Source organism: Sphingomonas sanguinis NBRC 13937 (genome assembly GCF_001591005.1).
In the GTDB taxonomy this organism is placed as follows: Bacteria; Pseudomonadota; Alphaproteobacteria; order Sphingomonadales; family Sphingomonadaceae; genus Sphingomonas; species Sphingomonas sanguinis.
In genome coordinates, this window is sequence record NZ_BCTY01000017.1 from 1 (window position 1) to 55,043 (window position 55,043).

The following is a 55,043-nucleotide window of genomic DNA, read 5'->3' on the forward strand; positions in this document are numbered from 1 at the left end:
TTAGGCACATCGGCCGCGCTGGCCTACAGCCGGTGGGAGATGTGGCCTCTTGCCGTTGTCGGCCTGCTCCTGTCCGTCTGCTGGCTTGTCGCCGACGGGATGGACGGGATGATTGCGCGGGCCACGGGCACAGCCAGTCCGCTGGGACGCGCGCTGGACGGGTTGTGCGACCATGGCGTTTTCGTCCTCATCTATGTTTCGCTGGCCGTCTCCATCGGCACGTTGGAAGCCTGGGCCTTGGCGGTCGCCGCAGGCATCGCACATATGGTCCAATCCAATATGTACGAGAGCGAGCGAGCCCGCTTTCACCGGCGCCGGAATGCGGTGGCGACGATCGCCAGCCCTGCACCCAGCCGCAATCCGCTTGTCCAGCTTTATGATCATTGCTGGGGATTATTGGACCGGGTTGCCGCGCGGTTCGACCACGCGCTGGCGCGGCACCAATCGCCCGCTGAGCTTGCGGCAAGATATGCCACCCTGGCCGTCAGGCCGATGCGGCTGATGAGCCTGCTGTCCGCCAATGTCCGGGTCTATGCCATTTTCCTTGCCTGCCTTTTCAGCAATCCACGCCTCTTTTGGTGGTTTGAGCTCATCCCGCTGAACATCATCCTCATCGTTGGACTTTTCCAGCATCGCACCGTCGAAAATCGTTTCACAGTGCCGGAAAATCATTTTCCATATAGAGAAGGAATCAAGAAGTAATGCCGGCCATCAATATTGCCATCGTAGGGGTGGGCAACTGTGCCAGCTCTCTCGTGCAGGGGCTTTCCTATTATCGCGAGGGCGCAAATGATACGGTCGGGCTCATGCATTGGGACTTGGGCGGGTATAAGCCGACCGATATCCATGTCGTAGCTGCTTGGGATATTGACCAGCGAAAAGTCGGCAAGGACGTAGCGGAAGCAATTTTCGCCAAGCCCAACTGCACCACCGTCTTTTGCGAAACCGTGCCTCTCACGGGGACCAAGGTGCAGATGGGGCATGTTCTTGACGGCGTCGCCGAACATATGTCGGAATATGACGACCATCGGACATTCCTGCTCGCGGGTGAGAAGGAGGCCTCCAAGGCGGAAGTGGTAGCCGCCCTGCGCGAGACCAAGACCGATGTGCTGATGAACTATCTGCCGGTGGGTTCGCAGGCCGCCAGTGAGTTCTACGCCGAATGCGCGCTCGAGGCGGGTGTGGCGTTCGTGAACAACATTCCCGTATTCATCGCCAGTGACCCCATATGGGCGGACCGCTTCACCAAGGCTGGTGTCCCGATCATCGGCGACGACATTAAGGCGCAGCTCGGCGCCACCATCGTTCACCGCGTGCTCACCGATCTATTCGCCAAGCGGGGCGTCAAGCTGGAGCGGACCTACCAGCTTAATACCGGCGGCAACACCGACTTCCTCAACATGTCCAATCATCGCCGCCTTGCCTCGAAGAAAATCTCGAAGACCGAGGCGGTGCAGTCGGTCGCTGCGGAGCGGCTGCACGACGACAATGTTCATATCGGCCCGTCCGACTATGTACCTTGGCAAAATGACAACAAGATCTGCTTCCTGCGGATGGAAGGGACGATGTTCGGCGGTGTACCGATGAACCTGGAGTTGCGCCTGTCCGTCGAGGACAGCCCGAACAGTGCGGGCGTCGCCATCGATATGATCCGGTGCGCCAAGCTGGCAAAGGATCGCGGCCTGGCCGGGCCGATCGACGCGGCGTCGGCGTATTTCTGCAAGCATCCGCGTATTCAGATGACCGATGACCTTGCGGCGCAGGCGGTCGACGAGTTCATTGCCGTAGCGGCCGAATGATCGAAACCGGTATCGTTCTCGCGGCAGGCGAAGGCTCACGCCTTCGCGCTGTCGCCCCGCTCAAGCCGCTCTGCTGCGTGGCCGGGCGGACGCTGCTTGCCCATGCCGTGTCCGGCATGGCGCAGGCGGGGCTGGCGCGAACAGTCGTGGTCGTCGGCTATGAGGCGGAGACGATCGAAGCCTATGTCGCGGCCGAAGACTGGCCGATCACAGTCGAAACCGTCCGGGTAGAAAATTATCGCTATCCCAACGGCTCTTCGTTGCTCGCAGCGGAACCATTGCTGTACGGTGAGGAGGCGATCCTCGCGATGTGCGACCATCTCGTCGAACCGGAATTTTATCGGCGAATGGCTCATGCCGATACGGGTGGCGGCGCATCGCTCGGGATCGACCGTCGGATCGATCACGATTGGATCGATCTTGACGATGTGACGTGTGCTCAGACGGATGGCGACCGCTTAATCAGCATAGGCAAGGGCCTCGCGGTATATGATTGCTTCGATACGGGTGTCTTCGCTGTTGGCAAGGGCCTGTTTGACGCACTCCGGGGATTGGAAAAGCCCTCTCTGACCGAAGGAATGCGGCGCCTGACATCCGACCGTACTGCTGGCATCCGCGATTGCAGCGATCTTGGATGGATTGATGTTGACGATGAGCGGGCATGGCGCATTGCAGAAACGTGGCTCACCACAAGTATTCTCAGCACAGGCGACACTTAAAATAAGTGCGAATAGCAGTCCCGCCAAGACGCCTTCCACATTATGCCTATAACAGAATAGCATTGAAGTATGAGCGCAGGATATTTGGATATTCTGCGCTAATCATCGAAGCTGGGATTGTCTATCTATTTGCAAAGCTTGGGGCTCTTATAATGCAGGGGTCAGGGGGAGTTCAGCTTGGCACCTTCCATTATATTTAGACGTTCGGCCCGGCATATGTGAGCGACATCATCTGGTTGTAAGCTGCCGTGCCTGAAATGCCGAAAGCATGACCCAGAAGCGGTCATCCAGAGCGTGCGAGGCTCACCTCGGAAGCGGACGCTTGTTCAGGTACCGAGTATCCGAGCTCCCCACGTGCTCCGCCTCACTTTTCCGCCCGAAAGCCCGCTGTCGAACTGCTGCGGCCCAAACAGGCGGGGCAGTAAGCGAGCTATGTTTCTGTCCCCACTCAAGTGCTCGACGAACGAGAGAGGCGCTTGATCGGGTGCCGTTAAACGAAGAGCTCACGCTTGAGCGTAGCGATCTGCTATCGTGCGCAGGCATGCATTGTCGGACGCTTTGACGGACGAGCGCCTGCTCCGATCACACGTGGTCGGCTGGCATGAAGCCACCTCACTAGGACGCTGCCATGGCAAACGGTTTGAGCGAATGGCGCTCTACAATAGCGGAATGCTGGCGCGATCCCGCTCGAATGTGGCAACTCGCTTTAAAGGGCTCCGGTACTGTCGAGAAGTTTGGACTGCTGCTTACACCGCTCTTCATGACACCGTCCGGATATCGAGGGCAGATCAAGTCCGGCGGAATAGCTGGACTCGTCCGACTTTGGACTGCGGCGGGGCTCTGGGTCGTGGCCATGAACATGATGATCTCGCCGACCGTGCAGAAAGTGGAAGCGGGCGTCGCCAAGCTGGGAACGGCGGCAGGCTACTGGGACCCCATGTTCAACGGCAAGGCTGCCAGCGGACTGCTGCTGGCGTCCTCGTTCGCGATATTCGGCATCGTTGCAGCGATGCGCTGGCTGGTCCCATGGGTCGCCCTTGCGCTTGAGACAGCCTTCGGAAGCTCGAGTACCAACCCGCCCCCGTTTGGCTATCACGTTACCCAGACCGCTGGCGAAATCTCCGCGCTTGCGGTACTGATCTCCGCGTTGATCTATTCCGTCAAGCCGCTCAATGCCCCCGTTTGGTCGTGGCTACGGAACGACGGCACGCTTCAGTGCATCGCTGTGCTGACGTTCTCGGTAATCTTCTTTTTATGCGTGCATTTGAAGAGCCGGACCCGCGCGGTTACCTCGAAGGAGATTTACGGAAAGGTCTGGAAGGCAGCCGCGTACGAACTTGGCATTTCTGCCGCTCTCCTCTTCGGGATGACGCTGGTGGCGTGCGCTTTGAGATGATCAAGCGCCCTCCTCCGTTGCCAGCCTCTCCAAGACGTTGAGCGAAACGCTGCCAAGGCGCGACGATGAGTCCGACTAGGCCGGCGCGGCGTAAGCGTGGTCAGCAGGCCGCCTTGCGGTAGCGCTGGCTGTCAGGATGCTTGTCGCCTTTGACGAGGGCGCGGGCGGTGCGGGAAGTTATCGGTTCTACGACTGGTCATACGAGCGCTCGTATGACCAGTCGTATGGAAGTCGTTGGCCGTATGTCTGGTCGACGGCGATGGTCGGACACGGAGAAGCTGGAGATCCTGGCGGAGGCGTTCCGGCCGGGGGTGCGGGTTTGCGACGTCATCGCGCATCGCGAGGTATCGAGCAGCCTGATCTACACGTGGCGCAAGCAATTGCGTGAAGGCAAGCTGGCGGGCGTCGTGCCTTCGTTGCCGGTGTTCGCCGAGGTACAGGTTGCTGAGCCAGCACCGCAGATGGCGGCATGTTCCCCGGGGCTCATCCATATCGAGCTGCCGGATGGCGTGCGGGTGAGCGTCGATGCGCATGTGGATGCAGGCGCACTGGCACGGGTGCTGTCGGTGCTGCGATGAGCCCGGTGCCGTTGCCGACGCGGGTGTTCCTGGCATGCGGCATGACCGATATGCGCAAGGGGTTCGATGGTTTGGCGGTGCTGGTGCAGCAGGTGCTGGTGCAGAACCCGCATTCCGGAGCGTTGTTCGCGTTCCGCGGCAAGCGCGGTCATCTGGTCAAGCTGCTGTGGTTCGATGGGCAAGGCCTGTGCCTGTTCTCGAAGCGGCTCGACCGGGGCCGCTTCGGCTGGCCGGTGACCGCGACCGGCACGGTGACGCTGACCCCAGCGCAATTGTCGATGCTGCTGGAGGGCATCGACTGGCGACGCCCCGAGCGGACGTTCACGCCGACGCTGGCGGGCTGAGAACGGCGGTTTTGCGCCACTTTCTCTCGCCCGTTGCCATGCAATCTGCTATGAAATCCGGGTGTCGGAAGCGCCCGTTTCCCCTGTTGATGCCACCGCGCGGATCGCCGCGCTGGAGGCTTCGCTCGCCCGGGCCAATGCCGCTCTGGCCGCCCGCGACCTGCTTATCGATACGCTGCGCGAACAGATCGCGCGGCTGCGGCGCATGCAATTCGGCGCCTCGTCCGAGAAGCTCGGCCGCGAGATCGAGCAACTCGAACTGGCGCTGGAAGAACTCGAGACGGAGCGCGACGCGCCTGTACCCGAGGCAAGCATCCCTGGCGTGGCGGTTCGGCCGGTGCCCGTCCGCAGTCTGCCCGGACATCTGCCGCGCGAGGAGGTCATCCATGAGCCGGCGTCGGGTACCTGCACCTGCCCGGACTGTGGCGGTGCATTGCGCGTGCTCGGCTCGGACACGCACGAGATGCTCGACATCGTGCCGGTGCGCTGGCGCGTCGTGCGCAACGTCCGCCCCAAATACAGTTGCCGGGTATGCGAGAGGATCATCCAGGCTCCCGCGCCGGTCAGCGCCGTCGCACGTGGCAAGGCGACCTTCGCGACACTGGCCCATATCGTCGTCTCCAAGTTCGACCACCATTTGCCGCTATACCGCCAGGCCGAGATGATGGCCGCGCAAGGGCTCGACATCGACCGCTCGACGCTGGTGGGCTGGACCGGACAGGCCGCAGTGCTCCTCGACCCTATCGTCACGCGCATCCGCGACGAAGTCCTCAAGGCCGACAAGATCCATGCCGACGACACGCCCGTGCCGGTGCTCGACCCCGGCCGGGGCAAGACCGCGACCGGGCGGTTGTGGGTGTACGCGGCCGACGACCAGGCGTCCGGCAGCACGGCGCCGCGCGCGATCTGGTATCGCTTCACGCCAGACCGAACCGCCGCGCACCCAACGTCCCATCTCGCCGGTTTCCGCGGCTTTCTACAGGCCGATGCCTATGCCGGTTATGACGGGCTGTATCGCAGCGGCGTCACCGAGGTCGCGTGCTGGGCACATTTCCGGCGCAAGGTCTTCGACCTGCACGAGCGGTCGCCCACGCCGCTGACCACCGACATACTCGAGCGTATCGGCACTCTTTACGCTGTCGAGGCCGAGGTTCGCGGCCAACCGCCCGACGTGCGATGTCGAGCCCGACAGGAGAAAAGTCGGCCGCTGGTCGACGCCTTGCGCGAGGTGCTCGACGCCAGCTTGTGCCGCCTGTCGTGCAGGTCCGACATGGCAAGGGCCATCGCCTATGGCACGAAGCGCTGGCCAGCGCTGTCGCGCTTCCTCGACGATGGCCGCTTGGAGATCGACAACAATATCGCGGAGCGTGCGCTGCGCGGTGTCGCGGTCGGACGCCGCAACTGGCTGTTCGCCGGTTCGCGCGCAGGCGGCGAGCGGGCCGCGGCCATCTACACCGTCATCCAGACCTGCAAGGCCAACGGCGTCGACCCGCAGGCCTATATCGCCGACGTCATCGCCAAAGTCGCGGGCGACTGGCCTGCCAGCCGCTGGGACGAACTCATGCCATGGAACTGGGCTCACGAACCTGTCAAACTGGCGGCATGAGCGCCGAGACCATCGCCCGCCTGCATATCGTCCTGGACGACATCGAACCCACCATCTGGCGCCGGGTTGACGTGCCGGTCACCGCCAGCCTTAAGATGCTCCACGACATCATCCAGGCCGCGATGGGTTGGGAAGACTACCACCTCTGGCATTTCGAGGCCGGCAATCGGCGATACGGCATCCCCGACCCGATGTGGCCGGAGAGCGGCATGACTGCTGCAAAGAACGTGAAGCTCGCGACGCTCATCGACCGGGGCGTGCGGGAGCTCGTCTACACCTACGACATGGGTGACGACTGGCGGCACACCATCACGCTCGAGACGGTCGGTCCCGGTGAACCCGACGTCAAATATCCGCGCTTCGTCGATGGCGCCCGGCGCTGCCCGCCCGAGGATGTCGGCGGCTTGCCCGGTTTCGAGATGTTCCTCGATGCCATGGCGGACCCCAGTCACGAGGAACACGACCGCTTACGTGAATGGTATGGCGGACCCTACAACGCCGACGACATCGACGAACGCTTCACTCGACGTGCCGTCGCCGCCATCGCCATCCGCCGACACGCCGGCAAACTCGCCTACCAGAAAAGCCGCGCTCAACAACAAGGCGGCCTACTGGCCACGCTTACGGCGCGGCCGTGATGTCGGCTCTCTCAAAAGGCTCATACGGATTAAGGACCCAAATTCCGCCCCTCGACGCCGCTGTGACAAACCTAAGATCCGCCGTCCGTTCAGGCGAGTTTGCCCAGCTCCCACAACCCAGCCGGTCGTACGAGCGCATCGAAGCTAGCAATCAGCCCTTTCCAATAGGCAGGCATCAGCAGCACCGCAGCTCGCTTCGTCGCAAGATGTTCCAAGGACGACAGAACAGAAATATTGAACCCGTACGAATATAACAATATTTTCATGAAATTGTCTACTTGTATGCGACCCGGGAGCGCTGCATTCATAAGCGATGTTTCGACAGGAAGCGCAGCTCGCACAGAAGGACAGGTTACATGGCGATGTATCATTGGCACTGCCTGTGTCCTGGCAGCTAATCGGTTACGGTTTTCTATCATTGCTTGTAACAGCTGTCGTTTTTTTATTTCTTGGTTCTTATGCACGGGTGGAGACGGTCGGGGGACAGGTCGAACCCGATCTCGGTGCGGCCCAGATCGTTCCGTCCCGTGCTGGCATCATAACCGGCATTGCAGTGAAAGAAGGCGAGCGAGTATCGTCCTCAGCCCCGTTGGTATCGATCCGCGTCGAGGAGATGGAGCGAACCGGCGGCACCGGTCCAGCACAAGTGCTGACCGCCTTGGGCGAACAGGATGCCCAGCTTGCGGCACAGGAACGATCGACACTGTCCAGTGCCAGGGCGACACGCCAGCGGCTGGCGGCGCAAATCGGCGGCCTTCATGCCGAAATCGCCGCGCTGGACGAGCAGATCGCCACGCAGCGGAGCCTGGTCAATGTCGCACAGGGAGATTACGATCGGTCGCAAACAATTGCGACCAAGGGATTCCTCAGTAGACGCGATCTTCAAGCGCGTGAGGAAACCCTGCTCGGTCGTCAGCAGCAACTCGCCAGTCTCGGCCAGGCGCGGGCCGACAAACAGGCCAGCCTCATGCAAGCGTCCCGCGCGATCGAGGAGGCGGGACGCACCGCACAGGCGACGGCGGCTGGTATCGCGGGCGACCGGGCCTCGGTCGCGCAGCGGCGGTTCGATGTGGAAGCCTCGCGTGGTTACACGCTGACCGCGCCGATCGCCGGCGTCGTCACTGCGGTGACGGCGCGTATCGGGCAGCCCGCGCAGGGCAATGCGCCGTTAATGACGATCGTGCCGGCTGGCGCGAAACTCCAAGCCCAACTCTATGTGCCGACCCAGGCGGCTGGCTTCCTATCTGTCGGACAGGGAGTCCGCCTGCAGGTCGATGCTTTTCCCTATGAACGGTTCGGTTCGGTGCTGGCCACGGTAGAGCGGATCAGCTCGGCCGCTATCAACCGTACTAACGCCAACGGTCAATCCGAACCCGTCTACTTGGTCATCGCTGCCATCAAGGACCCGCGAATCTATGCGTTCGGTCGCTTTCATCGCCTGCAACCCGACATGACATTGACCGCGCGCATTGTCACTGAGAGACGGTCATTGGCGGAATGGCTGTTTGAGCCGATCCTTGCGGTACGGCGCCGCTGACATGGCGAAGCTCGATCTTAGCCTGTTCGGTCGCCATTCGGTTCGCCACATTCGTCAGACCGAGGTTGCCGAATGCGGATTGGCATGCCTGGCGATGATTGCGAGCTTTCATGGCCTGGATACCGACCTTAACACGCTGCGACGCCGCCATGCACCGTCGTTACGCGGCGTATCGCTCAAGAGCCTGATTTCGGTCGCCGACCAGCTCGGGTTCGCCTGTCGTCCGGTGAAGCTCCCCCTTGAGGCAGCTGGGGATCTCCAACTGCCCGCGATCCTGCACTGGGATATGAATCATTATGTCGTGCTGGAGCGCATTGAGCGAGATCGTGCACTGATCCTCGACCCGGCTGCGGGCGCAGCGCGGCGGATGCCGCTGGCGGAGGTGTCGCGTCACTTTACTGGCGTGGCGATGGAACTGCGGCCGACAACCGGGTTTGAACCGGCCACCCAACGCCAGCGGCTGCACCTGCGTCAGCTCTGGGGACGGATGCGCGGCTGGAAGCGGGCAGCGGCACAGACGCTGGCGCTGACGATCGTGCTTCAGGCATTCACGCTGGCGCTGCCCTATTATATGCAGCTCGCGCTCGACAGCGTGGTGCCGGCGCTCGACAGCAACCTGCTGGCCGTTCTTGCACTCGGCTTCGGGTTGTTCACCTTGTTCAACGCAGGGGCATCCTTGCTGCGCGGCTTCGTTCTGCTCTCGGTCGGCACGAGGATGGGCTATGGGCTCGCGACTAACCTCGCCAGGCGCTTGTTCCGGTTGCCGATCGAATGGTTCGAGCGCCGGCATGTCGGCGATGTACTGTCCCGCTTTCAGTCGGTGCAGCCGATCCAGGATTCGCTAACACAAGGACTGGTTGGCTCGCTGGTGGACGGTGTCCTCGCTGTGCTGACGTTCGCGCTGATGGTCTGGTACAGCGGGGGACTGGCGCTGATCGCGCTGGGAGCTTTCGCGCTATATGCGCTGGTCCGGCTGATTTCCTTCGGATTCGAGCGCGACGCACGCGAGGCAGGCATCGTCAGTCTCGGCAAGGAGCAATCCACGCTTATCGAGACGGTGCGCGGGATCGTGACGCTGCGGCTATTCGGGCGTGAGGCCGAGCGGCATGTCTTGTGGCAGAACCGATTGGCGGATGCGACTAACGCCCAGATCGGAGTGGCGCGAATAGGCATCTGGCAGCAGGCTGCCAATACGCTAATTTTCGGTCTGGAGAATGTCGTCACCATTTGGCTGGCGATCAAGCTGGTGCTGTCGGGTGGGTTCTCGATTGGCATGGTGGTGGCCTACCTTGCCTACAAGCAACAGTTTCTTACCCGCGCAGCCTCGCTGATCGATCAGGGGATCGCGTTCCGAATGCTAGGTCTGCATCTGGAGCGGCTGGGCGACATCGCGCTGGAGGATGAGGATCGCGGGTTCGGGGCTGGTGCCAGCCACGATACGCCATTCACCGGTCATATCCAGATCAAGGGTATCGGCTACCGCTACTCGCCGACCGATCCATTGATCCTCAACGGCGTCGACCTGGATGTGCCAGCTGGCTCGCACATCGCGATCACGGGGCCGTCTGGAGGCGGCAAGTCAACGCTTGCGAAAATCATCCTGGGCTTGATTGAGCCTGACGCAGGCGAGGTGCTGATTGACGGTATGCCGCTGCATCGGTTCGGCTATCGTAATTATCGCTCACAAATTGCGGCAGTACTTCAAGACGATAGTTTATTCGCAGGCTCCATAGCAGAAAATATAGCTTTATTTGATGAAAATGCGGATTATGATAAAATAGTAGAATCAGCAAAGAATGCATTTATACATCACGAAATAGTGAAAATGCCAATGCAGTATGAGTCATTGGTAGGAGATATGGGATCATCTTTGTCTGGTGGGCAGAAGGCGCGTGTTTTATTGGCAAGGGCATTATATAAAAAACCAAAGCTCTTATTGCTCGATGAGGGTACGGCCAACCTAGACGTGTCAACAGAGAAAAATGTAAATGAAGCCATATCAAATTTGGGAATAACAAGAATCATAATAGCTCATAGGCCAGAGACAATAATGTCAGCAGATTCTATATTTATGCTGGGAGAAAGTTAGGCGCATATTCTATTTAAAGAGATAAGGTGGAGCTATGCATAAAGACTTATCGCCTTTTCCCTGTTTGGATAGAGACTCATATAAGTCGTTCTTGCTAGAAGCAATGTAGCCTTTTACGTCAGCCCCTATATTCCTGTACTGCTGATATGTAAGGGCTATGCCTACGACATCAGATTTACTGTTTGTGCAATTTAACAGATCGCTTTTTGAAAAAACTTTAGTGTTATAGTATTTTTCCAAAAAAGATCCATTAACCTTTGCGCGAGAAAATAGATCGTTTTGTTTATTGTAAAGCTCGTCCAAAGCCTTGTAGGCCAGTTTTTTCTGTTGCTTCGGAAGGTTTGATTTTGAAATGTCTTTCGCCATAGACTTTGCAGCCCCCCCATGGAACACGACCAAGGAATATGGCTTTATATACTTCTTGAAAGCCGGTAAAAAAATATAATTTGCACAAGATGACAAGCATATTTCATCTACAGCTACCAATGTACGCTGACCAAGCAAGGAATTTCCGAGTAAAATACCAAGATTGGCATCGCCGCCAGGGGATTTTACTACCAAAGTACGCCTATATTTGAGCGTGTCTGACTGCGACCATTTCAGCGCGGCGTCAACGTTTGCTTTATCTAAAGGTCCGTAATAGCAGGCTAAGCTAGCCGAGATTGGGGTAAAATAATTATCCACGCCTTGCGTAGAATGCGCGACTGCGGTTTGGCACTGTTTTATCTCATCCAATATCGCTACGTCATTGTTAGAAATGCTTGCTACTTTTCCCATATAGGAAGCGGCTAATAATGACAGCGGGATTAGCATGTTTGCCTCATTTAACGCAAAAGGGCCGTCCGACCATTAGGTCTGACGGCCCCTTTAGGAATGATGATCTCGTTACCAGGTGATGGAACACTTCACCGAAATGGTACCATCCGAACTGGCTGAAATTTCACACTTCTTGACAGCTTTTGCACCGCCGCTGACGATTTCAATCTCATCGTCCGCAAGCGTAACGATCTGGAGGTTATTGGTTTCGTTTTGCAACTTTTCCATAACGATTTACTCCTGATTCGGCCTTATGTTCCGGCCAAATAGATCTTCTATTCTCGCTGGAAAGGCTTCAAGTGAATTTTGTGTAATGCAAAATTGGAGTATCGATAATGCCAGCCTCTTTCGTGTAATTTTGGAGCGACGCGCGATCTCTTGTTTGCGCTAGAGTCGATCGCCGCCGCTGGCGCCATCTTCCACTCGCTAACCGAGGCGGTGGACACAGCAACACCGGCGGGTCGGCGGATTTCCATCAGCAGGAATTCGCCCGCCCTGCCCCGCCGCCTGAACAATCGTCCGCTTAAAGCCGACGGGCACTCAATAGCGGACGGGCCGTTCTCCACCAGTTTTTCATCGAAATGCTTGATCGAACGCCGGCCGTCAGAATTTCCGTCAATTCGGCGAATTGCGGGATCTGGCCACTTAGTGCCCGTTCGGCTGCGGTTCCGGATTGATCACGAATTTGCCGTCTTCGCCAGTATCGGCGCGTTCCGATCCAATGATCCTGGCTGCCATCCACTCAGGCACGTGCCAGCTCGCCGGTAGCGACCGGGCAAGCGCGCCCGGCAATATCGACCAGAGCAATATTGTCGCCAACGCGGTTGCTACGCAGCTTCGGCGCAGCAGACGAGACTGACCTTCCACCGACTGGCCGCGTTCCACGATGCCATCGATCCTCCCGATCGATCGCGCGATGGTGTCTCGTGCTTCGTCGAGCTTGCGGGCATCGTCGGCCCTGGCGTTTGCGGCCGCCTGCACGATCTCCTTGGTAAGTTCGACGGGCGTCAGTGCGAGGGCCGGACTGCGCTCGATGCGGTGCAGCGCCTCCTGCGTCGCCTTGAGCTGCGCCATCATCGATCCAAGCGTCGGCGTATAGTCCGGCATGCGTTCGCGGGCAGCGGTGAGGCCTTCCACGGCTCGCCGTAGAAGGCTGATCTCGGCGCGGAGATCTTCGAAGGCGAGCGTGGTCTCGCCGGTGGATTCATGGGTGGGCTGGGTCATGACCGCAGCCTACCGCCCCAGCCCGCGGCCCCGCGAGAGGCCGAGCCAGTTCTGGAGATCATGGGACAACGAAGCCCCACCGGAGGAACGGATTCCGAGCTCCTTGACGCGGTTTCGTAGCAGCGACTCGAGCTGTGGGTCGCGCTCGAGGCTCTTGGCCATGCCGGTCATCGCATCACGCACCTCATCGCCGCGCCAGCGCTCGCCGTTCCGGTCGAACGCCGCCGCACGCCTAGCGTGTCTCGTCCAGTCCTCGACGAACCGGTCAGCACGAAGAGCGCGATCGCTGCGCGTCTCTTCTTCCAGCGCCAATGCGCGAGCAGCGCGCTGGTCGCGCATCTCTGCTTCCATCATCATCGCGCGGACGACCTGCGTCGTCCTCCCCCTGGCGGCTTCCTCAATGAGCCTATGGTCGGCGTTGAAGACAGCGCGAATGTCGCGAACACCGTCGGGACGAACGGCCTTCAGCGCCGAGACCGCCGTATCGAGAGCGGCCTGCTGGTGGGGGAGAGGCTCGAAGCCCTGACGACGGCTTCGCATGATGTCGGCAACTGCTCGGCCCACCTTCTCAACCGCCTGGTCGAGCGGAGATCTCACGACCTCGTCGCGTGCGACCCGAGTGAGCCTGAGACCGGCAAACCGGTCGTGTGGCTTTGACACAGCGATCTCGGCCGATTTGTCCGCGGCCGGGTAGTCGGACGCCATGTCCTTGCCGCGCTCGCGCGACAGCGTCGCGGCAAGGCGGTCATGGTCAGTAAAGTCATCCCGGCCATAGTGGAGGTCAACACCGTCACGATGCCGCGACAGCGCGACATAGGCGGCGTGCCGATCAAGCCCCGGCGTCGCCAGCACATGCACCCGGTCGACGGTCATACCCTGCGCCTTGTGGATGGTGGCGGCATAGCCATGATCGACCGCGGCATAATCCTTGAGGTCGAAGGCGACCGCCGTGCCGTTGTCGAGCATCACCGCCATGCGGGTCGTAGTCACGCTTTCGATCCGACCGAGCGAGCCGTTCTTGACGCCAAAGCTGCGCTCGTTGCGGCCGAACATCACCCGGTCGCCGGCGGCAAAGTGACGCTTGCCCTTCTCGACCTGCAGAGTGATGTCATCGCCGAGTTCCTCTCGCGCCCGCAGTCGATTGCGCGCCGCCTGGTTGAGTAGCGCCACCTCGTCATTGGTATGGGTGAGGATGATGCGGCTGTTGCCGGGCTCAGCCTGGCGCTGTCGATCCCACCGGTCGATCAGATCAACACGCGCCGCCTCGCGAGTCTCGGCGACATGGATCGCGTCATGCTGCTGGTATGCCGACAGCGCTTCGCCGGTTCGCTCGGTAGCGAGCTGGCGCGTTGCCATGCGCTGCCAGTCTTCACGCTGGCGGCGAATGTCGGTGATCTCGATACTGCCGTGGCGCTCGGCGACACTGCGGAAGGCAGCGCCCGCTTCAATCGCCTGGAGTTGTTCGGGGTCGCCGACCAGCACGACCTTGGCGCCGCGCTTCTCGGCCTCGGCGATCACCCGCTCGAGCTGGCGCGTGCCGATCATGCCGGCCTCGTCGATGACGAGGATCGACTTGTCGGTCAGGAGCTCACGTCCCTGCCCCCATTGATGCTCGAGGCTGGCAATGGTGCGCGACGCAATGCCAGATCCGCCTTCGAGGTTCTCGGCGGCAATGCCCGAAAGCGCCAGACCCTGGACGTGATAGCCAGCACTCTCCCACGCCTCGCGCGCCACACCCAGCATCGCCGACTTGCCGGTCCCGGCATAGCCGACGACGACACCAAGCCCCCGGCCGCTGGTGACGTGATCGAAGGCACTGCGCTGCTCTGGCGACAAGGTCAGCCCGCGCATCTCGGCACGAACCAATGCCAGCTTGCGATGCCGATCATCCAGCCCGTGGCGACGACTAACTTCGAGCTTTACCGTGGCGCGCTGCAGCCGCGCCTCGGTGTCGATCATGTCGCGGCTGGTGAAGCGCTCTTGCCCCCTTCCATCTTTGCCGAGTTTGACCAGTTCCGGGGATGCGCGGACCGCCGCCATCACCTGGTCGAACTGCTCCTTTCCCTCGCTGTGACGATGGACAAATATCGCCAGGTCACGGGTGGTGAAGGTCGCCTGGGTGCGGGTGATCGCATCCAGGGCGATGGCGGGATTGGCGATGAGCTTCTCGCCATTGGCGCGGGCAATGGCATGGTGCTCGGTGAGCCGCTCGCTGGCGAGCCCCTGCTCCACCATGCGCGAGGCGGCCGGGCCGATCTTATGCTGGGGCTCGAGATCGATGCCCTGCGCTTCCAGGCTGCGGTGATCGACCCGTGCATCGATGTCGAGCTCGGCGAGCCTCGCATTCACATGGCCTGCCCAGCGCTCGCGCCAGGTCTCGAGCAGGTCGGTGCGGTTCCAGTCGCGGTTCTTCTTGCCAAAGCCCTCTTCGTTCACCTCGCGAAGGGTGAGCATGACATGGGCATGGGGCTTGGGCACACCATTGGCACCGACATCCCAATGCACATTGAGATCGGCGACCATGCCGCGGGCGACGAACTCGCGGGCAATGAAATCCCGCGCGAGCCGAATGCCCTCCGCCTGATCGAGCTCACGCGGGATCGCGAACTCGACCTCGCGGGCGAGCTGCGCGTCCTTTCTGACCTCCACCGCCTCGACCGCATTCCACAGCGCCTCCCGGTCGCGCCACGCCTCGGGCGCACCACCGGGCAGCAGCACTTCGGAATGGACGACGCCGGCCTTGTTCGAGAAGTCATGGTGGCGATCGAGGCGCTGATCGTGCAGCCGCGAGGCCGAGCGATAGGCGGCCGCCGCCAGCGCCGAGGAGCCGTTGGCTCGGCTAATGATCTTGGCGGAGAAATGGTAGATCGCCATGGCGGCCAACCATCTACATCAAACAAGCGAGGTCGGCACGACGTATAAGCGCGCCCTTCGAAGATTTCATCTGTCTCGGGACGCGGTCGTCCCAAGTCATCCCGGCGCATTGCAGCTGATCGAACGCCCCGATAACTGGACCATCCTACCCGCACAACGGAAGGATGATCGAATGCGCAAACCTCGTGACTATGACGCCGAGCTGAAAGCGCTCGATGATAAGGCCAGGCAGTTGAAGGCCCGCAAGCGTGAGCAGCTGGGCGAGCTGGTCATCGCGGCCGGTGCCGATGCGCTGCCGATCGAGCAAGTGGCGGGGGCGTTGTTGCTGGCGGTGGAGGCCGCAGACGAACGCACAAAGGAGGCGCAGGATGCGCGCGGGGCGGCGTTCTTTCGCGCGAAATCCGGCGTATGCCCAAGCGCTCGCCGTGACGACAGCACTCATGCGGCGGACAGCAGTTCTCCGCGCCCGGCTTCAGCTGAGCCGGGCGCGGCATGACACGCGCGAGTGGCAGGTGAAGCGTCGCGAACGCACACGCCAGTTGATCGAACTGGGCGGCCTTGTCGCCAAGGCTGGGCTGATCGAATTGACCGACGACGACCGTGCGCTGATCTATGGCGCGCTTATCGACGTGGCGAGCAGGCTGCGCGGGGAGGACAGCGACCGCTATCGGCTGATCTGGACACGGCGCGGGTGGCGTGCCTTTGCTGATGACGCGAGCGCCGGTTGACGAACGTCAGGCTTGCGCGAGCCGCTTTTCGCAGGCCTGCTTGACGATCTGCTGGAGCAGCTCGACGCGTTCGGCCAGCCATTCGAGTTCAGCCGGCGTCACCTTGTAATGCGGCGAATAGCGCGCGTTGACATAGGCCTGGCGGAGCAGCTCGAAGCAGCGCTGCGCGAACTTGGTGTCGCGAGGCCAGACGGCGATGAGCTCATGCACCAGCGGCTCGGCCTGGCTGCGCAGGAAGTTCAGCTTGTGCGACTTCGGGCTGTAGAGCGTCAAGGTCAACAGCAGACAATGGTAATAGCGTTCGGTTGCCTGGTGGAGGGAAAACGCTGCTTCACTCCGCCAGTCCTGCGTATCACCCTCAGCGCGCTGCAAATGGGAAGTACGAAGGGCGGCTTGAGCTTTAGGAAACCACTGTTCGAAATGCTTCCGAGCCTCAGTCAATGCGGCTTTTGGCTCAAGCGGCTGGGGCGTGACGAAGGGGTAGTCGTCAACCTCATACAGCGCGATGCCTTGGTCGATCGCGTCGATGAAGAAGGGGCGCCCCTGCGTCAGCTGGTTGTTCACATCGGCAAGGCTGTGGACGATGAAGCTGACCGGCGCCGATATGCGCTTCGAGATCGTCACTTCGCGCACAAACTGGTCGTCGGCCTTGGCCCAGAACTCGCCCGGCTCGGTCAGCCGCTCGTCGCTGACGACGACGAGAATGTCATAGTCCGACTGGTAGCCGCCGATCGGATCATCGACCCAATCACCGCGTGCGTAGGAGCCGTAGAGGATGACCTTGAGGATGCGGCCCTGCCGGCGCCACTTCTGTGTTGACAGGGATGTTGCCTGCTCGAATTCGGCGAACAGCACTTCCACGATCCGATCGAGATCGCGGCGCTTCTTGTCCGGCAGATGAGCAACGTCGTCGCGCATGATGCTATTCCTAGCGAACCGTTTCGGGTGCGTACATCCTTTGTACTCATGGAATGCCGGCGCTGGCCTCATGGCGGGGCATCATCCTCCGCTTCCATGAGGGCGATGAGGACCCGCACGATGACCTGCTCGACGTCCTGCGCGGTGCAGCCATGGCGACGCGCCGCTTCGTCGTAATCCAAACCGTCGATCCGCACGCTGGCGAAGATCGCACGATCGCGAAGCGGCAGTGCGTTCCAGGCGCGCAAGCGCGCCTGGAATTGGTGATCGCACGTCATGACGGCTGCCCCTCATGCCCCGCAAAGCCGAGCAGGTAGTCCGCCGCCTTGCTGGCAGCACTCGCGGCCCGGAAGATGGCCTTGTCGTCGTGGCGCAGCACCTCAAGCCACGACCCGATATAGTCGGCATGCCGCACCGTCGGTTTGATCGACAGCGACGCACAGGCAAAGGCACTCGCCATCTCGGCGACAAGCTCTTCACGGGCATAACTGGCGCTGCCGAATGCGCCGGTCTGATCGCGGTTCCAGCGCGTTGAATGCCCCGTCCAATGGCCGAGTTCGTGGAGCGCGGTGCGATACCAGTTGATCGGCTCATGAAAGGCCGCAACCGGTGGCACGGCGACATAGTCGGCGATGGCATGGTAATAAGCCCGGTCGCCGCCGATCCGCACATCCGCGCCGCTGGCCTCGATGAGCACAGTAACTTCGGGCAGGATCTCGATCTCGGGACGAACCTCCGGCGCTTGCGTCAGCGCTTCGGGCAGACCTTCGCACTGGTCGATGTTGAAGACGGTGAAGCGCTTGAGGAACGCGATCGTACGCGCCTCCCGCTTGTCGTCACCTGTGCTGTCATCCTCGCCCTTCGGCGTGAAGCGATCGGCATAGCAGACGGTGGTCCCGTGCTCGCCCTTGCGGACATTGCCACCCGCCGCTTGGGCTTGGGCGTACGTCAGCCAGCGTTGTGAGCTGTACCCGCCTTCGATGACCTTGGCCCACAGGATGAGCACGTTAATTCCGGAATAACGCCGCCCGGTCATGCCGTTTGCCGGCATGGTGCAGGCACAGGCCGCGCTGTCCCAAGGCTGCACCCAGGGCAGCCGCCCCTCCTCCAGCTCGGCAATCACACGCGCTGTCACCTCGGCATAGAGGGTCTGACGTTGGTCGATGGTCCTGGACATGATCCTCACTCCTTCCAAACCACCGCAGCCCGGCCGGAATGGCGGGGGTGGGCGGCAGGAGCGGACCGACAGTCCCGCCGAGAGGAGGCGGGCTGCACCCAACGGGCCGAAACGTACGTGGAGGACCGGCGCAGCCGGTTGCAGCACGCCGCGGCGGGACTACAGGGCCGTGACGCCCACCCCCGCCAGACGCGCCCGGCGCGTCACACCGGCGTGGGGGGCACCCCACGCTGTCCGCTGACGGTGCGGAGGCCGCACCGTCACCCGTCAGGGATCGCAACCCGCATGGGCCGAGACGGCACGGCTCGGCGCCGCGCCAGCGGCGTAGAGCCCGGTCCTGCGGCATCGCAGGAGACGGCAGCACTCTGCTGTCTGGATGTCCCTCGAAAATGCCGTGAGGACCCTAGCGAGGCCCTACTGCCGATCAGGCAAAAGCAGGACCTTGGCGGTTCCCCATCTCAGGAACTGCGAGGCAATGCCATGTCTACCAACCCCGACCGCATCCTGCGTTTGAAGGCCGTGCTCGACCAAACCGGGCTTTGCCGGTCCACCCTCTACCGCAAGATGGCGAACGGCACCTTTCCAAAGTACGTCCAGCTCAGCACGCGCTGCGTGGGATGGCGCGCCTCGGCCGTCGATGATTGGCTGCGCAATCCGATGTTCTACCACGTCGATGATCACCCTGACGGATGAGCGCGTTCGCGACCCATCGCAGCGTTCCCACTCGATTCCGGAAGCGACCTGGGAATCCGCCGCCCGGAAGCGCTTGGATTTCGAAGATGCGTTGTCATCCCAAATGGCGTGATGTGGGACTTTCCGGTCATTCCCAGTCAGATCTTCTAACGACTGCTTTCGTCGAGACCGGACATTACAAGCCGATCGCACTGCGCCCAGATATCAGAATAGCCGATTTCCAACCGGGAGGCTGGTGAAGGTCAATAGCAGGCGTCTTATGGGACTACACGCATACGGCTAGACAAAACAGCAACACAACGATATTGTTGTGTCCATGATACCGACTCTGGTCGATCTTGGCTCTCCAGCTCCATGGCCCGTGCTTCCCCCCGGGATCCACGATGCGTCGATCGATGAGATCGAAACGCGCTTCGCAAACACAACCCATCGCCGCTGGCTATTCGAAGGATTCCGCCGCCTCGCGCAAGCGCTGGCCGATGCCGGCTGTTCGACACTCTACCTCGATGGCAGCTTCGTCACCGCCAAACCGCATCCCGGTGATTATGATGGCTGCTGGGATCATCTCGGCGTCGATCTCGCCTTGCTCGACCCGGTCCTTTTGAGATTCGAAAACAAGCGCGCAGCGCAGAAGGCCAAATACCTTGGCGAGATGTTCATCGCCGGCTCGCCCGACGGGCTCGGGCATACCTTCCTCGATTTCTTCCAAGTCGAGAAATTTTCTGGCCTGCCCAAGGGCATTCTGCGCGTCTCGCTCGCGCCCCTGAAAGGAGCGACGCCATGATCACCAATGAAAAGCAATATCGGTCGACGCGAGCGTTGATCGAAAAGCTGACCGCGAGCGCGTCCGCTTTGTCGGCTGACCGAACCAACCTGCCGGCCATGCTGATCGAGGCCCAGCGTGCTGCCCTCAAGAGCCAGATCGACGAGCTCGAAGAGGACGCCAGCTTTTACGACAAGCTGCGCTCGGGGCAGATCAGTGCCTTCTCGGCCGAAAGCCTCCATGACCTGCCAGATATCCTCATCCAGGCGCGGATCGCGCGCGGGATGAGTCAGAAGGATCTTGGCACCTTTCTCGGGCTCAAGGAGCAGCAGATCCAGCGCTATGAAGCCGAGCGCTATCGGTCGGCCAGCCTCGACCGGCTAATCGAGATTGCTGACGCGCTGAGCGTGCGGATCAGCGAGCGCGCTGAATTGGTCGGCAATAATCAGCTGGAGGCCGTCACGCCCGAGGCTTGGCAAGCCTTTCCGATCGCCGAAATGTATAAGCGTGGCTGGTTCGAGGATTTCTCGGGCACTATGGCACAGGCGCGCAAGGCGGCCGGCGAACTCGTCCCGGCCTTCCTGCGCGGGGCGCACGCCCAATATGCGCCGATGGCCTTCCACCGGAAGTCCGTGCGGTCGAACGGTCAGGTGCATGAGGCGGCGATTGCTGCGTGGGAAGCCCGCATCCGAAGCGTTGCCGATCGCGATCCACCCGAAGCGACCTTTGATCGCAGTCGAATTTCCGATGCGTGGCTCGAAGGCCTGGTCAGGTTGAGCCTCGATCCCAATGGCCCCGCCGCGTCGGCAGACTATCTGCGCGCCGCCGGGATCTCGCTCATCGTGGAACGCCAGCTGCCAGGCACTCTGCTCGACGGCGCAGCGCTCTGCTCGCTCGATCGCCATGCGATCGTCGCGCTGACGCTGCGCCACGATCGGCTCGACAATTTCTGGTTCACCCTGCTGCACGAGATCGGTCATCTGAAACTGCATATCGGCGAGGGGGAGTTCGCCGCGATCTTCGACGACACCGACGCACCGGCCGGCGATCAGGTTGAACGCGATGCCGACCTGTTCGCGCAGGAGGTGCTCCTGTCGTCGGAAAAGTGGAAGCTCGGCGTATCGCGCTACACCCGAACCCAGAAAGCCGTCATGACCGACGCCAAGCGCTTCGGGGTCGGCCCGGCAATCATCGCCGGTCGTATCCGACGCGAAGCCGACGACTATACCTTGCTAAGAACGCTCGTCGGCAATGGCGAGGTTCGGCGCCAATTCGGGCTTTAGGGAGAGCGAGAGATGATCATGCCGACCGATTATGTCCCGCTGCTCCGCTGGCGCATGGGCGAATATCAAGCGCTCGAAAAGCTCGATCCTGGTCTCAAGGCCGGGGTCGTGCCGCTGATCGAGGTTTTGCCGCCCGATTACGACTTCGAGCTGCGCAAGCCGAAGAAGGAAATCGGCGAGCAACTCTCGCCATTCGCGAAACAACTCAAAAAGCGCTGGGGGGATGGTCCTGCGTTACTCGATGCGGGCCAACTGCCCGCCGCAACGCGGATGGACGACGGCCGTCATCCGCTCACTTTCCTGTTCGATGAAACCCGCGCGCAGGAAGCCGCACTGACGCCGGTCACCGCGCTCGACCGGGACGACGATTATCAGCAGGCCGTTTTCCTGATCGACGCCATCGACGGGCGCGGGGTGGCGCTGCGCTGCACGCTCGACGAGGCGCTCGATCCGGACTTCGACACTAATGTCGACACGCTGTTGACGCGCCTCGAGATCGAGGCCGACGCGCTCGACATCCTTCTCGACCTGCAATGCCCGGCATATGATCCGCAGGATGGTCTGATCGCCGTCGTGACCGCAGCCTTGAGCGGTGCGACGATTTTAGGCGATGCGCGGAGCGTCACCGTCATCGCCACCTCCTTCCCGGACTCTCTGGCCGACCTCAAACAGGCGATCCAATTTCTCCCGCGCCGCGAATGGCTCCTTTACAAAGCCCTCGTCGCGCAGCTTCCCCAAGGCGTCCGCCGCCCTGGCTTTGGTGACTATGCCGTCGCGGCCGTCACCTTCGCCCAAGGTGACATGCGCTTTATGCGCGGGTCGCCTAACATTCGCTATGCTGTGGATGACGGTTGGCTGGTGGCAAAAGCGAAGCGGGACAAGGGTGGCAGCAATCAGGCCTATCCCGGCCTCTGTTCCTATCTGACGGCATCGGGCCGCTTTCTCGGCCCGACCTTTTCAGCTGGCAGCGCCTATATCGATGGCTGCCGGACCGGCAGCGAAAAACGTGGTAATCAGACGACCTGGAAATGGGTCGCGACCAACCATCACATCACGAAAGTGGTGGACGATCTCGCCAGGCTGAACGGGCTTTGAGGGTCTCGCGGACCTTATAAGCCAAGATGCGCTTCGGCAGCTCCGCGACAAGGCGTTGATACAGAGCCTCGCGAGGCGCGCGTAGATCGCGTTCCGCAACGCCGACACCGCGCAGGATCGTGATCGCTTCGGGGCGCCAAAGCAGCCGAGCGAGCATCATTGAATCGACCATGCGGTTGACCCGTTCCTCCCGAATTCGGTGAAAGGTCACGCCGCTCCGCCGGCCGCGTTGCGCGACGACAACGCCCCACCAGTCAGGGATGATCGCGAGGGCGGCGTCGATATGGCGAGGTGCGGCGATCAGTGACGCCTTGTCGACGACCTCGCCATAGGCCGCAACCTGACGCGGCAGACGGTCCAGCGTGTCGGCGTCGGCCTTGATCTCGAGCCCGCGGATATGGCCGTTGATAACCGCGATATCGACGCGACAGGCGCCATGATTGAGCCCGAGTTCGTCGATCACCAGCGTGTCGGGACAGGCCTGGGCATGAACGAGCAGACGGCCATAGGCTGCCTTGCGTATATCGATATCTCTCAGTGCCCCCGACGCCATATGCGTCGAATAGCCTCCGATGTCCGATAAGCGCAAACGCTTTGCGATGGTCCCGCCCGTCTGCCGGGCGACCCGAGTCACCCCGCTAGGCGGTCCGCAGGTAACCGATCGTATCGGCGGCAGGCGTTCCCGTGGTAAGGTGGAGCATCAACGGGGGATGACGGATAAGCGTGCGATTCTTTGTCGGATACCAGCAACCTGCCTACCAAGGCATGCCGACTTTCCAATTGATCAAGGACAATTGGAACGACTGGTTCAAATGGTACACGCTCTATGCGATCCGCGCGATCCAGCCCGATGGGTCGATCGTCGAGCTTGGAAGCGCAAAAATTGCGCGCCAGGGTATGACGGAAGACCAAGGCAGCACGGAATTGCCGCCGGTCTTCGACGCGCTGGACGCGACCTACTTCTCGGTTGGCCAAGGCGAGAATTATTATGAGACGCTGATTTCGCTCGGCGAAGAGGTCCGCACCGGCTTCCTGACGGCTATGCGCGACTGCGCGTTCACGCCAGCCATTCTCGATGTCAACGCCAACGAGCCTGTCCTCCACAATTCGCTATTGCGCGATATCGAGATGTCGCGGGTTCGGGAGCGCTTCAACCGCCTCGCTCACGGCGAGGTCGCACTGTCGCCCTACAGCTTCGACTATCTGTTTCCGCCGGATCCACTCGCGCTGACACCGCCACCGATCCTCAGCTTCGCGGTCACGCCAAATTCGCTGCCGGCGACCAACATCCATGTGCTGATCGGCCGCAATGGCGTCGGTAAAACCCGCTGTTTTGACTTCCTTGCCCGCGCCTTTCTCGGCATGCCGGCCGACGATCCGCAACAGCCCGTCGGGCAGCTGCGCAATCGCGTCGCGAATCCTTGGGGGCTTGATGACATCGATGAGGATTCCGGCTTTGCGGGCCTTGTCACGGTGTCTTTCAGCGCCTTTGATTCCACCGGCCCGCTGGGCGGCGCCAGCAGTGGCGAAAAACGATACGCCTATGTTGGTCTGGTCACGCACGAGGCCCTACAGACTGGCGCGCCGATCGCGATGCCGCCCGGCCCGCGCGTCAAGGACGGGCACGAACTCGCTCACGAATTTGCCAAGAGCATGCTCGCCTGCCGCGAGGGCGTCCGCCGCCGCCGCTGGGAAAACGCTCTGCGGACGCTGGAGGCAGATCCGTTGTTCGCCGAGGCCAATGTGTCCGCGCTCGCGGATTACCAGGGACCGGACCTCGAACAGCGCGCGCGCAGCCTGTTTCGGCGGATGAGCTCGGGCCATGCGGTCGTGCTCCTCTCGATGACCCGCCTGGTCGAGTTGGTCGAAGAGAAATCGCTTGTCCTTATCGATGAGCCCGAGAGCCATCTCCACCCGCCTTTGCTTTCCGCGTTCGTGCGCGCGCTATCGGACCTGCTGATCAACCGCAACGGCGTCGCGATCATCGCCACTCATTCGCCGGTCGTGCTGCAGGAGGTTCCGCGGTCCTGCGCGTGGAAGCTGAGCCGCGTCGGTCGCGAAGCCCGCGCCGATCGCCCGGAGCATGAAACCTTTGGCGAGAATGCCGGCACGCTGACCCGCGAGGTTTTCGGACTCGAAGTGACGCAGACCGGCTTTCATAAGCTGATCGCCGATCAGGCAGAGGGCCGCACCTATGAACAGATATTGGCGCTGTTCGGCGGCCAGCTCGGTGCCGAGGGTCGGGCGCTGGCGCGAGCGCTCAGTCTCGTGCTGCCCGATCAGCTCCCGCCCCAGGGCGGCGGCGAATAGATGCGGACGCTGCCGATGCCGCCCCAGGCGGCGGCCGACGTGCTGGCCACCTGCGTTGGTGGCGTTGCCGATCCGGCGTTGCGCCTTCGACTTCAGGCGATCACACCTCAGCTCGTTGCCGCGGCCGCCAATTATGATCAGCTTGCTCGCATCCAAAGCCTGCATCAGGTCGTCCGCGCGCCCAACGTCGGCGCCGTGACCCGACCGGAGCTTGAAGGACTCTATTCACAGCAGATGAGTGCGGCGAACGGTGCAGCACGGTTGATCTACAGCGCCATCCGGAACGCCTCGCCAAACGGCAAATGCCCGCTCTGTGGCATCGGCACTGTCACCGTGCTCGACCATCATCTCCCAAAGGCGCGCTATCCCAATCTATCGGTCTGTCCCTTCAACCTCGTTCCGGCTTGCGACTTCTGCAACAACGCCAAGCGTGCGCGCTTCCCGACCTGCGCGGAAGAGCAGACGATCCATCCATATTATGACGATTTCACCCAACAGCAGTGGATTTTCGCCCAGCTCGACGTCGCGGGGCCGCCGGTCCTTGTCTTTCATGTCGATGCGCCGGCCCACTGGCCGCAAGTCGCGAGGCTCCGGGCCAAGAGGCACTTCGATGTCGTCAAGCTCGGCGTGAGCTACACGTCGAACGCAAATGACGATCTCATGCCACTGCGCGATCATCTCACCACGATTGCGGCGACCAAAGGCGCGGCTGGGGTCCAAGCCTATCTCGCCGAAGAGCAAGCTCGCTACGCACCTCGCCTCAATAGCTGGCAGCACGTTATGTTTCAGACGCTCGCAGCCAATCCGTGGTTCGTCGGCGGCGGGTATCTTCAAATCCCGCAATGACATCAGGTCGCGCCTACAAAGGCCGCTTTCGCGAGGTGATTAGGTGGCAGCGAGAGAACATTGTGAGGACCGGCAACACTCGAGCTGGCGGATTGCATGCGAATGGCCGGTCTCGGCCGGAGCAGACTTTCGAGCGCCGGCTGCGGAATAGCTTGAACTGGTCGAGAGCCGCTATCGCGGAAAACGGTGGGAAGCGGACACTCGCGCAATCGCAAAATCCGGGTCCGCTAGGGTAAAAAGCGAATCCGTGTTGGACAGATCATGCAGGAAAATGAATTCCGCATAATTTGTTGCCGTCTGGGTCGCGAAAATAGGCAAGTTCGACTGTTCCCAGCGATGCCGTATTGCGCGGGCCGGGCGGGGCTTCGATCGAGGTGCCGCCGTTGGCGACCGCGGTATCATGAAGCTGCTTCACTTGTTCAGGCGAGTTGCACGAAAAGGCGACGGTGCTGCCGTTGGCGACGCTTGCCGGTTCGTCGTTAATCGGCTGGCTGACGATGAAGTTGGTTCCGTTGCCATTATTATAGATCAGCCGCGTATGGCCGCTGTCGGCGATGTTCCGCGCCCCTTCGCCTGCCCCCAAAGTGGCGAGCACCGTGTCGTAGAAGCGCTTCGACCGTTCAATGTCGTTCGATCCGACCATGGTGTGAAAAAGCATCCGGGCTCTCCTTGGGGCTGATCGACTTCCGATCGCCACTAGCCTTTTAATCTAACCGGCCCATAGGACGCGGTCACCCCCGGGTCGTCGAATGTCCACAATTGGTCGGCATAGGCCCCCGAGCAATACGAGACCGTCATACCCGCAAGCGTTCTTCCGATGGCCGATCTGGCCATTGGAGAACGATCATGGAGATGCCTGAAACCGAGCGCACCGTCACAAAGCGGCAAGTCTGGAATGCCGGAAGAACCGTCGGTGCGAAGCGTGCCCTCAAACCGAAGCAGATTTGGGAAATTCGGTTCTATCTCAATCAACGTCGACGCCTGCGAGATCGGGCGCTGTTCGATCTGGCAATCGACAGCAAACTCCGAGGCTGCGACTTGGTGCAGATGAGGATCGGCGACCTTGTCAGCAGCGGGCAAGTCCGAACGCGAGCGATTGTCATGCAGCAGAAAACAGGCCGACCGGTTCAGTTCGAGCTACTTCCAGATGCTCGCGCCAGCCTGCTGGCTTGGCTGGAGCGGCGGGGCGGCACGGTGGACGACTACGTCTTCCCCAGTCGAGTCGATCGTGATGGGCATCTCAGCACTCGCCAGTACGCCAGGCTTGTCGATGAATGGGTGACAGGGGTCGGTCTGATGCGAAGTGAATACGGTACGCACTCGCTCCGCCGAACGAAGGCATCAATCATCTACAGGGCAACCGGCAATCTGCGAGCTGTCCAGATCCTGCTCGGCCATAGCAAGATCGAGAACACGGTCCGCTATCTCGGCATCGATGTGGAAGACGCACTTGCCCTCGCCGAGAACACCGAGATTTGACCTGTCGGCTCCTCGCTCGGGCGAGGGGCCGCCCTTACGGCGCATGGGACAAAACAGCCAAATACGGGGCCTCGCCGAACGGCGGGTTCAACTGTGAGCTGCCGTCCGCCGCTGTCCCGAAAACGATGGTGAAACGAGAAAATATTAGGTTTCTCGAAACGTCTGAGAGACGCGGTTTCGGGAAAGTCGGTGCCTTATATCAGCCTAGGGTCGCGCTCGCCATTCCGCCCAAAGTCTGCCCGCATTGCCTGTCACTTGCCCTCGTGGTCTGCATCTGCTGGACGGAAACCCGTTCCTTCCCTTCCGGAAGGTAACGAATGGTGCGCTTTGCACCCTGATCCTCGACCAGCAGACCATAGGGAACAAGGGCGTTGTCCGGTTCCCCTTCGGTTCGTTCAAGAATCTTCATGCCGTTACGCAGGCCCGCCGCATAGGCGGGATGGCCAGGATCAACTCCCATAACGACGTTGCCGGCAGCGGCGGTCGCTTCGGCATCGAACCCTCGTGAGAAAGAGGGGCGTTGTTCAGTGACGATCGTCGCGCATGATCCGAAGGTGTCGGCGGGCAACAGGATCGGTTCTCCGCGAGCCAGATGGCGTGCCTCGTCGTCATCGACACTCAGTCCACTGCGCGCGGCCAGACGGCGAAAGATGTCGGTCGCGTAGCCGTCGGACGTACGGGCCGCCGCTAATTGCGCAAGCATCACCGTATCGAGGTTTGTCCGTCCGCCGCTGGCCTCCAACAGTCGCCGGTTCCAGATCGCAGCAAGGAGCGCGCCTCGCTGATATGCAAGCTTCTGCGCTGCGTCATTGTCCCAGAAGGCAGATGCCGCCTGCGCGCCCGTCAAGGTCCGCACTGGCGATCCGGCATAGGCTGCCAGCATCTCGTTCCATTGGGCGGCGAACTCGGCCCGGGAAATCACGCCGGCACGAACCATCAGGGCTCGCGCATAATAGTCGGTGAAGCCCTCGCTGAACCAATAATGCGCCGGTCGCGCATCCCGATCTTCGGGCATCGTGCCGAGCCGCGCGGGGTTCCAGCTATGAAAATACTCATGGGCGAGCAGCCATTTCATGCGGTCCAGCGGTGCGCGGTGATCGACCCATAGCGCGAAGGCATCACCGCGGCCGGTGCCGCCAAAACTCATCACCGCCGGATTGCCCACGAGGGGAGCCGCCGTCACTAGAAAGGGCGCACCCCGATCCGTCCGCCAGAAATCCCGCTCAACGGCGACAACCCGCCGGGCAAGGCGATCCAACTGCTCCGGCGTGAAGGCATAACTACCAATCGTTGCCACGCGTACGCCGGACCCGTCCCGTGCCGGAAATGTCCTGAGGTCATGTCCGCCGATGACGATACTTTCCAGCGCGTCGGCCACGGTGCCGGGGCGAAGCGCCGCGCGGGTCCGGCCCGCGAGATGCTCGAGATCGGACGCGAAGCCGATCCCGGATGCGCCTGTCCAGTCGAAGGTCACGGGCGCTTTCTCGCGGCCGGCGGGGAAGCCGAACAGCGCGTTGCCCGCGGCATAGAACCAGCCCGGCCGGACAACTGGTCGCGCCTGTTCGCTGTCCTCGACGGTCGGATCGTGGTCATATGCCGATACGATGCGATAGGTCACGGTCAGGCTCGCGTCGGGGGCGGCACGGATGCGCCAATGCCCGTCATTGCTTTGCTCGACGCCCGTCGCACCTTGGACCTTCACATCGCGCGCCCATTGCCAAAGGTGGCGCTCGCCGCTCCAACCGTCATCCCATCGGAAGTCAGTGGTGCCCGAGGGGTCGGCGCGGAAGCGGACCTGAACCCGTAAGGCTGTGATATTGCCGCCGGACACCTCCGGCGCCAGCGTATATTGGACGGGCTGCTGTGCGACTGGTGGGGCGGCAGACACCAACGTCAGGGCGGCGATACTAAAAAGGAGGCGCATGTCACTATGGTAGCGATGGCGTGCGCTTCGACAATCAGGCTTTCCCAATTGGGAACCGCCAGCGGGACAGCCTCAGCCGTCTCGAATGGGATGGTCAAATGAGATTATGGCAGGCTTCTCAAAACTCGCCGTTCTGAGAAGCCTGCTAAGCGCCAGCAGCTTAGCGATGTGAATCAACCCGTCTTTGCTGGCGGAATTGGGGTGTACTGCGCCGAAACCAACAGCCATTTGCCGGCTGCTCGCTCGGCAACGTAACGGACACGAACCGATCGAACTGGTCCGCCTGGAATAGTGAATGACTTACGTGTTGTGATGATAGCGACGTCGCCGCGCGACCGAATAACCAGAGGTTCGCTGGTCATCGCTGGCGCAGTACGCTTCAGCTCGGGAGCGTAGAACCCCAGCACCTTCCCGCGATCATCGACTTCACCAACTGGCGAAATTTCCTCGTAATCGGACGCGAGAGTTTTCGAGAGTGCAGCCGGATCATGCTGAATACGAGCGGCGTCGAAACGGTCAATCAAAGACTTAATTTCTATATTCTGTGCGCTTGCAGTCGATGCTATCAACAAAGCCACCGGACCGATCGCCCAAATCATCAAACGCATATGTCCCCCTTCGTGAGATTCACGCCACTCCGATAATGACTTCAATCGCGATCACGAAACCAGAAAGTGCGCGTTGGGACATTCGCCGTGATGCGAGTGCATCCTGCCGGTTGCCACCGAACAGGAACTCACCATGCGAAGTCGATTCTGCGTCAGCGAGCGCGATCACATGACCACGGTCGCCATCAGTGATTCCGCCTGCTGTTGCGGTTGCTACGCACGCCAGCTTATGCATACGCAATGAACACTGATTTGTCGTTGGGCAATCGCCCCGATCTCGCCACTGAACGCCTATCCCTTCGGCGGCCTGACGATCGCGACATTGACGCTATAGTCGACGTTGTCGGAAATTGGGAAGTGGCACGCCGCCTGGCGCGTGTTCCGCATCCATATGGTCCGGCCGATGCCCGCTTTTTCCTAGATCATGTCGTTCCTGCCGAATGGGTGTGGGCCGTCACTCTGCGAGGATCCGACACACTTCTCGGCGCGATCGGTCTAACGCCGGAAGAAGGCGCTGACGCCGCTGAGTTGGGTTATTGGCTGTCCCCTGCCCATTGGGGGAGCGGCATAACGACCGAAGCCGCTCGGGCGGTCGTCGCCTTTGGTTTCGAGCGTCTCGGCCTTCCCATCATCACGTCTGGCTATTTCGAGGACAATCCTCCTTCGGGCCGGGTGCTTCGCAAGCTCGGCTTCGTGGAAACCGGGCATGTGATGCGACCTTGCCTAGCGGCAGGTAGCGAGGTGCCTTCAATAAGGATGGAGCTGGCGTACCCAGCACGAGGCCAACTACGGGGAGACTGCTGATTCAGCCTTCCCGATTGAGAACAACCAGCGAGACGGCCGGGGCTGTCTCGTTTCCGATGGTATTTTGGGAAACGCAGGCTGCTGATCGAGGCCAGGCGTCTCGATCATGCGCCCGCGACGGCGATGTGCCTCGCCTGTGCCAAGGAGGGTTAGGTCCGAAAGGAAGGCGTGATGCCGACCGGAACGATCAAATATCTCGACCGTGGTGGAGCCGTGGAGCCTGGGGCTTCATCTCGCGTGACGACAAACAGCCCAAAGTCTTTGTCCATATCCGAGCGGCAGAGCGCGCCGGCTTCACCGACCTGAGGCGCGGACAGCGCTGGCGCTTCACGCTGGTCGAGCGCCCTAAGGGCGGGTTTGAAACCGACGATCCGGAAATGCTCTTTGACGAACCACCGCCAGCCGGGCGCTAATGCTATCAGCCCTACGATTACCTAATTTGCGATAGGGTACGACCAGGTCATTTCAGCCTTGTGGCTTTCAGGATCATATTAACCACCTCCGTCATTGTCTCTTCGACGATTGACGGTTGCGGAACAGACTCCACAAGCAAAGGCGCATTGATGACGCGCGTTACCAGAGCGGCATTCCAACCGAACGACTGGGCGCCGATCGTGTCCCATGTGTGGGCTGCGACCAACCAGGTGGAAGATTTCGCGACGTCCATCGTGTCAGTGACCAGTTGATAGGTAGCAGGCGACGGCTTGAAACGCCGGGCCGGTTCCACCGTGAAGCGCCGCTCCAACAACGGCGCCAGGCCGGCCTTATCAAGCGGATCCGGCGCTGCGCCGGCGGGCGTGTTGGTGAGTGTAACGAGCCTGCATCCTGCATCCTTCAGGCGGCGCAACGCCATCGGCACATCGCGGTGCACCGGCAGGTTCCCAATCATCGTGCTCAGTTCGCGAATATGATCTTCGGTGATAGGCACATCATGGATTTTGCCGAGCATCCGCAGAACGCCCGCCCCCAGCTTTCCGAACGGGACATAGTCGCCCGTCAGCGACAAGGTCTGCGAGTATAGGATCAGCTGCGCGAACCATTCGCGCATTCGCCCCTTGGCGGCAAAAACGCGCTCGAAAAGAGGATCGAGTACGTCAATGTCCAACAGTGTTTCATTGACGTCGAACACGATCAGCGGAGCGGTCATAAGTGTCGGGTCCTTTTCTCGTGCAAAGGCGGGATCGATGATCGTCGACATCGCGACCATGCTACCCAAACCGACAACGGCACGGCGGGAATACTGCGGGTCGTGCATCGCTATTTAATCCTTGAATGCAATCGGCTCCGAGTGTTGGCGGCATTCGGAGCCTTCGAACAACGAGCAATGCTCCTTTTGGTATCGACCTGCTTCAAAAGCGCGTTGTCAGACGCACCAGCCAATCAGGCGACAGGTCCGTAAGTACGGCCTCCAACATCCGATCGAAGCCGGTGAGGATCGCCAGCCCGATTGCGATCAGGATCGCGCCCAGCATGGCCTTGCCGACCAGGCCGGTTGTCCGCATCCCGCCGCGTACCCGACGCATGGTCGACCCGGATAGCAGGCCAATCAGAACCAACGGGGTCGCGGCACCGATCCCGAACGCGGTCATGACGAGCGAGACTTCACCGAGGTTCCGGCCTTGCGCCGCCAATACGGAAGCAGCGCCCAGCGTCGGGCCGACACATGGTGCCCAGACGAGGCCGAGCAGGATACCGACCGCGGCCTGACCGGGCAGGCCGCTGCCCTGAACGCCACCCATCCGTTGCTCGGCCCACGCACTGATCGGTGCGAGCACTGCCGTGAAACGGGCCTGTACCGGCGGGATCGCCAGCATTAGCCCGAAGGCGATCAGAACGATGCCGCCCGCCATGCGGAACGCATCGGCATCCAGTCCGATCGAAAAGCCGATCGTTGCGACGAACAGGCCAACCAGTGTGAAGCTCGTCGCGAGACCGGCACCCAGTACGAGTGGGCCGAGCCGATGTCGGCTCTGCGCTGTTCCGAAAACGATCGGCACCAGCGGCAGAACACAGGGTGACAGGATGGACAGCACCCCCGCCAGATAAGCGAGCAGCGGATTGAGCGTCGTCACGCGATCGGCGAACGGATCAATGCCTCGATGCGCGCGGGATCGGTATCGCCGACGAGACGCCCGGTTTCACGCGGACCTCGAAAGGCGATGAGCGTGCTTTGCCGACGGACACCCAATTGCTTCCACGCAGCTTTCTGCGTGTCGAAATTCAGGCGGAAAACGATCATTTTCGACGCCCACGGCGACTTTGCGATGCGCTCGATGACCGGCGCCTGCGCCTTGCAGGTCGGGCACCAATCCGCAAAGACATCGACAAGGATCGGTCGTCCTTGTTTCTGTGCCTGAGCGAAGGCGCGTGCGTCGAAGGGACGGACCTCGGCTGCTTGCGCCGGTGCGATGGCCGCAATCGCGGATGTAGCCATGACGGCCAGCATGACTGGAAATTTCAACCTATCATCCTTTCGAACACATGAACAGGACCTGATGGACGGTCCTGTTCATGTGTTCGGATGACGAATGCGAAAGGTTACAGGCCGGGCCAGTTTCCCGCGCGCTGCCCCCTGCACATGCTGTTCGTCAGCGTGTCGTATCAAGATCGACGACGCGCAGGGTCGACGCAACCTGGGGCACCGCGACACGGAAGGCGATGAAAAAGAACAGCGGATTGGGGAGCCAGTAACGCCAGCCCAGCATCCGATCGCGCGTGCCGTCCGCTGCGACGAAATCCAGCCAGACATAAAGGAATTTGTAAATGCACAGACCGGGAAGCCAGGTCGTGCGGAAACCCTTCGTCTTCAGGCACCGCCGGGAGATATAGTAATTTCCCTCGAACGGAGTGATGCCCCACAAACCGACTTCGCCTTCGGCGATCGTCTCACCATCGGGCTCGTGAATAATGCGGATAAGCCTGGCCACGGCCGTCACCAGCGTAGCAGCCGGGAGCCGAACACCGCCCCGAGCAGCGCCGACACCAACATTCCGCCGGTGTACCAGACGAGCATGAATGATGCCGCCTGTTCGGGGCAGTAGAGCGCATAGACGACGCAACCCATTGCCCCGGACGTCATGCCGGCCAACAGACCGGTCAACATGACCTGTGTCGCCGCCAGACGTCGAAACGCCCACAGCAAGGCCATGAACACCGGCACGCTGAGCCCGATCGTCGCCGTGAGGCAGGTTGCCCATGTCGATCCGAGGACAAGACCGATACGCGCCTGCGGGGTGATGCTGGTCATTTCCATCGAGGCGGCAGCCAGGACGATCATGAACGGTGCCAGCAGCCACGCCCATCGCAAGCCGATCCGATGTCCGGGTCGACCCAGCGTGAGAAGAAGTCCCGCGGCGATCGCCGTCATCGCGATCGCGTAGGAAAGCTTGACCGAGAAAACCATGATCCCGGTCGTCGCGACTGCGCGCAAGGGAGCACCCAGAATCATATCGAGCACGATCAGCGACACAAAACCGCCTGCGAGCAGCGCGCCGGCAATCCGCCAGGCAGCCGTTCCCGGGCGCACGGGCCGGGTGTCGGCCGCCAGCTCGGCGATGAGATCGTCGGTGTTCACAAGCGTCTGCCCTTTATCGCCACGCTCAGCGCTTTAAGCCCGCGATGTACCCCGACCTTGATCGACGCCTCGCTTTGTCCGCTACGGTCGGCAGCCTCGGTCACGGCAAAGCCATCGATGCGAGTCAAGCGGATCGCTGCTGCCTGTTTGGCGGGAAGTGTCGCCAACATGCGGTCGATATCGATCCGCGCCAGAACGGTATCGCCATCATCTTCGATAGCCGCCTCGGGAATATCGTCGATCGGTACGGTCGCACGAATGCCGTTCCGCCGGAAATGATCGATCAGCTTGTAGCGCGCTATGCCATAGAGCCATGCGGTCAGCGGCAATGCGGGATCATAGCTCTCGCGCCGGGTATGAATCGCGATTAGCGTATCCTGCACGAGATCCTCCACATCATGATCGCGCCCTGCCAGTCTTCGGGCGAAATAGGCGCGTAAACGGACGGCGCAGCTCGACAGCAACGCGCTCTGTGCGCGCCCATCGCCCGCCATACCGGCGACCATCAAGAGCTTCAGATCTGCCTCTGTCATGTCCACCGGGCCGTTACGCATCCCTCTTCGCGCGAAAACACCCAAAGGTTACATCGAAATTCGTTCGCCGAACTTCTCAGCCTGTAACTTTTGCACGGCTTCGTTCGGATTGGCTGTCGTGCCCTCGCGGCACGCCAATCTCGCTTCGGAGCAAATCCATGAAAACGATCAATCTCAGCGTCGCCGCTCTTGCGCTGTCGAGCCTCGCTTCGGGGGCCGCGCTCGCCCAGTCCCAGCCAATGGGCGGGAAGATGGGCATGAAGGGTATGGAGAAATGCTACGGCGTCGCTCTCGCCGGAAAGAATGACTGCAAGGCTGGCGCCGGCACGACGTGCGCCGGGACTTCCAAGGTCAATTATCAGGGCAATGCCTGGAAGATGGTCAAGGCCGGCACCTGCACCAAGATCTCGACGCCCAAAGGTCCTGGCTCGCTGACCCCGAAGGCGGCCTGATCCATGCACCCGACCGCCGGAATCGGCTTCAAGCCCGAGCATCTCGATGGCGTGTTGCGATCGCCGGCGGTCGGACTGTGGTGCGAGGTTCATCCAGAGAACTACATGGTCGCGGGCGGCATCCGGAAGCGAATGCTGGCAGCGATCAGCGAGGCTCATCCCCTGTCCATGCACGGTGTCGGCCTCTCGCTCGCGAGTGACGAAGCGCCCGATGTCGATCATCTTGCCCGACTGAAGGCACTTGTCGGCACCTACCAGCCTTTCCTTGTTTCCGAGCACCTCGCTTGGTCGCGTAGCGGCGCGACCTGCTTTCCCGACCTGTTGCCCTTTCCACGCACGACTCAGGCGCTGTACCGGATCGTCGACAATATCGATCGAATGCAGGCCACGCTCGGCCGATCGGTGCTGATCGAGAACCCGTCGCTGTATCTGCACCTCGACGGGCACGAATGGAGCGAAACCGACTTTCTTGCCGAACTTGTCGTCCGATCCGGGTGCGGCCTGCTGGTAGACGTCAACAACGTCCATGTGTCGTCGAATAATCTCGGCTACGATCCGCATGTCTATCTCGACGCGCTGCCATCGGACGCCATCGGTGAGATTCACCTTGCCGGACATACGCCCGATCCGGGATTGGGGGATGCCCTGCTGATTGATAGCCACGACGCTCCCGTAGTCGAGGCGGTATGGTCGCTGTACCGGCACCTGATCGACAGGATCGGCGCGAGGCCGACGCTGATCGAGCGCGACGGCAATATTCCACCCTTCGAAGAGCTCATGGCCGAACGAGACCGGGCGGCGAAAATCCTTGCCGCGGCGCGGGAGCGCCATCATGCCTGAACTCGGCGCTTTCCAACGGTGGTTCGCCGACTCCTTGATCGTTGATCCGACGAACCCGGAGCTGGCCGCTCTGCCGGGATTTGCAGTCTATCGGAACACGTCACTGTCGGCGGCTATCGACGCCCTGGCCGCGAATTATCCACGGATCGAGGCGTTGCTTGGGGCGGCGGCATTTGCGGGCATCGCGCTGGATTACGCGAGAACGCACCGCCCCGAGACGCCGGTCATGGCGACCTACGGAGCATCGTTCCCAACCTATCTGGCCGGACATCCGATACGGGCGGAATTGCCATATCTGGCCGATGTCGCGCGCATCGATCTGTTGTGGACCGAGGCGTTCTTTGCGCCCGATGTCGAGCCGCTTTCCGCCAAAACCTTTTCGACAATCGATCTCACCGAGAATGCCGCGTATATTCAGCCGCTGCATCCGGCATCCCGCCATGCCTGGTTCGAGGGTCCCGCAGCAGCCATCTGGCTTGCCCATCAGACAGACCTTGTCGAGCCGTTCGACGTCGCCTGGCAGCCGGGTGGCATTCACCTGACTCGCGGCGACGCCTTCGTCACGGCCGACGCGGTGCCATGGGCAGACATTCTGTTCCTCGATCTTCTTGTATCGGGCCTGCCCCTTGTCGAATGCGCAGAGCGGACGCTGACCGCGTGTCCGGACGCAGATCTCGCCTCGATCGTCGCGCGCCTCCTGTCGAAAGGTGCCCTCCAAACACCTGTTTCCTGAGGATGATACCATCATGACGTCGAACGTCGTTGATACGCCCGCGCGGCACCGGCCCTTCGCCCGTGCGGCATTACTAGCAGGCCGTCTCCTGCCTCCATCGTTCCTGCTGCTGGTGCAACGCCTTGGTATCGCGAGCGTGTTCTTCCTGTCCGGACGGACCAAGGTCGATGGCATTCTCACCATGAAGCCGGAAACCATCGCACTGTTTCAGACTGAATATGCCCTCCCGCTGATCCCGCCGGTCACGGCGGCCTATCTCGCGGCGACGGCCGAGCTCGTATTCCCGATCCTGCTCGTCCTTGGTCTTTTTACCCGACTGTCTGCCGCTGCCTTGCTGGGGATGACCCTGGTGATCGAGATCTTCGTCTATCCGGATGCGTGGCCGACCCATCTGAGCTGGGCAGGATTGATGCTGCCGCTGATCGCATGGGGCGGTGGCCGGCTTTCCTTGGATCGACTGTTCCGCATTTCCTGACGGGATGGGCTGTAACTTCCCGCGCTCTTCCGACGAATACAGAATCAAACAATCCAAGGAGACGATCGGTGGCAAATGTCGGCAAATCCATGGGCGCGGCCTTCGTCGCAACACTCGTTCTTTCCATGATGATGGTGATGAAGGGTATGATGGGGATCATGCCCCAGCTCGATATCGCATCGATGCTGGCCGCAATGATGGGCGCGCCGGGCAACACCTCACTTGGCTGGCTCGGCCATTTCATGATCGGTACAATTGGCTACGGCGTCGTCTTTGCTCTGCTCGTCGGCCGGTTGCCTGGCAGCACAGTGGTGCAAGGGATCATTCTAGGCCTGATCGGTTGGCTGGTGATGATGGTTGTCATCATGCCGATGGCGGGAGCTGGTCTCTTCGCCCTTAATCTCGGTATCATGGCACCAATCATGACAGCCACGCTGCACGTCATTTTCGGCGCGGCTCTGGGTTACGTTTTCAGCCTGCTGATTGGCAGGACGCGCACTGCCGGCTGAACCTTTGTGAAGAGGCACGCGCACGCTGCGCACGCGATCGGGAAAGTTGTGAAGGCGCAGGGACGCACAGGCTCGTTGATCCATTATGATTGCAGGGCGGCGGCTAAACCGACTCCGATTGTCGTACCCTAAATCAACATCGTTGGTCGCCAGCTATCCTCGGGAACCGGATCGAAGTCAGCGACGTCTCCCAACGACGGTAACTCTAAAGGACAAGACATGAGCATCGCCAAGAAATTTGAAGCTGGAGCACCGTTTCCCCAGTTCGAGTGGCGGAGCGTCACCGGTGATACGATCGCTCCGGCATCCGCCGAAGGATGGCGCCTCTTGGTCATCTACCGTGGGAAGCACTGCCCCCTGTGCAAACAGTATCTGACCACGCTGAACGGGATGCAAAGTGACTTCACCGATGCGGGGATCACAGTATGGGCGCTCTCATCTGATCCGCTGGAGCGCGCCCAGAGCGAGATTTCGGAGAATGGCTGGTCGCTACCGGTCCTGACAGACCTTCGAGAGCAGGAAATGCGGGAACTGGGCCTTTATGTCTCATCGCCGCGATCATCCGATGAAACGGATCGTAATTTTGCTGAACCGGCGACGTTCGTTATCAATCCGCAAGGCAATGTCCAAATCGTTGACGTATCGAACGCACCGTTCTCCCGCCCCGATCTGAAGGGGCTACTGGACGGCATCCGGTTCGTGAAGGCAAAGGACTATCCAGTAAGGGGCATCGTCGACTGACGTATCGCAAAGCGATTGCACGATATCATCATGTTGCATGCGTGGCACTTCAACTGCTTTTTGGCGGCCACGCATCGGCATGACGGCAATAGCTAGCAGTAATTTGAATCGACCTACTATTGGCCTATGACAGCTCGGCGCCGACGATTATCGATTTGCAGCCAGGTCAGTGAGCGTTTCGAGCGACCCCAGCTACATTATTTTGATAGCAGGCCTTCCCGTAAACGAAGGTCGAACGGGACAAAACGAGCGGAGCGGCCTTTCCTATGCCTATAGGGGGCAGTTTTCCCGAAATCTGTTCCCGTTTGCTCTTTCCCGAAAATGTCCCGGAGAGACGGAAAAATGGGACTGCCAAATGGTGTGCCGCAGCAGCCAGTGTCACGGCGGGGGAGCGTGCAACGAATGACTTCTGATCGGGCGATGCTGCCCCTCGGTCGAGAACCGATGACTGGCCGTTCTTGGCGATAGCGGTCGTACCCGTGACCTGACCGGAACGGCAAAAAATGGTCGCAAACGGCCGCTCCACTTTCTTGATCGATGTCGCCGCGAGCGCCCCATAGCATAAGTAGGTCGTTGCGGCATTTGACCGCGCCCGCTGCCGGCTTAGCGCAATCGGTCAGAAGCGGGCGGGTCGACGAGGGCCAGAACGGGCCGCTCTCCCCTAGAAGCGCTTCGCGCACCTCGCACTCTACAACCCCTTCCCCTATTCGAGGCCAAGCTCAGGCCTTGGACTCGTCGTCCCGGTTCTCGTCCGACGCAGGGGGCGTCTTTTTGCAAAATACCGCCCATTCCCGCATGAGCAGCCGACGTTTGTCTAGAAAGTCGGTCCGGCGATAGGCCGCCTCGACCTTGTTCGAGACCGTGTGGGCGAGTGCCGCTTCCGCGATCTCTCCTGAATAGTCCGTCTGCTCCGCAACCCAGTCCCGGAATGCCGACCGAAACCCGTGCACCGTCACCGCGAGGTCCATGTCACGTAGGATCTTGAGGAGCGTCATATCCGACAGCGGCTTCTTCACGTTCTGGCCCGGGAACACCAAGTCGCTGGCGCCAACCTTGAACGCCTTGGCGCGCTCGAACACCGCCACCGCTTCGGGTGCGAGGGGCACGACATGCACTCGCCCCATCTTCATCCGCTCGGCGGGGATCGTCCACAACGCTGCTTCCAGATCGAGTTCAGACCAAGTCGCGACCCGAATTTCTCCTGACCGCGCCGCCGTCAGGATGAGCGCTTCCAGCGCTACGCGGCCCACCGATTCCCGCTCGCCTAGCTTCTCGAGGAAGTTCGGCACGGATGCATAAGGCAGGGCCGCGAAATGGTTCTCCTTTTTGGGCTGACGAGGCAGCCCCTTGGAAAGCGACCGCATTGGCGCTTCGGTCGCGCGAAACCCGCGCGCGTACGACCAGTCGAGAACGGTGCCGATGCGTTGCCGTACGCGGCGCGCCGTTTCCGGCTTCGTCAGCCAGATCGGAGCCAACACGTCCCGGATCAGGGGGCCTTCGATTTCGCTGACCAAGCGGTCACCCATCTTGGGGAAGGCGTAGCTCTTCAGCGTCGCGATCCACTGATCCTGATGCTTGCCGTTCTTCCACGCCTCCTTGTGTTCCTCATGGACCATCTCGGCGGCTTTGCGGAACGTCGGAATCACCTGCCGCTCCTGCTTCCGCTCCGCGACAGGGTCGATGCCTTGTGCGATCTTCTGGCGCGTGAGGAACGCGGCCTCTCTGGCATCCTTGAGAGAAACCACCTTGAGTGATCCCAGACCGATATCCTGGCGTTTTCCCTTATTCTGGATTCTAAGAACCCAGCTAGCTGCCCCTTTGCCGTTGATCTCGAGAAACAGGCCGTCCCCGTCCGAATACCGTCCGGGCTCGATCAGCGAACGGATCTTGAGCGCAGTGAGCTTTCCCATGCCACCTCACCTCAATTTTTCCCCACACTTTTCCCCACACTTTGCGTGGGATTGTGTCGGATCGAGTGAAACGCAGCGGCATCAAAAAACCGCTGATTTCCGGGCTTTTATAACAGATTTCAGGGTTTTTTGCCAGCCGCACAGGGGGCGTAAATGGCGGAGAGGGAGGGATTCGAACCCTCGGTACCGTTGCCGGTACGCCGCATTTCGAGTGCGGTGCATTCGACCACTCTGCCACCTCTCCGCGAGGACGTTTCCGAAGCGGTGTGAAACCGCATGGGGCCAGTCGATTGGAGGCGCGCTCCTAGATCAGCTTTTTACCTATTGCAAGCGCCTAAACTTGTGCGACGCGACAAACACATTAAATCAGTCCCATGGACCGTATCGACACCCTCCCCCTCACCTCGCGCCTGGATGTGCAGGCGCCGATCGTCGCTACCGCCCGGTTCGCGATCGGGGATATCGTGCGCCATCGGATGTTCGATATTCGCGGCGTGATCTTCGACGTCGATCCCGTCTTCGCCAATAGCGACGAATGGTACGACGCCATCCCGGAGGCGATCCGCCCCGCCCGGGACCAGCCCTTCTACCACCTGCTCGCCGAAAATGCAGAGTCGAGCTATGTCGCCTATGTCAGCCAGCAGAATCTGTTGCATGACGATAGCGACGAGCCCGTCGAGCATCCCGCCATCGCCGGACTGTTCACCGGCTATGTCGATGGTCGCTACCTGCTGAAGCGCGAACATCGCCACTGATTCGCATTTTTCCGACGCCGACTGACGCCCGCGCACAGGCGGGAACGCGCGAAAAACCGGATTCCCCGGTTGACAATCCGGCCACCTTTGCCTAGCTGGCCGTTCTTTCCCGACGGGCATTCCCGCGCGGGAGCCATGTATTTGGGAAGTGATAACAGCCATGTTCGCAGTCGTGCGCACGGGCGGCAAGCAGTATCGCGTCGCCGCCGGAGATAAGATCGTCGTCGAGAAGATCGAGGGCGAAGCCGGCGCGTCGGTGACGCTGGGTGACGTTCTGCTGGCGGGCGAAGGCTCGGAGCTGAAGGCCGTCGACGGCATCACGGTCGCCGCCGAGATCATCGCTCAGGCGAAGGCCGACAAGGTCATCGTCTTCAAGAAGCGCCGTCGCCACAACTATCGTCGTCGCAACGGCCATCGTCAGCAGCACACGATCCTGAAGATCGTGTCGGTCGGCGCCTGAATTTCAGCCGCGCCACCCCAACGAAATCCAGGAGTAGTTCGCAATGGCACATAAGAAAGCAGGCGGTTCGTCGCGTAACGGTCGTGATTCGGCCGGCCGTCGCCTTGGCGTGAAGAAGTTCGGTGGCCAGGAAGCCATCGCCGGCAACATCCTCGTGCGTCAGCGCGGGACGAAGTTCTATCCGGGTCGCAACGTGGGCATGGGCAAGGACCATACCCTGTTCGCGCTCGTCGATGGCCGCGTCGCGTTCCACGAAGGCAAGCTCGGCCGTAAATTCTGTTCGGTCGAACTGGCCGCAGCGGCCGAATAATCGGGCAACCGCGCCGGGTTGCCCACCAGGGTGACCCGGGTTCCGCGCAGGAACCAGCAAAAAAGGGAGACGGGTCACCCCGGCTCCCTTTTTTCATGCTCCCTCCACCGCTTGCGGTGCCTGTCTCCTTCCCGTCATGGGCGTGTGCAACAGGCGCCGGGCGTGACGAGGAGTTGTCGAGTGATGTTCGCGCGGACCCCCAGATTGTTGTTGCGGCCAGCTTGGCCGGAAGATGCCGCCGCCCTGGCGCAGGCTATCGGGTATGAAGAGATCGCCCGCATGGTCGCGCGTGTCCCCTACCCCTATGCGCAGGCCGATGCCGAACTGTGGCTGGCCCAGCCCTGCGGCCCGACCGAGCCGCGCTTCCTGATCACCGCGCTCGACCGGGGTGGTGCGCCCGAGCTGATCGGCGGCATCGCGATCATCGCGGGCGACACCGGCCATGAGCTGGGTTACTGGCTGACACCCGCCGCCTGGGGTCGCGGCTATGCCACCGAGGCGGGGCGCGCGGTCATCGCCATGGCGCGCCACGCACTGCCCATCGAGCGGCTGGGCGCGTGGCATTTCGCCGACAACCCTGCATCCGGCCATGTCCTGACCAAGCTCGGCTTCCGCGCCACGGGCCAGCGGATGGCGCGCGCCTCGGCCGGGCGGGCAGAGCTGTCGCCGAGCATCCATTATGCGCTCGACCTGGAAGGCGAGCGAAAGACGGCGATGCCGCTGGCCGCCTGATTCTCAAGGGCTGCGACCTGTCACGCAGCCCTTGGACCACCGTCGGGACAATCGCCAACCGCCCGTCGGACTTTGCGGCATTCGCGCGCAGAGCCTGTTCTGACGCGACCAGATTCGCCATCCGCCAAGCCGATCGAATCGCAATGCATGTCGCCATGACCTTTGCGACTCGCGAAATCGATCAATCCTAGCGACGTGATATATATTAATCACACTGACCAAATTGAGCATTTATTACAAAATCAATATTGGCGATATCGTCCAGTTTGAGCAGAGTCTCCGCTAAACTCTTCATAATTCAATCCGAATTCGAAATATTAACATCTTGATAAGCATTGCACCCGTTTTCTTCTGTCGTGCCCACAAGCCGCAGGGGATGATCCGGTGGCCTATTCGTTCGCCCGTCTCGCCACGTCGACGTCATTTCGCATCTTTCACCGCCGCGTGTGCTGCGCCGTAAACGGCTGTCGGCGCGCGGTCGCGGCGGTCGAACTGGCGCTGATCCTGCCATTCCTGCTCGCACTGCTGATGGGCATCGTCAGCTATGGCGATTATTTTCTGACCGCTCATCTCGTCCAGCAGGCCGCCAATGACGCGGCCCGTGCCTCGCTTGCCGGGCTCGACGCCAGCGAGCGCAAGGTCATCGCGGTCGACACCGCCAAGCGGGTGCTCGACTCGACCGGCGTGCTGCGCCGCGACCGCGGCCAGGTGGACACGGCCGAGGTCGACAATCTCATCACCGTCTCGATCCGCTACGATGCGTCCGCCGATCCGCTGCTCAACCTGCCCTTCGTCCCGACGCCGGGCCAGATCCTGATGGCCAAGGGGGTCGCCATGGTCGGCGGCCTGTGATGCGCGTGCCGGGAATACGGGCCCTGTGGCAGGACCGCCGCGGCGGCGTCAGCATCCTGACCGCGATCCTGTCGATGGCGATGATCGGCTTTGCGGCCTTCGGCATCGATGTCGGGATGATGACCCTGTCGCAGCGCCGCCTGCAGGGAATTGCGGACGAGGCGGCCCTCGCCGCCGCGGCTTCCAGCCCCGACCGACGCGGCGAAGCGGTCGCTCGCCTGATCACAGCCAACGGGCTGTCCGACGTAACGACCACCATCACCCCCGGCACCTACCGCGCCGACCCCAGCGTCACGCCCGCCAACCGGTTCACCCCCGGCACGGACGCAGGGGCATTGCGCGTGACGCTGACCAGGCCGGTCACGCTGTTTTTCGGCCGGGCCCTGACTGGCAGGAACACCACCCCCGTCGCCGCCAGCGCGACCGCCCGCCGGATCGACATGGCGGCCTTTTCGCTGGGCACGCGGCTGGCCAATGTGTCGGGCGGGCTGCCCGGTGCGCTCCTGAACGGCTTGGCGGGCAGCGATCTGGCGCTGTCGCTGGTCGATTACAACGCGCTGGTCAGCGGCAAGGTCGATTTGCTGCCCATGACCCAGGCGCTGGGCACCCGGATCGGCCTGACGGGAGCGAGTTTCGACACGATCCTGGCGGCCGACGTTACCCTGCCGACGCTGCTCAGCGCCATGGCCGACGCGACGAGCAATCCGGGCACGGCGTCGCTGCTGCGCAGCCTGTCCCTGAGGGTGCCGGGATCAAAGGTGCCGCTGACCCGGCTGATCGACCTGGGGCCTTTGGGCAAGACGACCAAGGCGACTTCGCGCGACCTGATCGCGATGGATGCCTATTCGATGCTGCGCGAGTCGCTGTCCATCGCCAATGGCCAGCGCCAAGTGACGCTCGACCTGGGCGCGTCGGTGCCGGGCCTGTTGTCGACCAAGGTGCTGCTCGCCATCGGCCAACGTCCGGTCAACTCGCCCTGGCTGGCGGTGGCGCAGGACGGATCGGCCATCGTCCGCACCGCCCAGCAACGACTGCTGGTCGATACCCAGATCGGCGTGCCGCTGCTCGCCAATATCCAGCTGCCGATCTTCGTCGAAACCGCCGCGGCCCAGGCGCGGCTGAACGGGATCAGTTGCGGCGGCGGGACGCAGCGGGTCGACCTGGACGTCCTGCCCTCGCCCGGCACCATCGCCATTGCGCAGATCGACCGCACCCGCTTCAACGACATGAGCCAGTCGCCGATCGGCGGCGAGGTCGCGCTGCTGCAAGTGCCGCTGGCGCGCGTGATGGGTTATGCCAAGATCAACTTGGCCAGCGACAGCGCGTGGCAGCGCGTCGGCTTCAACCAGAGCGACATATCCAACCTGACATCCAAGACCGTCACCGCCAATTCGGCGGTGCGCGGGATCGCCAGTTCGCTGATCGGCCAGGTCAATTTGCGGTTGGACGTGCTGGGGCTGGGCCTGGGCCTGTCAACGCTGACCGGGATCGTCGGTGCGGCGCTGACCCCGGTGGCGCCCGCGCTCGACCTGCTGATCGGCAATCTGACCGATTTGCTGGGCCTGCATGTCGGCCAGGCGGACGTGACGGTCAACGGCGTGCGATGCGGCGGAGCCACGCTGGTCGCCTGATCGGCAAGCGGCTCCAAGGGCGGGCTGGTCAGTCGGCGCTCTCAGAGGTAAAGGCGCGCCATGCATTTTCTCGATCAGGCCAAGATTTTCGTCCGTTCCGGCGCGGGTGGTCCCGGTGCCGTGTCCTTCCGCCGCGAAAAATACATTGAATATGGCGGCCCCGACGGCGGCAACGGCGGCAAGGGCGGCGACATCGTCTTCGAGGCGGTGGCGGGCCTGAACACCCTGATCGACTTCCGCTATACCCAGCATTTCCGGGCGCCGCGAGGCCATGGCGGTTCGGGATCGAACCGCACCGGCGGCGGCGGCGACGATCTGGTCATCAAGGTCCCGGTCGGCACCCAGGTCCTGTCCGAGGACAAGGAAGAGGTGCTGATGGACTTCACGCGCGTAGGCCAGCGTGAAGTGTTCCTGCGCGGCGGCGACGGCGGGCGCGGCAACGCCACCTACAAGACCTCGACCAACCGCGCCCCGCGCCAGCACGGCACCGGCTGGCCCAGCGAAGAGGCATGGGTGTGGCTGCGGCTGAAGCTGCTGGCCGATGCGGGTCTTGTCGGCCTGCCCAATGCGGGCAAGTCGACCTTCATCAACGCTGTGACCAACGCGCAGGCCAAGGTCGGCGCCTATGCCTTCACCACCACCCGGCCGCAGCTGGGCGTGGTGCGGCATCGCGAGCGCGAGTTCGTGGTCGCCGACATTCCTGGCCTGATCGAGGGGGCCGCGGACGGGGCCGGGATCGGCGACCGCTTCTTGGGGCATATCGAGCGCTGCCGCGTGTTGCTGCATCTCGTCGACGCCAATGACGCGGACGTGGCCGAAAGCTATCGCATCGTCCGCGACGAGCTCGAGGCTTATGGCGGCGGCCTGGTCGATAAGCCGCACATCATCGCGCTCAACAAGATCGACACGCTGGACGACGAGCTGATCGAGGCGCTGTCGGCCGAGCTGGCCGAGGCGAGCGGCGCGGACGTGATCCCGCTGTCGGGCGCGGCGGGCACCGGTGTCGACTGGGTGCTCGACAAGTTGCTGGAGCAGATGGGTCCGGGGGCGGACGCGGTGCCGGAGAATGACCAGGGCGAGGACGAGATTACGTGGTCGCCGCTGGGCTGATGCGTCGGGTGGCAGGCTCGGTGAGACACCCTGCCCTCCCCCATCCCCTCCCGCTTGCGGGAGGGGAGCGATACTTGGCGTGCCGTTTGGCACCAATCGCCATGGCCGCCCATAGCACAGCCGATCGATATCTGGTCCGCCACTCTCCCCAGACACGCCCCTCCCGCAAGCGGGAGGGGATGGGGGAGGGCCGCGTGCGGCTAGGCTCCACCTCACAATGATCTTCCCCCCCACCACCTGCCCCCGCCTGATCGTCAAGGTCGGCTCCGCCCTCCTCGTTACGCCCGAAGGCGAAGTCCGTCGCGACTGGCTGACCGGACTGGTCGCCGACATCGCCGCGCGCGTCCGCGCCGGGCAGCAGATCGCGATCGTCTCTTCCGGCGCGATCGCACTCGGCGCGCGTCGCCTGGGCCTGCCCAAGGGCGGTCGCGCCAGCTTGGAGGACGCGCAGGCCGCCGCCGCGACCGGTCAGATCGCGCTCAGCCAGGCCTGGGCGGAACTGCTGCACGCCGAAAGCCTCACCGCCGCGCAGATGCTGGTGACGCTCGACGATCTCGAGGACCGCCGCCGTTACCTGAACGCCGCCGCCACGCTCAACCGGTTGCTGGGGCTCGGCGTGGTGCCGGTCATCAACGAGAATGACAGCGTCGCGACCGAGGAAATCCGCTTCGGCGACAATGACCGGCTCGCCGCGCGGGTCGGCCAGGCGGCGAGCGCCAATGGCGTGCTGCTGCTCTCCGACGTGGACGGGCTCTACGACAGCAACCCGCACACCAACCCGAATGCGCGCCATATCGAGCGGGTCGAGCGGATCGATGCGGTCCACGGCATGGCCGATGGCGGCTCCGCCTCGGGCATGGGATCGGGCGGCATGGTGTCGAAGATCGCCGCTGCGCGCATCGCGGTGAGCGCGGGCGCACACCTCGCCATCGCATCGGGTCGGATCGACCACCCGCTGTCGACGCCTGCGCGCCACACGATCTTCGTTGCGGAAAAAAGCGCGCCTGCCCGCAAGGCGTGGCTGGCGGGCGGGCTGACCGCCCGGGGTGCGATCACGGTGGACGCGGGCGCGGCCAAGGCGCTGGCTGAGGGCAACAGCCTGCTCGCGGCAGGCGTCACGGCCGTGCAGGGCCATTTCGCGCGTGGCGACCTCGTCACCATCGAAGGGCCGAGCGGCACCATCGCGCGCGGCCTCAGCGAATATGATTCGACCGAGGCGCGCGCGCTGATCGGCACGCGTTCGGACCAGCAGGCCGAAATCTTGGGCCATGCGCCCCGCGCCGCGCTGATCCATCGCAATCATCTGGCCCTGCTATGATCGTCGCCGTCACGGGAGCGACCGGATTCGTCGGTCGCGCGGTGGTGGACCGTGCCGCCGGTTCGGGGCTGTCCTTGCGCGCCCTCACCCGCCGCGCCCAGCCGTCGCGCGCCGGGCTCACCTGGATCGCGGGTGCGCTCGACAAGCCCGACAGTCTCGCGACTCTGGTCGAGGGGGCCGACGTGGTGCTGCACATCGCGGGCGTGGTGAATGCGCCCGACCGCACGGGCTTCGTCGCGGGCAATATCGACGGCACCCGTGCGATGGTCGAGGCGGCGAAGGCGGCCGGAATCAAGCGCTTCGTCCATGTTTCCTCGCTGTCCGCGCGCGAGCCCGATCTGTCCGTCTATGGCTGGTCCAAGCGGCAGGCCGAGAATGTGGTGACGGACAGCGGTCTCGACTGGACCATCGTCCGACCGAGCGGCATTTATGGCCCGCATGATACCGAGTGGCTGGACGTTTTCCGCACCGCCAGGCTCGGCCTCGCCTTCATGCCGCCACCGGGCAAGCTGTCGCTGATCGCAGTCGAGGATTTCGCCCGGCTGCTGACCACGCTGGTCGCCACCGATGGCCCGCGCGCCGTGCTGGAGGTCGATGACGGGCAGGTCCTGACCCATGCCGAACTCGCCCAGGCCATGGGCGCGGCGGTGGGGCGGCGGGTAATGACGCTGCACCTGCCCAAGAGCCTGCTGAGCCTGGGCGCGACGATCGACCGCAAATTGCGCGGGCCGGGCGCCAAGCTGACCGCCGACCGGGTCGGCTATCTCTGCCACCCCGACTGGACCGCCGACCCCGTCCTGCGCCCCGACCCGGCGCTGTGGGAGCCCACCATACCACTCGCCAAGGGGCTGGCCGATACGGCACGGTGGTATCGCGCCAACGGCTTGCTATAGCAGCAAGACACGCGCGGTCGAAAAGCCGCCGCATTTGGGTGCCACTGGGCGCCCGACTGAAAGGATCATCATGAGCGACCGCCAAGCCATTTTCGATACCGTCGCGGCCCAGATCGCGCCCTTCAACAAGAAGGGCGTGGCGCTGACCGAGGCGACGACCTTCCAGGGCGACCTGGAGTGGGACAGCCTGACCGTGATGGATTTCGTCGCCGCGATCGAGGATGAGTTCGACATCATCATCACGATGAACATGCAGGCCGAGATCGAGAATGTCGGCCAGCTGGTCGACGCGGTCGAAAAGCTGAAGCAAGCCTGATCGCCTTCAAACGGACACCGACATGACCGAAGCCGCTGCCCAGCCCCACGCCCTTCCCGCCGATGCGCCGGAAATCGCGCCCGAGCGTGATCTGCTTTCCAAGTTCGACGGCCTGATCGCCGAGCGGCAGGCGCTGCTCGACTCCGGCGTCACCGATCCCTTCGCGATCGTGATGGAACAGGTGAAGTCGCCGACCGAGGCGGTGATCCGTGGCAAGGACACGATCCTGCTCGGCACCTATAATTATATGGGCATGACCTTCGACGCCGACGTCATTGCGGCGGGCAAGGACGCGCTGGAGAAGTTCGGCTCGGGCACCAACGGCAGCCGGATGCTCAACGGCACCTTCCATGACCATATGGAAGTCGAACAGGCGCTGCGCGACTTCTACGGCACGACCGGCGCGATCGTCTTTTCGACCGGGTACATGGCGAACCTGGGCATCATCTCGACCCTGGCGGGCAAGGGTGAATATGTCATCCTCGACGCCGACAGCCATGCGTCCATCTATGACGGTTGCCAGCAGGGCAATGCCGAGATCGTCCGCTTCCGCCACAATTCGGTCGAGGATCTCGACAAGCGGCTCGGCCGCCTGCCCAAGGAACCGGCCAAGCTGGTCGTGCTGGAGGGCGTCTATTCGATGCTGGGCGACATCGCCCCGCTGAAGGAAATGGTAGCCGTCGCCAAGAAGCATGGCGCGATGGTACTGGTCGACGAGGCGCATTCGATGGGCTTTTTCGGCCCCAACGGGCGCGGCGTGTACGAGGCGCAGGGGCTGGAAGGCCAGGTCGATTTCGTCGTCGGCACCTTCTCCAAGTCGGTCGGTACGGTCGGCGGCTTCGTGGTGTCCAACCATCCGAAGTTCGAGGCGGTCCGACTGGCGTGCCGCCCGTACATCTTCACCGCTTCGCTGCCGCCCTCGGTGGTGGCGACCGCCACCACCTCGATCCGCAAGCTGATGACCGCGCACGAGAAGCGCGAGCGGCTGTGGTCGAATGCGCGCGCTTTGCATGGCGGGCTGAAGGACATGGGCTTCCGCCTGGGCACCGAGAATTGCGACAGCGCCATCGTCGCGGTCATCCTGGACGACCAGGAGCAGGCGGTCATCATGTGGCAGGCGCTGCTCGACGGCGGTCTCTATGTGAACATGGCGCGGCCCCCCGCGACTCCGGCGGGCACCTTCCTGCTGCGCTGCTCGATCTGTGCCGAGCATACGCCCGCGCAGATCGAAACGGTGCTGGGCATGTTCCGCGCGGCAGGTCAGGCGGTGGGCGTCATCGGCTGATCCACCCCGCCCGCTTTGCAAAATCCGGGGCATGGGGATAGCGTGGCGACCGTGATCGAGCAGGATTATCAGCGAGAGGGGAGCCGGTGGCACACCCTTGCCCTGATCGCGGTGGCGCTGGCCGGTGCGATCACGCTGGTCATGCTCATCCTGACGCTGGGCCATGCCAATCGCGAGCGTGACATCGCGCTGGAGCGGCAACGGCACAGCTATGACGTGATGATCCTGGCCCGGACGCTGGCGGGCACCATCGCCCGGTCGGAGGCGTCGCTCGGCCGCTACGTCATCTCGGGCGACAGCAAGCTGGGCCAGATCTATTCGGACGAATGGACCCTGGCGGGCGCGCAGCTCGACCGGCTCGACATCCTTGTCGAGGATCGCGCGCAACAGCGGCTGATCGACCAGCTTCGCGCGGCGTACGGCGTGCGCGGCAAGGAATTGTCGACCATTGCACTGTCGACCACCTATCACCGCAATCGACAGGCCTATGCGCTCTATTACCAGGCGGGGCAGGCCAAGGCGCTATTGCGGATCGGCCGGACGCTCGATGCGCTGATCGACGGCGAGCGGGTGCTGCTCGACCAGCGGAGCGCCGCCGCGCGCGACTCGGTGCTCCACGCCAATCGGATCGCGGGCGCGCTGGCGCTGTTGGTGATCGGGCTGGTGCTCGGCGGCATCCTGCTCGGCTGGCTGATCCTGCGTGCAGTGGGCGAGCGGGCCGAGGCCCATGCCGAAGCCCGCGCCGAACGCGCCCGTGCCGAGGAACTGGCCGACGCGGTCGAGGCCGCCACCCAGGAGCTGAAGGTGCAGGAAGCCAAGCTCCGCCAGGCACAGAAGATGGATGCGCTAGGCCAGCTGACCGGCGGTATCGCGCATGATTTCAACAATATGCTGGCGGTCGTTCTGGGCGGGCTGGAACTCGCCCGCCGCTCCGGGAACGAGGAGGACGTCCACCGCCATCTGGAGAGCGCGACCGAGGGCGCGCACCGCGCCGCCGCGTTGACCCGCCGCCTGCTGATGTTCAGCCGCGAAGAGGCGCTGGCCCCGCAATGCCTGCCCCCGCGCCAGCTGGTCGCCGACATGCGCGACATGCTCGACCGGACGCTGGGGGACGGGGTGAAGGTGACGGTTGAGGATGCGACCAGCGACTGGATGCTGTTCGGTGACCGGACGCAGATGGAAAATGCCATCCTGAACCTGGCGGTCAATGCCCGCGATGCGATGGACGGGCGCGGCGAGCTGACCATCCGCACCGCCGAGGCGCAGGTCGGCGCGGACACGCTGCCGCGTGGCGGAGCGGGCGAGTATGTCGTGCTGTCGGTCACCGACACCGGCGAGGGTATGCCGCCCGAGATCGTCGAGCGGGTGTTCGAACCCTTCTTCACCACCAAACCCGCGGGCAAGGGCACGGGCCTCGGTCTCAGCCAGATCTTCGGGCTGGTCGGCCAGATGGGCGGCGACGTGACGATCCAGACCGCACCCGGCGAAGGCACCACCGTCAGCCTCTATTTCCCCCGCCATATCGCCCGCCCCGTGGCCGCCGCCGTCGAGCCGGATGCCCCCGCCCCCGACGTAGCGGAGGATATGGGCGCGCTGCGCATCCTGCTGGTCGAGGATGATCCCCGCGTGCTCGCCGCGACGATGGAGGCGCTGGGCGAGCTGGGCCATGATCCCATCGCCTGTGGCGATCCACGCGAGGCGGAGGGGCTGCTGGCACGGCATCCGGGCATCCGGTTGATCGTGTCGGACGTGCTCATGCCGCATCTGACCGGCCCCGAGCTGATCGCCGCGCTGCGCCCGCGCCACCCGGACGTCGCGGTGCTGTTCGTCACCGGCTTTGCGGGCGATGCGCAGGCAACCGGGTTCGAGGGGCATGAGGTGTTGCGCAAGCCCTTCACCCTCGCCGGGCTGGAGCGCGCCGTCGCGGCGGCGCTGAAGCGGACCGAGGGGCTGGTCTGCGCCGCAGCCTGAGCCAAGTCGGACGCCGGGATAATCCCGCACAAACAAGGGGTGACGCGCCCTGCCCGCCCCCGTATAGCCATGGCCGTTTTATCGCGCGAGTGATGGCCCCCGGATGAAGTCCCCCGCATGAAATCCATCGATCGCTACATGGCCCGGTTGATCGCGTTGCCGCTGTTCGCGACGCTGCTCATCTCGGCGATGCTGCTGGTGCTCGACCGCATCCGCCGCCTGTTCGAATTCGTCGCGACCGAGGGCGGGCCGATCAGCGTGGTGTGGCGGATGCTCGCCAACCTGCTGCCCGAATATCTGGGGCTGGGCATTCCGATCGGGCTGATGCTGGGCATCCTGCTCGCCTTTCGCCGCCTGGCCACCTCGTCCGAGCTGGACGTGATGCGCGGCGTGGGCATGAGCTATACCCGGCTGCTGCGCGTGCCGTACATGTACGCGATCGTGCTGGCGGCGCTGAACTTCGCGATCGTCGGCTATATCCAGCCGGTTGCGCGCTATTATTACGAAGGCCTGCGCTACGAGCTGCGCACTGGCGCACTGGGCGCCTCGATCAAGGTCGGCGAGTTCACCCATCTGGGTGATCGCATGACCCTGCGCATTGAGGAAAGCCGCGAGAATGGCCGCGATCTGTCGGGCATTTTCGTCCACGCCAATACGTCGAAGGGCGACTGGATCGGCGTCACGGCGCAGCGTGGGCGCTTCCTGGCGACCGACGACCCCAACGTCATCATCTTCCGCCTGACCAACGGCACGCTGATCCACAACCGGCCGGAGTTCAAGGCGCCGCGCGTGCTGACCTTCTCCAGCCATGACCTGCCGATCGACCTGCCCAAATTCGACAATTTCCGCCAGCGCGGCGGCCGCGACCTGGAGTTCACCCTGCCCGAGCTGGCCCGGCACGGTCAGGAGGCGCAGAGTGCCGAGGCACGCGCCGGCAGCCGGTCCGAGTTCCACTTCCGAGTGGTCGAGGTGGTGACAATGTTCCTGCTGCCCCTGCTCGCGGTGTCGCTGGGCATCCCGCCGAAGCGATCGACATCGGCGCTGGGTGTGTTCCTGTCGATCGTGATGCTGGTCACCTATTTCAAGGTGAACCAATATGCCGCCGATATCGGCGCGCTAGGGCGGGTGAACCCGATCCTGGCGCTATGGGGACCATTCGCGGTGTTCGCAGGGCTGGTCCTGTGGATGTATTATGTCACCGCCTATGTGCCCGGCGGCCAGCCGATCGGTGCGCTGGAGCGCGGGGTGGCGAAGCTGGCCAAGGCGATCGGTCGCTGGATACCCGGCCGCCGCCGTAAAAAGGCCTATACGGCATGAGCCTGTCCAACATTTTCCCGTCGAAGACGATCGCCATCTACATGGCGAAGATGTTCCTGGTCCGCACCTTCGCCATCCTGTTCGCTGTGGCGCTGGTGCTCCAGACGCTCGATGTGCTGAGCGAGTCCGGTGCGGTCCTGGCCGCGCCCGGCAACGGACAGGCCCAGGTGTGGCGCTATGTCTCGCTGCGCCTGCCGCAGATCGTGTCGTTCCTGCTGCCCTTCTCGGTGCTGCTCGGCACGATCCTGACCTTCTTCACGATGAATCAGAATTCGGAGGTCATCGCGCTGAAGGCGGCGGGCATGTCGGCGCATCAGGTGCTCGCCCCGCTGCTCATCGCCAGCGCGGGCGTGGCGGCGTTCAGCTTCGCCTTTAACGACCGGATCGTGCCGCGCGCCAGCGCGACGCTGTCGGCCTGGCAGAAGGTGCAATACGGCCCCCTGCCCATCGACAGCGGGGACCGGGCCAATGTCTGGGTGCGCGACGGCGACGACCTTCTCTCGGTCGATCTCATCCAGGGGCGCGGGGCCAAGACACAACTGGGCGGCGTGACGCTCTATGACCGCGCGGGCGGCAGCCTGCAGGCGATCGTGCGCGCCCCGCGCGGCGTGCGGGCGGGCGATGGCTGGCAGATCGGCCCGGCCACGCGCTTCGAGGTGAAGTCGGGCAAGCTGACCCAATACCCCTCACTGATCGTCGGGCGCGGCGTCACCCCGGAGCAGCTGACCCTGGCCAGCGTCAATGCCGACAGCCTGTCCTTCGGCGCGCTATCTAGCGCGATCACCGACCTGCAAGAGGCGGGACGGCCGACCAAGTCGCTGGAGGGTTCGCTCTGGCACAAGCTGTCCGCACCGATGTCGGCGATGCTGATGCCGCTGCTGGGCGCGGTCGCAGCGTTCGGCATCGCGCGCTCGGGCAAGCTGTTCGTCCGTGCCGTCATCGGCATGGCGCTGGGCTTCGCCTATTTCGTGGCGGACAATTTCTCAATGGCGATGGGCGATCTGGGGGCTTACCCACCCTTCCTCGCCGCCTGGGCCCCGATCCTGTTGTTCTTCCTCATCGGCGAGGCCGTGCTGTTCCGCACCGAGGAGTGAGGGCGTAAAGCCCTCACCATTTGCCCGGCGCGAAGGGGATCACTTGCCCCGGCGCATCGTGCTCAGGCCGATCTTGGCGACCAGGCCCGGCAGGCCCTTGTAGCTCGCCTTGTGATAGGGCGAATCCGGGGTCAGCGCCGCGCTGATCCGGCGGTGCGCCTCGCCCAGCGCATGATAGGGCAGCGACGGCAGCAGGTGATGCAGCGCATGATAGCGCAGGCCCACCGGCGCCCACAGGCCCGGAAGCAGCGCGGGCGGCGGCACATTGACCGAGTCGAGATACTGGGCGGTCACCGTCATCTGCTCGCCCTCATTCTCCCAGAGGTGCGCCACCAGCGTGCGCACTTGGTTCAGCACGGCGACCGCCGAGCCGATCGCAAAGCCGATCGCGAAGCCGCGCACGGGGATCACGCCCGTCGCGACCATCGCCACCAGCGCGATCGCCCAGATCGAGGCGGCGGCGTCGGTGCGGTTGAACCGGACCAGCGCCTCACCCTCGGGCATCCGGCGGCGGAACTGCGGGTTGATCGCCAGGGCCGAGTAACGCTCGACCACGATCTTGCGCAGGCCGGGGATTACCCAGGACAGCGGCGACAGGATCGCAAAGCGGATCAGCAGGCCCAGCGGCGCCAGCGCGGACACCAGGATGAACACCGGCAGCGTCCACGGCTTCATCAGCGCCAGCGGCAGATATTCGGGATCGTCCGCCGTGCCATAGCGCGTCTTGGCATGATGGAGATTGTGCACCCCCTCATACATGAAGGCAGGCGTCAGCAGCGGTACGCCGACCAGCGCGTTCCAGCCTTCTCGGAACCGCGGCAGCGCCGAGTGCTTCATATGGCTGACTTCGTGGATGAACAGCAACGCGCGGTAGAGCGCCAGCACCGCCACGACCGAAGCGACGACGATCACCCCCGTCGACGCCGCCGTCACGGCCACCGCCAGCGCGGCATAACCGAGCAGCGCGCTGCCCACCATGTCGGC

The 55,043-nt window shown here is 62.7% G+C and carries 61 protein-coding genes and 1 tRNA gene (1 of these 62 running past the window's edge); 41 read left to right on the forward strand and 21 right to left on the reverse strand.

What is annotated here, in order from left to right:
* From SSA01S_RS09115 to SSA01S_RS09165, 10 genes are all read left to right on the forward strand, one after another.
* Positions 1-702, forward strand: a 702-nt coding sequence (locus tag SSA01S_RS09115; RefSeq protein WP_061780195.1) for a CDP-alcohol phosphatidyltransferase family protein, incomplete at its 5' end; no start/stop codon positions are given.
* Positions 702-1,799 (forward strand): inositol-3-phosphate synthase, encoded by a 1,098-nt coding sequence (locus tag SSA01S_RS09120; protein ID WP_058734656.1) that lies wholly within the window; start codon positions 702-704, stop codon positions 1,797-1,799. The genes SSA01S_RS09115 and SSA01S_RS09120, both read left to right, overlap by 1 nt.
* Positions 1,796-2,518, forward strand: coding sequence for a phosphocholine cytidylyltransferase family protein (locus tag SSA01S_RS09125; RefSeq protein ID WP_061780151.1), 723 nt, complete (start codon positions 1,796-1,798; stop codon positions 2,516-2,518). The genes SSA01S_RS09120 and SSA01S_RS09125 overlap by 4 nt, the downstream gene beginning before the upstream one ends.
* Before the next feature lie 628 nt (positions 2,519-3,146).
* Entirely contained in the window at positions 3,147-3,914 is a 768-nt protein-coding gene (locus SSA01S_RS09130) for a hypothetical protein (RefSeq protein ID WP_156477724.1), read from the forward strand.
* A 212-nt stretch (positions 3,915-4,126) separates the two neighbouring features.
* Positions 4,127-4,492, forward strand: a complete 366-nt coding sequence (gene tnpA, locus SSA01S_RS09135) for an IS66-like element accessory protein TnpA (RefSeq protein WP_058732334.1) — start codon at positions 4,127-4,129, stop codon at positions 4,490-4,492.
* Positions 4,489-4,836, forward strand: a complete 348-nt coding sequence (tnpB, locus tag SSA01S_RS09140) for an IS66 family insertion sequence element accessory protein TnpB (RefSeq protein ID WP_058732335.1) — start codon at positions 4,489-4,491, stop codon at positions 4,834-4,836. The genes tnpA and tnpB overlap by 4 nt, the downstream gene beginning before the upstream one ends.
* Positions 4,837-4,891: 55 nt before the next feature.
* Complete coding sequence (gene tnpC / locus SSA01S_RS09145) at positions 4,892-6,442, forward strand: IS66 family transposase (protein ID WP_082795012.1); 1,551 nt, start codon at positions 4,892-4,894, stop codon at positions 6,440-6,442.
* Positions 6,439-7,080, forward strand: a complete 642-nt coding sequence (locus tag SSA01S_RS09150) for a plasmid pRiA4b ORF-3 family protein (protein WP_061780154.1) — start codon at positions 6,439-6,441, stop codon at positions 7,078-7,080. Before tnpC ends, SSA01S_RS09150 begins: the two co-directional genes overlap by 4 nt.
* Positions 7,081-7,393: 313 nt before the next feature.
* Positions 7,394-8,617 (forward strand): HlyD family secretion protein, encoded by a 1,224-nt coding sequence (locus SSA01S_RS09160; protein WP_156477725.1) that lies wholly within the window; start codon positions 7,394-7,396, stop codon positions 8,615-8,617.
* 1 nt (position 8,618) lies between these two features.
* Positions 8,619-10,706 carry a peptidase domain-containing ABC transporter gene (locus SSA01S_RS09165; protein ID WP_082795019.1) on the forward strand — a complete coding sequence of 696 codons (2,088 nt, stop codon included), beginning with the start codon at positions 8,619-8,621 and terminating at the stop codon, positions 10,704-10,706.
* Positions 10,707-10,715: 9 nt separating this feature from the next.
* Here SSA01S_RS09165 and SSA01S_RS19495 read toward each other — a convergent pair whose 3' ends face one another.
* The 4 genes from SSA01S_RS19495 to traA all read right to left on the reverse strand — a co-directional run bounded on the left by SSA01S_RS19495 (position 10,716) and on the right by traA (position 15,620).
* On the reverse strand, positions 10,716-11,519 hold the full coding sequence (locus SSA01S_RS19495) for a hypothetical protein (protein ID WP_156477726.1): 804 nt from the start codon (positions 11,517-11,519) through the stop codon (positions 10,716-10,718).
* 72 nt (positions 11,520-11,591) lie between these two features.
* A complete protein-coding gene (locus tag SSA01S_RS19500) occupies positions 11,592-11,750 on the reverse strand; it encodes a hypothetical protein (RefSeq protein ID WP_156477727.1) in 159 nt (52 codons plus the stop codon).
* Between the two features lie 417 nt (positions 11,751-12,167).
* Positions 12,168-12,746, reverse strand: coding sequence for a hypothetical protein (locus SSA01S_RS09170; protein WP_061780156.1), 579 nt, complete (start codon positions 12,744-12,746; stop codon positions 12,168-12,170).
* A 9-nt stretch (positions 12,747-12,755) separates the two neighbouring features.
* Entirely contained in the window at positions 12,756-15,620 is a 2,865-nt protein-coding gene (gene traA, locus SSA01S_RS09175) for a Ti-type conjugative transfer relaxase TraA (protein WP_061780157.1), read from the reverse strand.
* A 172-nt stretch (positions 15,621-15,792) separates the two neighbouring features.
* Here traA and SSA01S_RS09180 point away from each other — a divergent pair, with 172 nt between their 5' ends.
* Together SSA01S_RS09180 and SSA01S_RS09185 are read left to right on the forward strand one after the other, a co-directional pair.
* Positions 15,793-16,116, forward strand: coding sequence for a conjugal transfer protein TraD (locus tag SSA01S_RS09180; protein WP_061780158.1), 324 nt, complete (start codon positions 15,793-15,795; stop codon positions 16,114-16,116).
* 16 nt (positions 16,117-16,132) lie between these two features.
* Positions 16,133-16,348: a conjugal transfer protein TraD gene (locus SSA01S_RS09185; protein WP_061780159.1), complete on the forward strand. Its 216-nt coding sequence runs from the start codon at positions 16,133-16,135 to the stop codon at positions 16,346-16,348.
* Between the two features lie 6 nt (positions 16,349-16,354).
* Here the strand turns inward: SSA01S_RS09185 and SSA01S_RS09190 are convergent, their stop codons facing one another.
* The 3 genes from SSA01S_RS09190 to SSA01S_RS09200 form a co-directional block, all read right to left on the reverse strand.
* Positions 16,355-17,266, reverse strand: a complete 912-nt coding sequence (locus SSA01S_RS09190; protein WP_061780160.1) for a nucleotidyltransferase and HEPN domain-containing protein — start codon at positions 17,264-17,266, stop codon at positions 16,355-16,357.
* A gap of 68 nt (positions 17,267-17,334) precedes the next feature.
* Entirely contained in the window at positions 17,335-17,544 is a 210-nt protein-coding gene (locus tag SSA01S_RS09195; protein ID WP_061780161.1) for a sigma-70 region 4 domain-containing protein, read from the reverse strand.
* Positions 17,541-18,443 carry an ArdC family protein gene (locus tag SSA01S_RS09200; protein ID WP_061780162.1) on the reverse strand — a complete coding sequence of 301 codons (903 nt, stop codon included), beginning with the start codon at positions 18,441-18,443 and terminating at the stop codon, positions 17,541-17,543. The genes SSA01S_RS09195 and SSA01S_RS09200 overlap by 4 nt, the downstream gene beginning before the upstream one ends.
* Positions 18,444-18,923: 480 nt before the next feature.
* Between SSA01S_RS09200 and SSA01S_RS09205 the strand changes: the two genes are divergently transcribed.
* The 4 genes from SSA01S_RS09205 (at position 18,924) to SSA01S_RS09220 (ending at position 22,277) form a co-directional block, all read left to right on the forward strand.
* Positions 18,924-19,136: a helix-turn-helix transcriptional regulator gene (locus SSA01S_RS09205; RefSeq protein WP_061780163.1), complete on the forward strand. Its 213-nt coding sequence runs from the start codon at positions 18,924-18,926 to the stop codon at positions 19,134-19,136.
* Between the two features lie 316 nt (positions 19,137-19,452).
* Positions 19,453-19,920: a DUF6932 family protein gene (locus SSA01S_RS09210; protein WP_061780164.1), complete on the forward strand. Its 468-nt coding sequence runs from the start codon at positions 19,453-19,455 to the stop codon at positions 19,918-19,920.
* A 35-nt stretch (positions 19,921-19,955) separates the two neighbouring features.
* The gene (locus tag SSA01S_RS09215) at positions 19,956-21,182 is read left to right on the forward strand and encodes an XRE family transcriptional regulator (protein WP_167348905.1); all 1,227 of its coding nucleotides are present in this window, start codon (positions 19,956-19,958) and stop codon (positions 21,180-21,182) included.
* A gap of 12 nt (positions 21,183-21,194) precedes the next feature.
* Positions 21,195-22,277, forward strand: a complete 1,083-nt coding sequence (locus tag SSA01S_RS09220) for a beta family protein (protein ID WP_061780166.1) — start codon at positions 21,195-21,197, stop codon at positions 22,275-22,277.
* On the opposite strand, the gene SSA01S_RS09225 is transcribed toward SSA01S_RS09220, so the two are convergent.
* Positions 22,234-22,830, reverse strand: a complete 597-nt coding sequence (locus SSA01S_RS09225) for a sce7726 family protein (RefSeq protein ID WP_156477728.1) — start codon at positions 22,828-22,830, stop codon at positions 22,234-22,236. The two genes, SSA01S_RS09220 and SSA01S_RS09225, sit on opposite strands and share 44 nt — an antisense overlap.
* A 212-nt stretch (positions 22,831-23,042) precedes the next feature.
* Here SSA01S_RS09225 and SSA01S_RS09230 point away from each other — a divergent pair, with 212 nt between their 5' ends.
* Both SSA01S_RS09230 and SSA01S_RS09235 read left to right on the forward strand, forming a co-directional pair.
* Positions 23,043-24,587, forward strand: a complete 1,545-nt coding sequence (locus tag SSA01S_RS09230) for an AAA family ATPase (RefSeq protein ID WP_061780168.1) — start codon at positions 23,043-23,045, stop codon at positions 24,585-24,587.
* Positions 24,588-25,433, forward strand: coding sequence for an HNH endonuclease (locus SSA01S_RS09235; protein WP_061780169.1), 846 nt, complete (start codon positions 24,588-24,590; stop codon positions 25,431-25,433). It abuts the gene before it with no gap.
* Positions 25,434-25,692: 259 nt separating this feature from the next.
* Here the strand turns inward: SSA01S_RS09235 and SSA01S_RS09240 are convergent, their stop codons facing one another.
* Positions 25,693-26,091 carry a VOC family protein gene (locus SSA01S_RS09240; protein WP_039097455.1) on the reverse strand — a complete coding sequence of 133 codons (399 nt, stop codon included), beginning with the start codon at positions 26,089-26,091 and terminating at the stop codon, positions 25,693-25,695.
* Positions 26,092-26,279: 188 nt separating this feature from the next.
* Here SSA01S_RS09240 and SSA01S_RS09245 point away from each other — a divergent pair, with 188 nt between their 5' ends.
* A complete protein-coding gene (locus tag SSA01S_RS09245) occupies positions 26,280-26,912 on the forward strand; it encodes a tyrosine-type recombinase/integrase (RefSeq protein ID WP_055786118.1) in 633 nt (210 codons plus the stop codon).
* Positions 26,913-27,111: 199 nt separating this feature from the next.
* On the opposite strand, the gene SSA01S_RS09250 is transcribed toward SSA01S_RS09245, so the two are convergent.
* The 3 genes from SSA01S_RS09250 to SSA01S_RS19505 form a co-directional block, all read right to left on the reverse strand.
* Complete coding sequence (locus SSA01S_RS09250; RefSeq protein ID WP_061780170.1) at positions 27,112-28,836, reverse strand: M61 family metallopeptidase; 1,725 nt, start codon at positions 28,834-28,836, stop codon at positions 27,112-27,114.
* Positions 28,837-29,009: 173 nt separating this feature from the next.
* On the reverse strand, positions 29,010-29,444 hold the full coding sequence (locus tag SSA01S_RS19080; protein WP_244885637.1) for a nuclear transport factor 2 family protein: 435 nt from the start codon (positions 29,442-29,444) through the stop codon (positions 29,010-29,012).
* A 19-nt stretch (positions 29,445-29,463) separates the two neighbouring features.
* Entirely contained in the window at positions 29,464-29,613 is a 150-nt protein-coding gene (locus SSA01S_RS19505; protein WP_156477729.1) for a hypothetical protein, read from the reverse strand.
* A 71-nt stretch (positions 29,614-29,684) separates the two neighbouring features.
* Here SSA01S_RS19505 and SSA01S_RS19085 point away from each other — a divergent pair, with 71 nt between their 5' ends.
* Both SSA01S_RS19085 and SSA01S_RS19090 read left to right on the forward strand, forming a co-directional pair.
* A complete protein-coding gene (locus SSA01S_RS19085) occupies positions 29,685-30,248 on the forward strand; it encodes a GNAT family N-acetyltransferase (RefSeq protein WP_082795014.1) in 564 nt (187 codons plus the stop codon).
* Between the two features lie 56 nt (positions 30,249-30,304).
* Entirely contained in the window at positions 30,305-30,661 is a 357-nt protein-coding gene (locus SSA01S_RS19090) for a cold-shock protein (RefSeq protein ID WP_244885639.1), read from the forward strand.
* Between the two features lie 47 nt (positions 30,662-30,708).
* Here SSA01S_RS19090 and SSA01S_RS09255 read toward each other — a convergent pair whose 3' ends face one another.
* From SSA01S_RS09255 to SSA01S_RS09280, 6 genes are all read right to left on the reverse strand, one after another.
* Positions 30,709-31,503 carry a haloacid dehalogenase type II gene (locus tag SSA01S_RS09255; protein ID WP_244885640.1) on the reverse strand — a complete coding sequence of 265 codons (795 nt, stop codon included), beginning with the start codon at positions 31,501-31,503 and terminating at the stop codon, positions 30,709-30,711.
* Positions 31,504-31,597: 94 nt separating this feature from the next.
* Positions 31,598-32,320: a cytochrome c biogenesis CcdA family protein gene (locus tag SSA01S_RS09260; protein WP_061780171.1), complete on the reverse strand. Its 723-nt coding sequence runs from the start codon at positions 32,318-32,320 to the stop codon at positions 31,598-31,600.
* A complete protein-coding gene (locus SSA01S_RS09265; protein WP_061780172.1) occupies positions 32,317-32,694 on the reverse strand; it encodes a thioredoxin family protein in 378 nt (125 codons plus the stop codon). The genes SSA01S_RS09260 and SSA01S_RS09265 overlap by 4 nt, the downstream gene beginning before the upstream one ends.
* Before the next feature lie 142 nt (positions 32,695-32,836).
* Complete coding sequence (locus tag SSA01S_RS09270) at positions 32,837-33,175, reverse strand: hypothetical protein (RefSeq protein WP_061780199.1); 339 nt, start codon at positions 33,173-33,175, stop codon at positions 32,837-32,839.
* Between the two features lie 5 nt (positions 33,176-33,180).
* A complete protein-coding gene (locus tag SSA01S_RS09275; protein ID WP_061780173.1) occupies positions 33,181-33,822 on the reverse strand; it encodes an NrsF family protein in 642 nt (213 codons plus the stop codon).
* On the reverse strand, positions 33,819-34,376 hold the full coding sequence (locus SSA01S_RS09280) for a sigma-70 family RNA polymerase sigma factor (protein WP_082795015.1): 558 nt from the start codon (positions 34,374-34,376) through the stop codon (positions 33,819-33,821). The genes SSA01S_RS09275 and SSA01S_RS09280 overlap by 4 nt, the downstream gene beginning before the upstream one ends.
* 137 nt (positions 34,377-34,513) lie before the next feature.
* On the opposite strand from SSA01S_RS09280, the gene SSA01S_RS09285 reads away from it, so the two are divergent.
* The 6 genes from SSA01S_RS09285 (at position 34,514) to SSA01S_RS09310 (ending at position 38,105) form a co-directional block, all read left to right on the forward strand.
* Positions 34,514-34,807, forward strand: coding sequence for a BufA1 family periplasmic bufferin-type metallophore (locus tag SSA01S_RS09285; RefSeq protein WP_061780174.1), 294 nt, complete (start codon positions 34,514-34,516; stop codon positions 34,805-34,807).
* Positions 34,808-34,810: 3 nt separating this feature from the next.
* Positions 34,811-35,647 carry an MNIO family bufferin maturase gene (gene bufB / locus SSA01S_RS09290; RefSeq protein ID WP_061780175.1) on the forward strand — a complete coding sequence of 279 codons (837 nt, stop codon included), beginning with the start codon at positions 34,811-34,813 and terminating at the stop codon, positions 35,645-35,647.
* A complete protein-coding gene (locus SSA01S_RS09295) occupies positions 35,640-36,380 on the forward strand; it encodes an HvfC/BufC N-terminal domain-containing protein (protein ID WP_156477730.1) in 741 nt (246 codons plus the stop codon). Before bufB ends, SSA01S_RS09295 begins: the two co-directional genes overlap by 8 nt.
* Before the next feature lie 13 nt (positions 36,381-36,393).
* Positions 36,394-36,855 (forward strand): DoxX family protein, encoded by a 462-nt coding sequence (locus SSA01S_RS09300; RefSeq protein ID WP_082795016.1) that lies wholly within the window; start codon positions 36,394-36,396, stop codon positions 36,853-36,855.
* Between the two features lie 68 nt (positions 36,856-36,923).
* A complete protein-coding gene (locus SSA01S_RS09305; protein ID WP_061780177.1) occupies positions 36,924-37,364 on the forward strand; it encodes a DUF6789 family protein in 441 nt (146 codons plus the stop codon).
* A 219-nt stretch (positions 37,365-37,583) separates the two neighbouring features.
* Positions 37,584-38,105: a redoxin domain-containing protein gene (locus SSA01S_RS09310; RefSeq protein WP_061780178.1), complete on the forward strand. Its 522-nt coding sequence runs from the start codon at positions 37,584-37,586 to the stop codon at positions 38,103-38,105.
* Between the two features lie 719 nt (positions 38,106-38,824).
* Here SSA01S_RS09310 and SSA01S_RS09315 read toward each other — a convergent pair.
* Together SSA01S_RS09315 and SSA01S_RS09320 are read right to left on the reverse strand one after the other, a co-directional pair.
* The gene (locus tag SSA01S_RS09315; RefSeq protein ID WP_061780179.1) at positions 38,825-40,015 is read right to left on the reverse strand and encodes a tyrosine-type recombinase/integrase; all 1,191 of its coding nucleotides are present in this window, start codon (positions 40,013-40,015) and stop codon (positions 38,825-38,827) included.
* Between the two features lie 154 nt (positions 40,016-40,169).
* Positions 40,170-40,259, reverse strand: a tRNA-Ser gene (locus SSA01S_RS09320).
* Between the two features lie 130 nt (positions 40,260-40,389).
* On the opposite strand from SSA01S_RS09320, the gene hspQ reads away from it, so the two are divergent.
* The 14 genes from hspQ to lptG all read left to right on the forward strand — a co-directional run bounded on the left by hspQ (position 40,390) and on the right by lptG (position 54,059).
* Positions 40,390-40,770, forward strand: a complete 381-nt coding sequence (gene hspQ, locus SSA01S_RS09325; RefSeq protein ID WP_058733204.1) for a heat shock protein HspQ — start codon at positions 40,390-40,392, stop codon at positions 40,768-40,770.
* Positions 40,771-40,930: 160 nt separating this feature from the next.
* A complete protein-coding gene (gene rplU / locus SSA01S_RS09330) occupies positions 40,931-41,230 on the forward strand; it encodes a 50S ribosomal protein L21 (RefSeq protein WP_007405484.1) in 300 nt (99 codons plus the stop codon).
* 43 nt (positions 41,231-41,273) lie between these two features.
* Positions 41,274-41,540, forward strand: a complete 267-nt coding sequence (gene rpmA, locus SSA01S_RS09335) for a 50S ribosomal protein L27 (protein ID WP_042486007.1) — start codon at positions 41,274-41,276, stop codon at positions 41,538-41,540.
* 183 nt (positions 41,541-41,723) lie between these two features.
* Complete coding sequence (locus SSA01S_RS09340; protein WP_061780180.1) at positions 41,724-42,272, forward strand: GNAT family N-acetyltransferase; 549 nt, start codon at positions 41,724-41,726, stop codon at positions 42,270-42,272.
* Positions 42,273-42,656: 384 nt separating this feature from the next.
* Entirely contained in the window at positions 42,657-43,124 is a 468-nt protein-coding gene (locus SSA01S_RS09345) for a TadE/TadG family type IV pilus assembly protein (RefSeq protein WP_061780181.1), read from the forward strand.
* The gene (locus tag SSA01S_RS09350) at positions 43,124-44,755 is read left to right on the forward strand and encodes a pilus assembly protein TadG-related protein (RefSeq protein WP_061780182.1); all 1,632 of its coding nucleotides are present in this window, start codon (positions 43,124-43,126) and stop codon (positions 44,753-44,755) included. The genes SSA01S_RS09345 and SSA01S_RS09350 overlap by 1 nt, the downstream gene beginning before the upstream one ends.
* A gap of 60 nt (positions 44,756-44,815) precedes the next feature.
* Entirely contained in the window at positions 44,816-45,865 is a 1,050-nt protein-coding gene (gene obgE / locus SSA01S_RS09355; RefSeq protein ID WP_061780183.1) for a GTPase ObgE, read from the forward strand.
* Positions 45,866-46,082: 217 nt separating this feature from the next.
* Positions 46,083-47,183, forward strand: a complete 1,101-nt coding sequence (proB, locus tag SSA01S_RS09360; RefSeq protein ID WP_061780184.1) for a glutamate 5-kinase — start codon at positions 46,083-46,085, stop codon at positions 47,181-47,183.
* On the forward strand, positions 47,180-48,076 hold the full coding sequence (locus SSA01S_RS09365; RefSeq protein ID WP_061780185.1) for an NAD-dependent epimerase/dehydratase family protein: 897 nt from the start codon (positions 47,180-47,182) through the stop codon (positions 48,074-48,076). Before proB ends, SSA01S_RS09365 begins: the two co-directional genes overlap by 4 nt.
* Before the next feature lie 70 nt (positions 48,077-48,146).
* Positions 48,147-48,392: an acyl carrier protein gene (locus SSA01S_RS09370; RefSeq protein WP_058718202.1), complete on the forward strand. Its 246-nt coding sequence runs from the start codon at positions 48,147-48,149 to the stop codon at positions 48,390-48,392.
* A gap of 22 nt (positions 48,393-48,414) precedes the next feature.
* The gene (spt, locus tag SSA01S_RS09375) at positions 48,415-49,677 is read left to right on the forward strand and encodes a serine palmitoyltransferase (RefSeq protein ID WP_061780186.1); all 1,263 of its coding nucleotides are present in this window, start codon (positions 48,415-48,417) and stop codon (positions 49,675-49,677) included.
* Between the two features lie 51 nt (positions 49,678-49,728).
* The gene (locus tag SSA01S_RS09380; RefSeq protein WP_244885648.1) at positions 49,729-51,648 is read left to right on the forward strand and encodes an ATP-binding protein; all 1,920 of its coding nucleotides are present in this window, start codon (positions 49,729-49,731) and stop codon (positions 51,646-51,648) included.
* Between the two features lie 117 nt (positions 51,649-51,765).
* Complete coding sequence (gene lptF, locus SSA01S_RS09385; RefSeq protein ID WP_174521623.1) at positions 51,766-52,965, forward strand: LPS export ABC transporter permease LptF; 1,200 nt, start codon at positions 51,766-51,768, stop codon at positions 52,963-52,965.
* Positions 52,962-54,059, forward strand: coding sequence for an LPS export ABC transporter permease LptG (gene lptG / locus SSA01S_RS09390; protein WP_058753542.1), 1,098 nt, complete (start codon positions 52,962-52,964; stop codon positions 54,057-54,059). Before lptF ends, lptG begins: the two co-directional genes overlap by 4 nt.
* Before the next feature lie 39 nt (positions 54,060-54,098).
* Here the strand turns inward: lptG and SSA01S_RS09395 are convergent, their stop codons facing one another.
* Positions 54,099-55,043, reverse strand: the 3' portion of a protein-coding gene (locus SSA01S_RS09395) for a fatty acid desaturase family protein (protein ID WP_061780188.1). The gene runs 162 nt beyond the window's last position; 945 of the gene's 1,107 nt are visible here — the last part of the coding sequence; the start codon falls outside the window, past its right edge; its stop codon occupies positions 54,099-54,101.

What these genes read in the sequence shown, in the direction of transcription:
- SSA01S_RS09120 (WP_058734656.1), top strand. Translation starts at nt 702, where the DNA reads ATGCCGGCCATCAATATTGCCATCGTAGGGGTGGGCAACTGTGCCAGC.
- SSA01S_RS09125 (WP_061780151.1), top strand. Translation starts at nt 1,796, where the DNA reads ATGATCGAAACCGGTATCGTTCTCGCGGCAGGCGAAGGCTCACGCCTT.
- SSA01S_RS09130 (WP_156477724.1), top strand. Translation starts at nt 3,147, where the DNA reads ATGGCAAACGGTTTGAGCGAATGGCGCTCTACAATAGCGGAATGCTGG.
- tnpA (WP_058732334.1), top strand. Translation starts at nt 4,127, where the DNA reads ATGACCAGTCGTATGGAAGTCGTTGGCCGTATGTCTGGTCGACGGCGA.
- tnpB (WP_058732335.1), top strand. Translation starts at nt 4,489, where the DNA reads ATGAGCCCGGTGCCGTTGCCGACGCGGGTGTTCCTGGCATGCGGCATG.
- SSA01S_RS09150 (WP_061780154.1), top strand. Translation starts at nt 6,439, where the DNA reads ATGAGCGCCGAGACCATCGCCCGCCTGCATATCGTCCTGGACGACATC.
- SSA01S_RS09160 (WP_156477725.1), top strand. Translation starts at nt 7,394, where the DNA reads ATGTTTCGACAGGAAGCGCAGCTCGCACAGAAGGACAGGTTACATGGC.
- SSA01S_RS09165 (WP_082795019.1), top strand. Translation starts at nt 8,619, where the DNA reads ATGGCGAAGCTCGATCTTAGCCTGTTCGGTCGCCATTCGGTTCGCCAC.
- SSA01S_RS19495 (WP_156477726.1), bottom strand. Translation starts at nt 11,519, where the DNA reads ATGCTAATCCCGCTGTCATTATTAGCCGCTTCCTATATGGGAAAAGTA.
- SSA01S_RS19500 (WP_156477727.1), bottom strand. Translation starts at nt 11,750, where the DNA reads ATGGAAAAGTTGCAAAACGAAACCAATAACCTCCAGATCGTTACGCTT.
- SSA01S_RS09170 (WP_061780156.1), bottom strand. Translation starts at nt 12,746, where the DNA reads ATGACCCAGCCCACCCATGAATCCACCGGCGAGACCACGCTCGCCTTC.
- traA (WP_061780157.1), bottom strand. Translation starts at nt 15,620, where the DNA reads ATGGCGATCTACCATTTCTCCGCCAAGATCATTAGCCGAGCCAACGGC.
- SSA01S_RS09180 (WP_061780158.1), top strand. Translation starts at nt 15,793, where the DNA reads ATGCGCAAACCTCGTGACTATGACGCCGAGCTGAAAGCGCTCGATGAT.
- SSA01S_RS09190 (WP_061780160.1), bottom strand. Translation starts at nt 17,266, where the DNA reads ATGCGCGACGACGTTGCTCATCTGCCGGACAAGAAGCGCCGCGATCTC.
- SSA01S_RS09195 (WP_061780161.1), bottom strand. Translation starts at nt 17,544, where the DNA reads ATGACGTGCGATCACCAATTCCAGGCGCGCTTGCGCGCCTGGAACGCA.
- SSA01S_RS09200 (WP_061780162.1), bottom strand. Translation starts at nt 18,443, where the DNA reads ATGTCCAGGACCATCGACCAACGTCAGACCCTCTATGCCGAGGTGACA.
- SSA01S_RS09205 (WP_061780163.1), top strand. Translation starts at nt 18,924, where the DNA reads ATGTCTACCAACCCCGACCGCATCCTGCGTTTGAAGGCCGTGCTCGAC.
- SSA01S_RS09210 (WP_061780164.1), top strand. Translation starts at nt 19,453, where the DNA reads ATGATACCGACTCTGGTCGATCTTGGCTCTCCAGCTCCATGGCCCGTG.
- SSA01S_RS09220 (WP_061780166.1), top strand. Translation starts at nt 21,195, where the DNA reads ATGATCATGCCGACCGATTATGTCCCGCTGCTCCGCTGGCGCATGGGC.
- SSA01S_RS09225 (WP_156477728.1), bottom strand. Translation starts at nt 22,830, where the DNA reads ATGGCGTCGGGGGCACTGAGAGATATCGATATACGCAAGGCAGCCTAT.
- SSA01S_RS09230 (WP_061780168.1), top strand. Translation starts at nt 23,043, where the DNA reads ATGCCGACTTTCCAATTGATCAAGGACAATTGGAACGACTGGTTCAAA.
- SSA01S_RS09235 (WP_061780169.1), top strand. Translation starts at nt 24,588, where the DNA reads ATGCGGACGCTGCCGATGCCGCCCCAGGCGGCGGCCGACGTGCTGGCC.
- SSA01S_RS09240 (WP_039097455.1), bottom strand. Translation starts at nt 26,091, where the DNA reads ATGCTTTTTCACACCATGGTCGGATCGAACGACATTGAACGGTCGAAG.
- SSA01S_RS09245 (WP_055786118.1), top strand. Translation starts at nt 26,280, where the DNA reads ATGGAGATGCCTGAAACCGAGCGCACCGTCACAAAGCGGCAAGTCTGG.
- SSA01S_RS09250 (WP_061780170.1), bottom strand. Translation starts at nt 28,836, where the DNA reads ATGCGCCTCCTTTTTAGTATCGCCGCCCTGACGTTGGTGTCTGCCGCC.
- SSA01S_RS19080 (WP_244885637.1), bottom strand. Translation starts at nt 29,444, where the DNA reads ATGCGTTTGATGATTTGGGCGATCGGTCCGGTGGCTTTGTTGATAGCA.
- SSA01S_RS19085 (WP_082795014.1), top strand. Translation starts at nt 29,685, where the DNA reads ATGAACACTGATTTGTCGTTGGGCAATCGCCCCGATCTCGCCACTGAA.
- SSA01S_RS19090 (WP_244885639.1), top strand. Translation starts at nt 30,305, where the DNA reads ATGGTATTTTGGGAAACGCAGGCTGCTGATCGAGGCCAGGCGTCTCGA.
- SSA01S_RS09255 (WP_244885640.1), bottom strand. Translation starts at nt 31,503, where the DNA reads ATGCACGACCCGCAGTATTCCCGCCGTGCCGTTGTCGGTTTGGGTAGC.
- SSA01S_RS09265 (WP_061780172.1), bottom strand. Translation starts at nt 32,694, where the DNA reads ATGCTGGCCGTCATGGCTACATCCGCGATTGCGGCCATCGCACCGGCG.
- SSA01S_RS09280 (WP_082795015.1), bottom strand. Translation starts at nt 34,376, where the DNA reads ATGCGTAACGGCCCGGTGGACATGACAGAGGCAGATCTGAAGCTCTTG.
- SSA01S_RS09285 (WP_061780174.1), top strand. Translation starts at nt 34,514, where the DNA reads ATGAAAACGATCAATCTCAGCGTCGCCGCTCTTGCGCTGTCGAGCCTC.
- bufB (WP_061780175.1), top strand. Translation starts at nt 34,811, where the DNA reads ATGCACCCGACCGCCGGAATCGGCTTCAAGCCCGAGCATCTCGATGGC.
- SSA01S_RS09295 (WP_156477730.1), top strand. Translation starts at nt 35,640, where the DNA reads ATGCCTGAACTCGGCGCTTTCCAACGGTGGTTCGCCGACTCCTTGATC.
- SSA01S_RS09300 (WP_082795016.1), top strand. Translation starts at nt 36,394, where the DNA reads ATGACGTCGAACGTCGTTGATACGCCCGCGCGGCACCGGCCCTTCGCC.
- SSA01S_RS09310 (WP_061780178.1), top strand. Translation starts at nt 37,584, where the DNA reads ATGAGCATCGCCAAGAAATTTGAAGCTGGAGCACCGTTTCCCCAGTTC.
- SSA01S_RS09315 (WP_061780179.1), bottom strand. Translation starts at nt 40,015, where the DNA reads ATGGGAAAGCTCACTGCGCTCAAGATCCGTTCGCTGATCGAGCCCGGA.
- hspQ (WP_058733204.1), top strand. Translation starts at nt 40,390, where the DNA reads ATGGACCGTATCGACACCCTCCCCCTCACCTCGCGCCTGGATGTGCAG.
- rplU (WP_007405484.1), top strand. Translation starts at nt 40,931, where the DNA reads ATGTTCGCAGTCGTGCGCACGGGCGGCAAGCAGTATCGCGTCGCCGCC.
- rpmA (WP_042486007.1), top strand. Translation starts at nt 41,274, where the DNA reads ATGGCACATAAGAAAGCAGGCGGTTCGTCGCGTAACGGTCGTGATTCG.
- SSA01S_RS09340 (WP_061780180.1), top strand. Translation starts at nt 41,724, where the DNA reads ATGTTCGCGCGGACCCCCAGATTGTTGTTGCGGCCAGCTTGGCCGGAA.
- SSA01S_RS09350 (WP_061780182.1), top strand. Translation starts at nt 43,124, where the DNA reads ATGCGCGTGCCGGGAATACGGGCCCTGTGGCAGGACCGCCGCGGCGGC.
- obgE (WP_061780183.1), top strand. Translation starts at nt 44,816, where the DNA reads ATGCATTTTCTCGATCAGGCCAAGATTTTCGTCCGTTCCGGCGCGGGT.
- proB (WP_061780184.1), top strand. Translation starts at nt 46,083, where the DNA reads ATGATCTTCCCCCCCACCACCTGCCCCCGCCTGATCGTCAAGGTCGGC.
- SSA01S_RS09365 (WP_061780185.1), top strand. Translation starts at nt 47,180, where the DNA reads ATGATCGTCGCCGTCACGGGAGCGACCGGATTCGTCGGTCGCGCGGTG.
- SSA01S_RS09370 (WP_058718202.1), top strand. Translation starts at nt 48,147, where the DNA reads ATGAGCGACCGCCAAGCCATTTTCGATACCGTCGCGGCCCAGATCGCG.
- spt (WP_061780186.1), top strand. Translation starts at nt 48,415, where the DNA reads ATGACCGAAGCCGCTGCCCAGCCCCACGCCCTTCCCGCCGATGCGCCG.
- lptF (WP_174521623.1), top strand. Translation starts at nt 51,766, where the DNA reads ATGAAATCCATCGATCGCTACATGGCCCGGTTGATCGCGTTGCCGCTG.
- lptG (WP_058753542.1), top strand. Translation starts at nt 52,962, where the DNA reads ATGAGCCTGTCCAACATTTTCCCGTCGAAGACGATCGCCATCTACATG.